The 53019-nt window shown below is 61.4% G+C and carries 39 protein-coding genes; 18 read left to right on the forward strand and 21 right to left on the reverse strand.

What is annotated here, in order from left to right:
- Positions 1–11 precede the first annotated feature (11 nt).
- Genes ACILSO_RS31010 through ACILSO_RS31020 form a run of 3 tightly spaced genes read right to left on the reverse strand, consistent with a single transcriptional unit; the run spans position 12 to position 3027 of the window.
- Positions 12–812: a DUF1365 domain-containing protein gene (locus ACILSO_RS31010; protein ID WP_395741380.1), complete on the reverse strand. Its 801-nt coding sequence runs from the start codon at positions 810–812 to the stop codon at positions 12–14.
- Positions 812–2089, reverse strand: a complete 1278-nt coding sequence (locus ACILSO_RS31015) for an NAD(P)/FAD-dependent oxidoreductase (protein ID WP_395741381.1) — start codon at positions 2087–2089, stop codon at positions 812–814. Before ACILSO_RS31015 ends, ACILSO_RS31010 begins: the two co-directional genes overlap by 1 nt.
- Positions 2086–3027 carry an acyl-CoA desaturase gene (locus tag ACILSO_RS31020; protein ID WP_395741416.1) on the reverse strand — a complete coding sequence of 314 codons (942 nt, stop codon included), beginning with the start codon at positions 3025–3027 and terminating at the stop codon, positions 2086–2088. The genes ACILSO_RS31015 and ACILSO_RS31020 overlap by 4 nt, the downstream gene beginning before the upstream one ends.
- 162 nt (positions 3028–3189) lie before the next feature.
- Here ACILSO_RS31020 and ACILSO_RS31025 point away from each other — a divergent pair, with 162 nt between their 5' ends.
- On the forward strand, positions 3190–3921 hold the full coding sequence (locus ACILSO_RS31025; RefSeq protein WP_395741382.1) for an RNA polymerase sigma factor: 732 nt from the start codon (positions 3190–3192) through the stop codon (positions 3919–3921).
- 63 nt (positions 3922–3984) lie between these two features.
- Positions 3985–7014, forward strand: a complete 3030-nt coding sequence (locus ACILSO_RS31030) for a protein kinase domain-containing protein (RefSeq protein WP_395741383.1) — start codon at positions 3985–3987, stop codon at positions 7012–7014.
- A gap of 34 nt (positions 7015–7048) precedes the next feature.
- Here ACILSO_RS31030 and galT read toward each other — a convergent pair whose 3' ends face one another.
- Complete coding sequence (gene galT, locus ACILSO_RS31035; RefSeq protein ID WP_395741384.1) at positions 7049–8059, reverse strand: galactose-1-phosphate uridylyltransferase; 1011 nt, start codon at positions 8057–8059, stop codon at positions 7049–7051.
- A gap of 108 nt (positions 8060–8167) precedes the next feature.
- On the reverse strand, positions 8168–9388 hold the full coding sequence (gene metK / locus ACILSO_RS31040; protein WP_395741417.1) for a methionine adenosyltransferase: 1221 nt from the start codon (positions 9386–9388) through the stop codon (positions 8168–8170).
- A gap of 146 nt (positions 9389–9534) precedes the next feature.
- Between metK and ACILSO_RS31045 the strand changes: the two genes are divergently transcribed.
- From ACILSO_RS31045 to ACILSO_RS31070, 6 genes are all read left to right on the forward strand, one after another.
- Positions 9535–10479 carry an MJ1477/TM1410 family putative glycoside hydrolase gene (locus tag ACILSO_RS31045; RefSeq protein ID WP_395741385.1) on the forward strand — a complete coding sequence of 315 codons (945 nt, stop codon included), beginning with the start codon at positions 9535–9537 and terminating at the stop codon, positions 10477–10479.
- A 36-nt stretch (positions 10480–10515) separates the two neighbouring features.
- Positions 10516–11838, forward strand: a complete 1323-nt coding sequence (locus ACILSO_RS31050; RefSeq protein WP_395741386.1) for a sulfatase-like hydrolase/transferase — start codon at positions 10516–10518, stop codon at positions 11836–11838.
- Between the two features lie 66 nt (positions 11839–11904).
- On the forward strand, positions 11905–14394 hold the full coding sequence (locus tag ACILSO_RS31055; protein ID WP_395741387.1) for a HEAT repeat domain-containing protein: 2490 nt from the start codon (positions 11905–11907) through the stop codon (positions 14392–14394).
- Positions 14395–14511: 117 nt separating this feature from the next.
- A complete protein-coding gene (hisG, locus tag ACILSO_RS31060) occupies positions 14512–15396 on the forward strand; it encodes an ATP phosphoribosyltransferase (RefSeq protein WP_395741388.1) in 885 nt (294 codons plus the stop codon).
- A gap of 30 nt (positions 15397–15426) precedes the next feature.
- Positions 15427–15531, forward strand: coding sequence for an AURKAIP1/COX24 domain-containing protein (locus ACILSO_RS31065; RefSeq protein ID WP_133796641.1), 105 nt, complete (start codon positions 15427–15429; stop codon positions 15529–15531).
- 17 nt (positions 15532–15548) lie between these two features.
- Entirely contained in the window at positions 15549–17384 is a 1836-nt protein-coding gene (locus tag ACILSO_RS31070) for a tetratricopeptide repeat protein (protein ID WP_395741389.1), read from the forward strand.
- Between the two features lie 55 nt (positions 17385–17439).
- On the opposite strand, the gene ACILSO_RS31075 is transcribed toward ACILSO_RS31070, so the two are convergent.
- The gene (locus ACILSO_RS31075; protein ID WP_395741390.1) at positions 17440–18714 is read right to left on the reverse strand and encodes an MFS transporter; all 1275 of its coding nucleotides are present in this window, start codon (positions 18712–18714) and stop codon (positions 17440–17442) included.
- 76 nt (positions 18715–18790) lie between these two features.
- The gene (locus ACILSO_RS31080; protein ID WP_395741391.1) at positions 18791–19627 is read right to left on the reverse strand and encodes a hypothetical protein; all 837 of its coding nucleotides are present in this window, start codon (positions 19625–19627) and stop codon (positions 18791–18793) included.
- 92 nt (positions 19628–19719) lie between these two features.
- Between ACILSO_RS31080 and ACILSO_RS31085 the strand changes: the two genes are divergently transcribed.
- On the forward strand, positions 19720–21126 hold the full coding sequence (locus ACILSO_RS31085; RefSeq protein ID WP_395741392.1) for a caspase family protein: 1407 nt from the start codon (positions 19720–19722) through the stop codon (positions 21124–21126).
- 7 nt (positions 21127–21133) lie between these two features.
- A complete protein-coding gene (locus tag ACILSO_RS31090) occupies positions 21134–21541 on the forward strand; it encodes a hypothetical protein (RefSeq protein WP_395741393.1) in 408 nt (135 codons plus the stop codon).
- Positions 21542–21551: 10 nt separating this feature from the next.
- On the opposite strand, the gene ACILSO_RS31095 is transcribed toward ACILSO_RS31090, so the two are convergent.
- Positions 21552–22568, reverse strand: coding sequence for a hypothetical protein (locus tag ACILSO_RS31095; RefSeq protein ID WP_395741394.1), 1017 nt, complete (start codon positions 22566–22568; stop codon positions 21552–21554).
- Between the two features lie 17 nt (positions 22569–22585).
- On the reverse strand, positions 22586–23407 hold the full coding sequence (locus ACILSO_RS31100; RefSeq protein ID WP_395741395.1) for a TIGR00282 family metallophosphoesterase: 822 nt from the start codon (positions 23405–23407) through the stop codon (positions 22586–22588).
- A 69-nt stretch (positions 23408–23476) separates the two neighbouring features.
- Between ACILSO_RS31100 and ACILSO_RS31105 the strand changes: the two genes are divergently transcribed.
- On the forward strand, positions 23477–25015 hold the full coding sequence (locus ACILSO_RS31105; protein ID WP_395741396.1) for a hypothetical protein: 1539 nt from the start codon (positions 23477–23479) through the stop codon (positions 25013–25015).
- Positions 25012–26463 (forward strand): shikimate kinase, encoded by a 1452-nt coding sequence (locus ACILSO_RS31110; RefSeq protein WP_395741397.1) that lies wholly within the window; start codon positions 25012–25014, stop codon positions 26461–26463. Before ACILSO_RS31105 ends, ACILSO_RS31110 begins: the two co-directional genes overlap by 4 nt.
- Positions 26464–26694: 231 nt before the next feature.
- On the opposite strand, the gene ACILSO_RS31115 is transcribed toward ACILSO_RS31110, so the two are convergent.
- Positions 26695–29367 (reverse strand): ATP-dependent DNA ligase, encoded by a 2673-nt coding sequence (locus tag ACILSO_RS31115; protein ID WP_395741398.1) that lies wholly within the window; start codon positions 29365–29367, stop codon positions 26695–26697.
- Positions 29368–29456: 89 nt separating this feature from the next.
- Between ACILSO_RS31115 and ACILSO_RS31120 the strand changes: the two genes are divergently transcribed.
- The gene (locus ACILSO_RS31120; RefSeq protein WP_395741399.1) at positions 29457–30830 is read left to right on the forward strand and encodes an FAD-binding oxidoreductase; all 1374 of its coding nucleotides are present in this window, start codon (positions 29457–29459) and stop codon (positions 30828–30830) included.
- Positions 30831–30836: 6 nt separating this feature from the next.
- On the opposite strand, the gene ACILSO_RS31125 is transcribed toward ACILSO_RS31120, so the two are convergent.
- Entirely contained in the window at positions 30837–31118 is a 282-nt protein-coding gene (locus tag ACILSO_RS31125) for a hypothetical protein (protein ID WP_395741400.1), read from the reverse strand.
- A gap of 319 nt (positions 31119–31437) precedes the next feature.
- Here ACILSO_RS31125 and ACILSO_RS31130 point away from each other — a divergent pair, with 319 nt between their 5' ends.
- Positions 31438–32634: an FG-GAP repeat domain-containing protein gene (locus ACILSO_RS31130; protein ID WP_395741401.1), complete on the forward strand. Its 1197-nt coding sequence runs from the start codon at positions 31438–31440 to the stop codon at positions 32632–32634.
- 5 nt (positions 32635–32639) lie between these two features.
- On the opposite strand, the gene fmt is transcribed toward ACILSO_RS31130, so the two are convergent.
- The 4 genes from fmt to ACILSO_RS31150 form a co-directional block, all read right to left on the reverse strand.
- Positions 32640–33569 carry a methionyl-tRNA formyltransferase gene (gene fmt, locus ACILSO_RS31135; RefSeq protein WP_395741402.1) on the reverse strand — a complete coding sequence of 310 codons (930 nt, stop codon included), beginning with the start codon at positions 33567–33569 and terminating at the stop codon, positions 32640–32642.
- Between the two features lie 10 nt (positions 33570–33579).
- Positions 33580–34215: an adenylate kinase family protein gene (locus ACILSO_RS31140; protein WP_395741403.1), complete on the reverse strand. Its 636-nt coding sequence runs from the start codon at positions 34213–34215 to the stop codon at positions 33580–33582.
- 22 nt (positions 34216–34237) lie between these two features.
- The gene (locus ACILSO_RS31145; protein ID WP_395741404.1) at positions 34238–35131 is read right to left on the reverse strand and encodes a glycosyltransferase family 9 protein; all 894 of its coding nucleotides are present in this window, start codon (positions 35129–35131) and stop codon (positions 34238–34240) included.
- A gap of 81 nt (positions 35132–35212) precedes the next feature.
- Positions 35213–35803 carry a hypothetical protein gene (locus ACILSO_RS31150; protein ID WP_395741405.1) on the reverse strand — a complete coding sequence of 197 codons (591 nt, stop codon included), beginning with the start codon at positions 35801–35803 and terminating at the stop codon, positions 35213–35215.
- A 377-nt stretch (positions 35804–36180) separates the two neighbouring features.
- Here ACILSO_RS31150 and ACILSO_RS31155 point away from each other — a divergent pair, with 377 nt between their 5' ends.
- Both ACILSO_RS31155 and ACILSO_RS31160 read left to right on the forward strand, forming a co-directional pair.
- Positions 36181–36729, forward strand: a complete 549-nt coding sequence (locus tag ACILSO_RS31155) for a transcription termination/antitermination protein NusG (protein WP_395741406.1) — start codon at positions 36181–36183, stop codon at positions 36727–36729.
- Positions 36730–37357: 628 nt separating this feature from the next.
- Positions 37358–37663, forward strand: coding sequence for a glycine zipper domain-containing protein (locus ACILSO_RS31160; RefSeq protein ID WP_395741407.1), 306 nt, complete (start codon positions 37358–37360; stop codon positions 37661–37663).
- A gap of 222 nt (positions 37664–37885) precedes the next feature.
- On the opposite strand, the gene ACILSO_RS31165 is transcribed toward ACILSO_RS31160, so the two are convergent.
- A complete protein-coding gene (locus ACILSO_RS31165; RefSeq protein ID WP_395741408.1) occupies positions 37886–38959 on the reverse strand; it encodes a virulence RhuM family protein in 1074 nt (357 codons plus the stop codon).
- A 347-nt stretch (positions 38960–39306) separates the two neighbouring features.
- Between ACILSO_RS31165 and ACILSO_RS31170 the strand changes: the two genes are divergently transcribed.
- Positions 39307–40572, forward strand: a complete 1266-nt coding sequence (locus ACILSO_RS31170) for a NosD domain-containing protein (protein WP_395741409.1) — start codon at positions 39307–39309, stop codon at positions 40570–40572.
- A 61-nt stretch (positions 40573–40633) separates the two neighbouring features.
- Here the strand turns inward: ACILSO_RS31170 and ACILSO_RS31175 are convergent, their stop codons facing one another.
- Positions 40634–41860: a DUF4190 domain-containing protein gene (locus ACILSO_RS31175; RefSeq protein ID WP_395741410.1), complete on the reverse strand. Its 1227-nt coding sequence runs from the start codon at positions 41858–41860 to the stop codon at positions 40634–40636.
- Between the two features lie 435 nt (positions 41861–42295).
- Between ACILSO_RS31175 and ACILSO_RS31180 the strand changes: the two genes are divergently transcribed.
- Positions 42296–43906, forward strand: coding sequence for an ABC-F family ATP-binding cassette domain-containing protein (locus ACILSO_RS31180; RefSeq protein ID WP_395741411.1), 1611 nt, complete (start codon positions 42296–42298; stop codon positions 43904–43906).
- A gap of 690 nt (positions 43907–44596) precedes the next feature.
- Here the strand turns inward: ACILSO_RS31180 and ACILSO_RS31185 are convergent.
- From ACILSO_RS31185 to ACILSO_RS31200, 4 genes are all read right to left on the reverse strand, one after another.
- The gene (locus tag ACILSO_RS31185; protein ID WP_395741412.1) at positions 44597–48289 is read right to left on the reverse strand and encodes a protein kinase domain-containing protein; all 3693 of its coding nucleotides are present in this window, start codon (positions 48287–48289) and stop codon (positions 44597–44599) included.
- Between the two features lie 242 nt (positions 48290–48531).
- Positions 48532–49698 carry a transposase gene (locus tag ACILSO_RS31190; protein ID WP_395741413.1) on the reverse strand — a complete coding sequence of 389 codons (1167 nt, stop codon included), beginning with the start codon at positions 49696–49698 and terminating at the stop codon, positions 48532–48534.
- 87 nt (positions 49699–49785) lie between these two features.
- Positions 49786–51999, reverse strand: a complete 2214-nt coding sequence (locus ACILSO_RS31195; RefSeq protein WP_395741414.1) for a copper-transporting P-type ATPase — start codon at positions 51997–51999, stop codon at positions 49786–49788.
- A 306-nt stretch (positions 52000–52305) separates the two neighbouring features.
- Positions 52306–53019: M3 family metallopeptidase (locus ACILSO_RS31200; RefSeq protein ID WP_395741415.1), on the reverse strand; the 714-nt coding region annotated here is incomplete at its 5' end.

A 53019-nucleotide genomic window follows, 5' to 3' on the forward strand; every position in this document is an offset into this window, starting at 1 on the left:
GATGGTGTCGTTCATGATTTTCCGGGTGAAATGGATGCGTGAGGCCGCAGCACTCCGAGCTGCAGCGCGGCATTGGCCGTCTTCCGATGCCAGGGAATGCGCTTGAGCCACAGCAGCAGCGCATGCCAGTGAATGAGAAAAATGACGCGCAGGGTCAGCAGCGGATACTTCACCGCACACAGCAGCAGCGTGGCATCCGTGAGCCATCTGCGGCTGCCAGTGAGCGAGGTAAGCAGCACACGATCATCTTTCTGCCGGTCGTCGATGTGGATCTCCAGCTTTTCATCCGGGAGCCGCAACTTGAAATCAAAGTTCAGGTCCAGCGCAAAGAAGGGGGACACATAAAAGTGCTTGGGTGTGATGAGGCGGAAGCGCTGCGCATCCTCGACCGTCTTGAGAATGTAGGGCTTCTGCTCGTGGAAGGTGTTGGTCACTTCCGCCACGGCACACACCGGATTTCCGGCGGCATCGTAGGCGTAGTAGAAGCACACCGGATTGAAGATGTAGCCCAGCACTCGTGGAAAGGTGAGCAGGCGGATGCTGGCGATGCGCATGGTGTCCACGTCGTTCTCCGCCAGGTAGCGCAGGATGTTTGCCTTCACGCCCTGCGCGCCGAGATCGAGATGATCGCGGTCGAAAAGCGAGAAGAGATTGAATTGGTTGCGGCTGAAAAAGCGCAGCCTGCTGGAGAGGCTGTCGATCTCGTCGAGATCCAGCCAGAGGTAGAAAACATTGTAGCTGAACCGGTGCACCTTGGGCTGCAGCCGGTGGTGCATGACCTTGCATTCGTAGATGGCGGATGAGTCAGGCATCACCAGGGTTCCCTTCCGAGGAGATCGCGGCACAGGGCCACTGCCGAGCCAAAGGCGTCCTCGTGGAAGCCGTAGCGGAAGTAGCTGCCGCAGAAGTAGGTGCTTTGGTCCGGCGAGATGCGGTTGAGCTCGGGAAGCTGCTTCTGCGCGTCGATGGCGGCCAGATCAAAAAGCGGATGCTCGTAGTTGATGCGCTTGAGCACCTTCTCCGGCGCGATCTCATCCGCCGCATTGATGGCGACAAAGTAGTTCGTCTTGTCAGACACGCCCTGCAGGCTGTTCATCCAGTAATGCGTGCTCGGCTCGATGCCACCGTCCGCCCCCTCACGGATGCGGTAGTTCCACGAGGCCCAGCATTTTTTCGTGCGCGGCATGAAGCGCTCATCCGTGTGCAGCGTGGCGATGTTGGGCTGGTATTTGAAGCAGCCCAGCAGCGCGCTCTCGCGCTCGGTCGGCTGCGCCAGCATGCGCAGGGTCTGGTCGGCATGGCTGGCAAAGACGACCTTGTCAAAGGTCTCTGCGGCGCCATCGCGCGGGTAAACCTTCACGCCGTCGGCGCCCCGCTCCACACGCACCACCGGAGAGCCGAGACGAATGCGGTCCCGGAAGGGCACGGTGAGCTTCTTCACATACGAGCGTGCGCCATCCGTCACCGTCCACCACGGATGCTGCGTGTGCAGGCCCAGGAAGCCGTGGTTGTGCCAGAAGCGGATGAGCGTGAGCGCGGGGAATTCCAGCATCAGCTCCGGCGGCGTGGACCACACGGCGGAGCTCATGGGGATGATGTAGATGTTGAGGAAATCGGAGCCGTAGCCCCGCGCCTCCACATACTCGCGCAGCGTCATGCGTGCATAGCGTGCATCGTCCAGCGCGGCCACCGCCTCGGCATTGAAGCGGTTGATCTGCAGCATGAAGCGCCAGAACCGCGGCCTGATCAGATTGCGCCGCTGCCCAAAGAGGTGATTCAGCGAAGTTCCATTGTATTCAATGCCGCTCGGCAGATGCGCGACGCTGAAGGACATGGAGGTCGGCTTGGTGGCCACATCCAGCTCCTTGAAAAGACGTGTCAGCAGCGGGTAGGTCACGTGGTTGAAGACCATGAACCCCGTGTCCACCGGCAGCTCGCGTCCGTCTTCCCGCACCGTCACCGTATTGGTGTGGCCGCCCGCGTAGTCGTTCTGCTCAAAGATGGTGAGATCAAAATGCGGATGCAGAAAATGCGCACAGCCCAGGCCTGCGACCCCGGTGCCGACGATGGCAAGACGCGGACGGCTCATGCTGCTTTCCTCCCGGTTGAGAGTTTGAGCTGCTGCGCCTCACGATACACGCTGGCAGGCACCACCTTGAGGTCCCAGATCAGCCCGGTCCAGGACAGCAGCTTGAGCACATAGTAGGAGATGTCGATCTCCCACCAGAAGAAGCCCTGACGTGCGGCACCAGCGTAGCGGTGGTGGTTGTTGTGCCAGCCCTCCCCCAGAGTCAGCAGCGCGAGGAACAGGTTGTTGCGGCTGTCGTCATCCGTCTTGAAGCGACGGGAACCAAACACATGCGCCAGAGAGTTGATGAAAAAGGTGGCATGCAGCAGCAGCACCGTGCTGATGAAAAAACCCCACACCAACATCTGCGGTCCGTTGGTTCCCAGACCCGGCATGTGCTTCTCCATCCAGGCACCTGCATACCAGAGCAGAGCAGCATACAGTATCGGCACCAGCTGGTCGTGGCGGTTGAGAAACACCAGCTCGGGAAATTTCTCCAGATCCCGGATGCGGCTGTAGTCCGTGGGGAAGTTTTTGGGGCTCGTCAGCCAGCCGATGTGGGACCACAGAAAGCCGCGCATGCGGGGAGAGTGCACATCAGGCGTCTCATCCGAGTGCTGGTGATGGTGCCGGTGCACCGAGGCCCACCACAGCGCGCCGCGCTGGCAGGAGGTGTTTCCCAGCACCGCAAAGAGGAACTGCATCCAGCGCGAGGTGCGGTAGCTCCGGTGAGAGAAGTAGCGGTGATAAAACGCCGTGATGGCAAACATGCGCACGGCATACAGCAGCAGCGCCGCCACCAGCGCCGCCCAGCTGAAGCCCACCCACAGCACCGAGAGGCAGCCCAGATGCAGCACGATGAAAGGCACGCAGCGCCGCCAGTCGATCCCGTCCGCCAGCTTGTCATCGCCCTGCCAGCCTGGGGGCCGGAAGTCCGAATCAAACCACTGCCTGAGCATGATGATCAACTGCCAGGAGAAGCCGTGTTTTTGAGGTGAGTGCGCTGGGTCTGCGGATTTCACGCCTCCTTATGCGCTTGTGACCTTCTTCTGGATTCAAAAAAATGTTGGATGCGTGGTGAACGGCTTGTGCAGGAAGGGTCCGGAGTGCTATGTGGCGTCATGAACGACTCCATAGCTCCCGGAGCACGTGTGTTTCATACCACGCGGTGGAGCCTTGTTCTCGCCGCACAGCAGGGAGGAGACGACTCCAAAATGCGCAGGGCGATGTCAGCGCTCTGCCGCGACTATTGGTACCCTTTGTATGCCTTCGTCCGTCGCAGAGGCCACGCTCCCCATGACGCGCAGGACCTCACGCAGGCATTTTTTGCCTCCCTCCTGGAAACCCGCGCCACAGCCGCAGACCCGGCACGCGGAAAGTTCCGCTCCTACCTGCTCGGTGCCTTGAAGAATTTTCTCGCCAACGACTGGCACCGAGCACAGACACTGAAACGCGGCGGCGGGCAGAAGATGGTCGAGTGGGACGCGCTGGATGCCGAGGCCCGCTACGCCATTGAGCCCGCAGAACAATCCGACGCCGAAACCCTTTTCGACAAACGCTGGGCCATGGAGCTGCTGGCACGTGCCATGGAAAAGCTGCGGTCCGAGTTTGCCGCACGGAAAGATGTCGAAACTTTTGAAGCACTCAAAGGCACGCTCAGCGGGGCAGAAACCTCACGTGAAGCTCTCGCCAGGAAGCTCGGCATGACCGAAGGCGCGCTTAAGGTCGCCATCCACCGCCTGCGGCAGCAGTATCGCGAGGTGCTGCGCGCCGAGATCGCTGAAACGGTCGATTCGCCCTCAGATGTCGAGGACGAGATGCGGCATCTGGTGGCGGTGCTGCGTGCGGCCTGAACTTTTTTGTAACCTGGCTCAAGGCTGCTTTCAGGAACTCATGGAAACCAACTTCACCCCTCCATGAATACACCCCAAACCTGCCCCCAATGCGGAGCCAAGCTTCCCGCTGACGCCCCTGATTCCCTCTGCCCGGCATGTCTGATCAGCGGGGCCCTGCCATCTCCGGCCGACAGCAGCGGCACCCTCATTCTCGAAAAGCCAGTGCCCCGCACCCTGCCACAAGCTGGCGAAGTGTTCGGCGGATACCGCATCGAGCGCGAGCTGGGCCGCGGCGGCATGGGGGCCGTGTATGCGGCGGAGCATCTGGAAAGCGGACGCCGCGTGGCCTTGAAAGTGCTGAGTCATCAGCTCGACTCAGCAGACGCACGGGCGCGCTTCCTGCGCGAGGGGCGCCTTGCCGCCTCCATCAACCACCCGAACAGCGTCTACGTTTTCGGCACGGAGGAGATTGCGGACACTCCTGTCATTGCCATGGAACTCATCGCGGGCGGCACCCTGCAGGACCGCATTCAGCGCCATGGCCCCTTTCAGGTGGGCGCGGCGGTGGATGCCGTGCTGCAGATCATCGCCGGCCTGGAGGCCGCGCATTCCGTAGGCATTCTGCACCGAGACATCAAACCAGCGAACTGCTTTGAGGACATGGACGGCACAGTGAAGATCGGCGACTTCGGCCTTTCCATCTCCACCGCAGGCCGTGGCGATTCCATGCACACGATTGAAGGCACGTTTCTCGGCACGCCCGCGTTTTGTTCGCCGGAGCAGCTGCGCGGCGAGGAGCTGAACGTGCGCTCAGACATGTATTCCGTGGGGGTGACGTTGTTTTATCTCCTGACCGGCCGCACGCCGTTCGATGGAAAAAACATGGTGCAGCTGCTGGCAAACTCACTGGAAAAACCCGCGCCTTCCCCCGTGAAGTTCCGTGCTGACATTCCCCAGGGGCTCGCCCGCATCGTGCTGCGCTGTTTAAACAAACAGGCCACGGAGCGCTTCAGCAGCTACCATGAGCTGAGGCAGGCGCTGCAGCCTTTTTCTTCCATCGCCCCCACGCCTGCCACGCTGGGACTTCGTTTTGGTGCCGCGGTGATTGATCATCTCGTCCTGAGCGTGGCGAATTTCATGGTGCCGCTGTTCTTTTTGAACTCCCCCGCGGACATGCTCAATCCCGAGATCATTCGCTCTCCGGCTTTCCACTGGCTCATGGTGGGAATGTTTGTGCTGCGGCATCTGTATTTCGGCATCACGGAGGGACTCTGGGGCGCCTCCGTGGGCAAGGCGCTCGTGGGCCTGCGCGTCGCCACGCTAAACCGCAGCGCACCGGGCATTCCGCGCGCCTTCCTGCGCTCGGTGCTGCTGCAGGCGGTCCTCATCATTGAGTTGTTGCGCTTCGACATCCCTGACATCTCGCAGGTCACTGTTTGGAATTACGTGTGGCTTCTCGTCCAGATCCTGTTTTTCGTTCTGCTTTTCATCACCGCCCGGCGCCAGAACGGCTTCGCAGGGTTGCATGATCTGTGGACGGGCACACGGGTTATTCAAAAGGCCGCGTATCAGCCCCGTGCCAGCATGGCGCAAACCGATACGACCGTCCCCACCACGGAGGGCGCGCGCAAGATTGGTCCGTTTCATGTCATCGCCCCGCTGTCGGATGCGGTGGTCCTCGGTTATGACACACGCCTGCTGCGCCAGGTGTGGATCCGCCAGACGCCCGTCGGCACGCCTCCTGTGTCCCATGTATTGCGCAACGTGTCCCGCCCCGGCCGCCTCCGCTGGCTGCAGGGAGAGCGCAATGAAAACGAATCCTGGGATGCCTATGCAGCTTCACCAGGCTCGGCATTGACGCATCTCATCCGGCAGCCTCAGCCCTGGCGCGAGGTACGGCACTGGCTGCTGGATCTCGCCATCGAACTCGACGCCGCTGGCAGGACGAACTCGCTGCCGGAAGCGCTTATGCTGGACCGTGTCTGGATCACTTCCGAAGGCCGCGCCAAACTGCTCGACTTTACCGCGCCAGGTGAAACCGCCATGGCGGAGGCAGAGACGCCCGTCACTGCGCAGGCCTTTCTGCATCAAGTCGGCGCATCCGCACTCGAAGGCCGCATGGTCCCGGCGCAGGAAGCATCCGCACACCATGTCCGTGCACCTCTGCCACTGCCTGCACGTCGTGCGCTGCTCGGTCTGGAGGGCACGACAGATCTGCATACTGGAGCCGCGCAGTTGCAGCTTCTGACACAGCAGCCGGCGGAGGTTTCACACTGGCGTCGTTTCGCTCTGTTTTTTGGCACGCTGATGCCGTCTCTGTTTCTGAGCGCCTTCATGGCGTTCGGCATGTCATTCTACGAAGCCTGGGCGGCAAAGAATCCCGCCTTCTCCGCGATCCGCGGCTGCATGATGTCCTATGACGAAATGCTCAAGGGAATGAAGCAGCCCGGTCTGGAAAACATCCCGGTGACTGAAGCGCGCACGGCCATGGAGACTTACATCGGCGGAACCTATGGACCCATTGTTCGAGATCCAAAGCAGTGGGACTCGCCGATCGGGCGAAGCATCCTCCCGCTGCCGATGCGGGCAATGGTGGAAAAAATAGTGAAGGAGCATCCGCAGCCCTCGGAGGAGGAAATGCAGAGAGCCAGGGCGCTGCTGCAGCCCCTGCTGGACACCCGCGTCAAGGAGCGTGCAGAGGCCATTGGCATGGCTGGCAAAGTTCACAGCGTGGATTTCATGACGGCATCGGTGCTGTGCGTGTATCTCCTGCTTACCGCCTTCCTCAGCGTGTTCTGCGCGGCCGTGTTCCGCGGCGGACTGATGATGCGGCTGCTCGGGATTGCCGTGGTGACGAACGAAGGCATGGACGCCTCCCGCCTTCGCATGCTGTGGCGCAGCCTCATCGCGTGGTCGCCCATTTTGCTGACACCCTTGGTCATCATGTACCTCACACGTTTCATGCGGAACGCGGGCGCCTCGAGCATGGTGCAGGGCGTCGGCCTCAGCATCATGGTGATTCTTTTCGGTGTCCTGGCCGTCGCTGTCATTGCCACCCGCGGGCGCGGATTGCACGACCGCCTCGCGCGCACCTGGCTGGTCCCCCGCTAAGGGCGGGCTCGGCTTTCGCAAGCACGTCTCTCGGTCAATCCATCCCCTGAATCACCACACTGCGCAGGCGTTCCGCGCACAGTTCCGGCCGCATGCTGTTGATATATGTCCCGCTTCCAAGTTCAAACCCCGCCAGCTGGGAGATGCGCGAAACCACCGAAAGATACCAGTGGAAACAGCCCGACGTCACTTCTCCTACAGGAGCGGAGCGAATGGTGATGTTGTAGTCCGGTGCTCCTGCCGCAGCCTTCAGCCGGCGCAGCAGGCGGCTCAGCATGGCCGCCAGCTCATCAATGTCCGAATCGCTGATCTCATCAAAGGCCGACTGGTGCTTGCACGGAAAAATCCACGTGTGGTAGGGTGAGAGCGCGGCGTAGGGCATGAAGGCGACGAACGAGGTTCCGGCGTCAATGATCCTCTCCTGTGCCGCCAGTTCCTCCCGCAGCACCGTGCAGTACAGACAGCCTCCCTCGAGTTCATGAAACCGCCGCGCCTCCTGGAGGCGCATGCCCACCTGGGAAGAGAGCACCGGGGCGGCCATGATCTGTGAATGCGCGTGCTCCAGCGAGCTGCCCGCGCGCTGCCCCTGGTTTTTGAAAATGACAATGCTCTCCACCATCGGATGCCCGCGCAGCGCCCGGTAGCGCTCGCGGTACATGCGCAGCACCAGCACCAGATGCGCCGGGCCCATGTCACCAAGATCCAGATCATGGCGCGGATTCTCCACCACCACCTCATGCACACCCGCAGCGGCCATGGAGCGGAAGGTGCCCTGCTTCTGCCTCCGCAAATCATCCCCGGCATTGAAAACGGAATACTTGTTGGGAACCACCCGCACGAGCCAGGAGCCGTCCGGCGCATCCACCCGTGCGATCTCTCCCGGCGTCATGGTTTCGTTGCCCGTGCAAAAAGGGCAGTTGTCCCGGTGCACAGGCCGCGCCGGGTGGCTCTCGGCCTGATGATGAAAATCATCCGGCCTCAGCTCCCGCGCCGGCGACATGACCACCCAGTCCAGCGTGATGGGGTTGAAGCGCATTTCAGACATGGTGGTGGCGGGTCTTACTCTAACGCACAGGTTCTGTAAACTTGGCAGAAAAAAGCCGCGCAGGCTCCCCTGCGCGGCTCATGATTTTTTGATTCTTCGTGTAGCGAATTACTTCGCAGCCTTCTTCAGCGCATCAGCTTTGTTGGTCTGTTCCCAGGTGAGGTCGGGGTCGCCGATCTTGCCAAAGTGACCGTAGTTGGTGCTCTTGCCGTAGATCGGGCGCAGCAGGTTGAGCTGCTTCACGATGTCAGCAGGCTTGAAGGAGAAGACCTTCAGAACGGCGGCAAGGATCTTGTCGTCGCCGATCGTGCCGGTGCCAAAGGTGTCGATGTGCACGCTCACAGGCTCAGGATGGCCGATGGCATAGGCGAACTGCACTTCGCAGCGGGTGGCGAGGCCGGAGGCCACGACGTTCTTGGCGACCCAGCGGCCCATGTAGGCGGCGCTGCGGTCCACTTTGGACGGATCTTTGCCGGAGAAGGCACCACCGCCATGACGGCCCATGCCGCCGTAGCTGTCCACGATGATCTTGCGTCCGGTCAGGCCGCTGTCTCCCTGAGGACCGCCGACGACGAACTTGCCGGTCGGGTTGATGAGATATTCGGTGTCCTTGGTCAGCATTTCCTTCGGCAGCACCTTCTTGATGACCTGCTCGATGCAGAATTTTTCGATCTCGGCGTGGCTCACGTCCGCAGCATGCTGCGTGGAGATGACGACGTTCACGATGCGGGTGGGCTTGCCGTCCACGTATTCCACGGAGACCTGGCTCTTCGCGTCCGGGCGCAGCCACTTGGCCAGCTTGCCAGCCTTGCGGATGCGGGTCAGCTCACGGCCCAGACGGTGGGCGTACATGATCGGAGCAGGCATGAGCTCAGGCGTGTCATCGCAGGCAAAGCCAAACATGATGCCCTGGTCGCCAGCGCCCTGCTCGGCGGTCTTCTTGCCATCAGCTTCCGCGGCGTCCACGCCCTGGGCGATGTCCGGGCTCTGGATGGTGAGGTAGTTGTTGATGAAGAGCTTGTCGGCGTGGAACACGTCGTCGTCATTCACGTAGCCGATGCCACGAACGGCGTCACGGATGACCTTGCCGACGTTGATCACTTCGTCGATCGGCTTGGTGGTGCCAGCCTTCTTGTTCTGCAGCTTCGGGATGGTGATTTCACCACCGACGACGACGACATTGCTCTTCGCGAACGTTTCGCAGGCGACGCGGCTCTTGGGGTCGATCGCGAGGCAGGCGTCGAGGATGGCGTCAGAAATGGTGTCGCAAACTTTGTCAGGATGACCTTCGCCGACGGACTCGGACGAGAAGATGTAGCTACGGGACATGGTGGTGGGCGTGTGGGTTATATATGGACGAATCATGATTTGATGATGCGTCTTGGAAAGCCGGGAGAGTATTCCCCAAATCGGGGGCGTCAATGTGGAATTCAAGGTGGCGGCGGCACTCCCACTCCTGCACGCTGGTGGCTCCTATGAAACAATTCGCCGTCAGCCTCCTCCTCGGAGCCTGTTGTTTGAGCTTCGCGGCCACGCAGCCAGCGTTCGCTCCGAAGTCCATGGCCTACGTCCTCCAGGCGGACAAACTCGCCAGCACACGCGAAGCTGCGGTGCAAAAACTCGCCTCCAGTGACCGCGACCTCATCGTCATCGATGCCGCTTTCAACAGCGACGGCGACTGGACACCCGAGGAGATCGCAGCCATCCGCTCCGGCAAGGCCGGTCGCCGCGTGGTCGCCTATGTATCCGTTGGCGAAGCCGAAGACTACCGGCCCTACTGGCAGGAAACCTGGGATGCGAACAAAGACGGGCAGCCCGATGCCGCGGCCCCCAAATTCCTCAACACCGAAAACCCTGACTGGAAGGGCAACTACCGCGTGCGCTACTGGCAGCCTGCATGGCAGCAGCTCATGCTGCCTGCCGTGGACAAAGTGGCCACCCAGGGCTTCGACGGCATCTATCTCGACATCATTGATGCCTTTGAATTCTACGAATACGACCCCGCCACCAAGGACTGGCTTGATGACCGGCCCAATCCTGAAACCGGCAGGACCTATCGCGAGGACATGATCGCCTGGGTGGCCGCCATCGCCCAGCGTGCCCGGGAGAAACATCCGGGCTTTCTCGTCATCCCGCAGAACGCCTCCCAGCTTCTCGCCCACGCGGAATACCGTGAACTCATCAGCGCCATCGGCGTGGAGGATCTGTTCGTGACAGGCAGGAAATTGCGCAGCGAAAAGCAGTCCCGCTACGTGTTGAGCTTCCTCGAAAAGCTCAAACCGGACGGCAAACCCGTGCTCGTCATCGACTACCCGAAGTCCGCAGACATCCACGCCGCCGCCTTCGAGTCGGCCAAAAAGCACGACTTCACGCTCCTTCTCACCGACCGCCAGCTCACGACACTTGGCGAATCAAAATGAAACGATAAGCAATGCACACACCCACGTTTTGCCCTCATGCGCTGTCTCCTTTTTCTATTGCTCTGCATCCTCAGCTCCTCCGCTGCAGAAAAACCCCACATCATCTTCATCCTTGTCGATGACATGGGCTGGGGAGATCCCTCCTGCTTCGGCGGAAAAGTGCCCACACCGCACATGGACCGTCTGGCAAAAGAAGGCATGCAGTTCCGCCAGTTCTACGTGGCCTCTCCCATCTGCTCCGCTTCCCGCTGCGGCATCATCACGGGTCAGTTTCCCGCGCGGCAGCGAATCACCAGCTACCTGCAAACCAAGGCCGGCAATCGCGAATGCGAGCAGGCAGATTTTCTCAATCCCCAGGCCCCTTCCGTGCCACGCACCTTTAGAGCCGCAGGTTACGCCACGGCCCACATCGGCAAATGGCACCTCGGCGGCGGACGCGATGTGACAGATGCTCCCAAGTTCGCCGCTTATGGCTACGACCACGGCCTCGGCACTTATGAAAGCCCGGAGCCTGCCGCGCCACTCGGCCTGAAAACAACTCCTTGGGAACTCAAACGCGAACCCCAGCAGGTGGAGCGCCACGACCGCACGCGCTGGATGGTGGACGAAACCCTGAAGTTTATCCGCGCGCACGACAGCCAGCCCTGCTTCGTCAATTTATGGCTGGATGATGTCCACACTCCCTATCGTCCCATCGAAGGCAAAGACGAACGCGACTTGCCCGCGAAATACCACGACGTGCTGGTCGAAACCGACCGCCAGATCGGCCGCCTCATCGACGCCCTGCCTGTCAGTTCTCTCGTCATTCTCTGCGGTGACAACGGCCCCGAACCCACGCTCGACCACACCCGCACTAAGGGCCTGCGCGGCATGAAATGGAGCCTCTATGAAGGCGGCATCCGCACTCCGCTCATCGTCCGCTGGCCCGGCGTGGTGCCCGCAGGCGCAGTGAATGAAACCACCGTCCTTAGCAGCGTCGACTTTATGCCCACCCTCTGCGCCTTGGTACAAATCAAAGCCCCAGACGCCCCGCAGGACGGCGAAGACATGAGCGCTGCCCTCCGCGGTGAAAAGACCGCCCGCCACAAGCCCCTCCTCTGGGAGTACGGCCGCAAACCCGGCGAGGCAGGCAAGGTGAAAGGCGGCTTCCCCTACCCCAAAGAACCGAATTCCAAATCCCCCAATGTCGCCATCCGAGACGGCGCTTGGAAACTCCTCGTCAATGCCGACGGCACCCAGACCGAACTCTACCACCTCGGCAAGGATCCCGGCGAAACCACCAACCTCGCCGACACTGAAAGAGACACTGCCGAGCGCCTCAAGAAAGCCGCCCTGGACTGGCGCGCAGCGTTGCCGTGATGGCCGCCCCAAGATTCGCCCGGATTTTGCGTGCTGTTGGTGAATCCATCCCCTTATGCTCCGGCCATGAAGGCGCGTCATCTCCTCCTCATCCTGGCGGTTTGTCTGCCGGCCAGCGCTTCCGCGCAGCTTCCTGACGAAGCACTGCAATGCTTCCAGTGGTTTTCCGCTCTCGGCTACCCAGACGTCAAAGAGGCCCGGTGGGCGGAAATCTGGACGGGCAGCTGGTCCGGGGAAGAGAATACGCCAAAGGCTCATACCATCGTGGGCTTCGTCACAAAAGAATCGGAAACAGAGTTCTCTGCGGTGAAGACCGATCTCACCAGCAGAACCTGGAGAAAGTCGAAGCCCAACGCACCCGCCCACGAACGCGCAGGGTTCGAAGAACGCCCCTTCCTGCCAATGATCGAGCTGCAGCTGGCGTCACTGCGCTATCCACCCAAGGACGGGATTCGCCGCTTTGGAGCCAGGCTGGGACAGAAAGCGGAAACTTTCTTCCTGGCCTATGTCTGCTGGCAGAGAGGCGAGCACGATCTGGCAGCCCAGCTTTACAAGGAGGCACAGAAGCTGGCAGCCAGCCCTTCTGACACTCGCGAACCCGGCCCCATGCAGGAGGATTTGGAGATCGAGCTGTCCCACGCCGCCATGTGGGATGCCGTGCTGCGCTGCGGAGGTGGAGGACTGAACACGAGTCTCTGGGGCGGCTCCCCGTCAGGGCATCTGGAATCCCGCGCCTCGCTGCTGGAAGCGTTCCGCCGCATCCTGCGAGTGTTCCCTCACAGCAAGCACGCCGAGCGGGCCAAACAATCGGCCGCCATGCTGGAGCGCATGGTCAAAGAGGATGAGAAGCACCCTGCGCTTACCCAGGAGCAGATCGACCAGCTGCCCCAGGACAAACGCATTGCCGAACTGGTCTGGATGCTGCGTGATCAGTGTGGGCATCAAATGAGCCAGCCTGGCTGGTGTGATGTCTTCAGCATGGACGAAAAGGGGAAATCGCCCGCGCACCAGCTTCTCGCCATCGGCTACCCTGCCGCACCCGCTCTCATTGAAGCGCTCACAGACAACCGCTTTTCGCGCTCCGTGGGCTTTCATCGCGACTTCTATTTCTCACACACCATTCTGACGGTGGGCGACTGCGCCCAGCAGATCCTTAGCCGCATGTCGGGGCAGAAATTCTACTCTCGTCACTCGACCTCCGGCTACATGTCCGATGAGGAGAAGATGCTGGACGTGCAGAAAGCCGCCCGCAAATGGTGGGCGGAATATCAGCAGAAGGGAAAGAAGCAGATGCTGGTGGACTCCATTGCCGCCGGCGAAACACTGCCAGACACGCTCGTCCGGCAGTTGCAGGCGGAAGCTCCCGATGCAGTGACCGAGGCCGTGCTGCGTGGCGCTGACAAAGCGCAGACGCCGTGGATGCAGCGGCAGTTCATCCATCAGCTCGGCTTGCTCAAAAGCCCCGCAGTCACTGCGATGCTGCTCAAATTCATGCAGAAGAACCCAGATCAGGAAGTGCGCCTCGAGGCTGCGGCACGCTTGCTGAATCAGGATCATCCCAAAGCGCTGCCTGCCCTGCTGCACGAGTGGGACATTCTGCCAGCAGGGGACTCGAATGCGCGAAATGGCGCCTACGAGACGCTGGTGGAACTGCTCCTCGCCACGGGTGAAGTACAGGCCCTGCGCAAGATCGTGGACGGCTGGGACAACCGCCCGGTGCATGAGCGCTTTGAGGTCATCCTCAAAATGGGCGAATGGCTGAAGCCACGCTCCCATGACTATTATTTTTCTGCCGTCAAACTGCGCCCCGTCTCTCCCGAAGTAAAGGCCGCCGCCATCGCGCTGCTGGTGCATGCGCTCGAAGACCGGCAGACCCGCGATGGCTATGGCGGCGGCATGGGAGATTTCCGCTTCAACAACCCTCCGGTCTGCGATTTCGCTTTGTGGGCGCTGCACGAGGTGGACGGCCAGAAGTTCGCTTTCACCCCCAAAGCAGACCGCCGTCAGCGCGATGCGGAGCGAATCGCCGCAGCAAATGTGTGGCGGCAGGAGCATCAGCAGCCGCTTCTGCCACCCCCACCTTCTCCCGGAGTTCCCTTGGCCGAAAAGGACGCTCTGAAAATTGTCACCGTGCACATCGAGCCAGCCAAGGGCTTTGAAGACACTCCTCTGGTCAAACAGGCCCTGGCGCTGCGAGGCACCCATTTCGGCCCAAAAACGATCTCCAGCCTCCTGCTCAGCTTTGCGAGCGAACCCATCCGAGCCGCATCCGGCCTGCGCATCGAGGCCCTTCGCGAAGGCGACCTCACCGGCGTGGAACTTCATTTGCGCATTGATCCAGGGACATATCCCACGGACGAAAACAAAGGCTGGAACACCATGCATAACGGTCAGTTCGGCAGCCAGCGGCTTGGTTCGTCCAGCGGTTCCGGACCTCTCTCTTTTGCCAGAAAGGCCGCTGTTTGGGAATCATTCGAGGGCGAAATCACCACAGGTCTAAAACTGCCCCCAACCACCGGCTTCTCCCTCTGTGCTGGCTTGAAAGCCTCCCGCTAACCCCTGGCAGCCCAGCCCTGAAAACCGCTGCTTTGCGCCGGCGCGCCGCACTCCCGTGAAATTTCCCCTCGCCAGAGGAAAAAATGCCACTAGGATGCGCGCCCCCTTCCCCCAACCATGTCCGAACCCAAGAACATCCTCCGCCTGGGCCTGCCCAAAGGCAGCTTGCAGGAGCCAACGCTTGAACTGTTCAAGCGCGCAGGGTTCAACATCGTCGTCTCCTCCCGTTCCTACCGCCCTTCCGTGGATGATTCCGAGCTGGAACTCCGCCTGCTGCGCGCCCAGGAGATCGGCCGTTATGTTGACCATGGCTTCCTGGACTGCGGCATCACCGGCCGGGACTGGATCGTGGAAAACGGCGCGGACGTCGAGGTCATCACCGACCTGCGTTACAGCAAGGCCACCTCCTGGCCCACCCGCTGGGTGCTCGTGGTGCCAAACGACTCCCCGGTCCAGACCGTCAAGGACCTGCAGGGCAAGCGCATCGCCACCGAGGCCGTAGAGATGACGAAGAAATACCTCGCCAAGCACGGTGTGGAGGCCGAGGTCGAATTCAGCTGGGGCGCCACGGAAGTGAAGGTCCCCGAAATGGTGGATGCCATCGTGGACATCACCGAAACCGGCTCGTCCCTGCGCGCGAACAAGCTGCGCATCGTGGACACGCTGATGGAAAGCTATCCCCAGTTTGTCTCCAGCAAACCTGCCGCCCGTGATGAATGGAAACGGCAGAAGATGGAGACACTCGTGCTGCTGCTCAAAGGGGCGCTCGAGGCCCGCCACAAGGTCGGTCTCAAAATGAACGTCCCCGCGAAACAGCTGCAGGAGGTGGTCGCTTGCCTTCCAGCCCAGCGCTCACCCACCGTCTCCACACTCGCCAGCCAGGAATGGGTGGCCGTGGAGACTGTCATCGATGAAGCCACCGTGCGGGTCATCATCCCGCAGCTGAAATCACTGGGGGCAGAGGGTATCGTGGAATACCCGCTCAACAAAGTCGTCCACTAGATCAACGCCAACAAACAGGAGAACACGAACATGGGATCGCTCAAAAAGCGGAGAAAAACGAAGATCAACAAGCACAAGCGCAAGAAGCGCATGCGCGCGAACCGTCACAAGAAGCGTTTGCGCTACAAGTCGTAACCGCTAGCCTCTCCGGCATGGCTCCTCTCCGCAGTGCGATTCGATGGTATCGGGACGCAGGGTGCCTTGTCATGCTCGGGTTTCGCTCGGTTGGCAGGGCTCTGCGGCCCTGCCTGCTGGCTTGTCTCGCCGCTTTTCAGGCTTCTCTTCTTTCGAGTCATGCTGCCACGGTGGCGGACTTGTCGTTGGGACCCAGGGCGGCGGACTCTTCCGACCTGCAGCTTTCCTCAGGAGCGGCTACCAGAGCCGACGTTCTGGCCCATTTCAGCGCCGCGCTTCAGTTTGAATCCTCCGGGAAACTGCGGCAGGCGCTGGACCATTATCTGGCTGTTTTCAAAGCAGATCCCACCAATGCGGATCTGGCATCCCACACTGCCGTGCTCGCCATGCAGTTCCAGGGGCGTGCCGCTGCAATGAAAATTCTTGAGGATGCCGTGCAGGCCAATCCCAAGGTGCCCGCGCCACTGCTCAATCTCGCTCGCTTCGCCAGCACCTACCCGCCGGCGGACCTGTTCGAAAAAGACGAGGTGCCAGCCAGGGCCATCGCCGAGGCGCTGAGCAAATTTCCCGGCCACGCCGAGGTCTATGAGATGGCCGTCATGCTTCATCTCACCCACAATGAGCGGGACAAGGCCATCGAGGTCATGACGCAGGCAGCCAATCAAAACAGCCGCGATCCCCAGTACTGGCTGGCCACCGGGCGCACTGCCGAGCGCGTCTGGCCCCTCGGTCAGGCCGAGTTCGGCATGGAATATCGCCAGCGCGTGGCCCCGTTTTTTGAAAACGCGCTCAAGGCTGCCACCAAGTCCGATGCTGAGCAGGTCACCCTGGAGGTCGCACGCCAGTACCTTCTGACCAACGACCCCGAGCGGGCGCGCCAGCTTTGCGAAAAATTGTCAGCGGAATACAGCAGCCTCGAAGCCCGCAAGCTGCTCTACCGCCTCTACGTAGCCGCGGATCAGAAAGAAAAGGCCCTCGCCACGCTGGAGCAGATCGTCAAGCAGGCTCCTGAGGATGCCGACCAGCAGCGCCTGCTCGCCGGTGAGTATGACAAGCTCAAGCAGCCGGAGAACGCCATCCCTCATCTCCAGGCGGCCATTCGATCCGGCGGCGGCGAAATCGGCGACTACGTGAAGCTCGGCTGGGAGCTCTACCAGACCAAGAAGTTTGATGAAATGGTGCGCGTCGGCCAGCGCAGCGTGCGTCTCTTCCCAGATCACCCGCTCGTTCACTATCAGCTCGCCATTGCCCACCGTGAACGTGAAGAATGGGCGCCCTCCGTGAAGCATTTCGCCGAGGCCGAGCACTACGCCGGCTCCACCCAGAGCGAACTGCTGGACTACCATTTTTACTACCAGTTCGGCATCACTCTGGAACGCCTGTCCCGCCTTGAAGACGCTTCACGCATGCTGGAAAAATCCATCACCCTGACGCCTCGTGAGGAGGCCAGGTCTGCCGCCAACACCATGAACTTTCTCGGTTACATGTGGCTGGACGCCGGCACGCATCTCGACAAGGCAGGCGAACTCATTTCCAAGGCCAACGAACTGCTGCCCGACCAGCCCGCCTACATCGACAGCCTCGGCTGGTTTCATTACAAAAAGGGCAACTACCCCGGTGCACTCAAGGAACTGCAGCGTGCCGAGACCCTCATGCAGCCCATCACTCCGGAAGACGCCGAAATCCTCGAACACATCGGCCTCACGCATCAGGCCCTGGGAGACAAAGCCAAGGCGCTCGACTATCTCGAACGCGCCCAGGCGCTCAAGACCCCGGACGAAAAAGCCCGCAAGCGCATCGACGACGAACTTCGTAAGCTGAAAAACGGCAGCCCCGACACCGAGAAGAAATAAATAAGTGAGGGGATGCGGGCCCTCTTGCCCGCAACTCCCCGGCCCAAAACTTCCACTACGCCTCCAGCCGCTCGTCGCTGTCGATGAACGCCCAGCACAGTGCTGCGATGCCATAGACAGCAGCGGCGACATACATCACCTGATCCCAGTTTTTGTTCGTCAGATTCATCAGCCATGGAATGGCTACGATGCCGATGGCTCCGCCAAAGTTGCCGATCATGTTCATGCTGCCCGAGACCGATCCAGCGAGTTTGCCGCCCACTTCCATGCAAGCGCCCCAGGCGCCGGGCATCGAGAGATCGTTGCAAAAGCCGGAGAGCCCCAGGGAAATCATGATGTAAACGGGATTGTTCAGGGTGGTGGCCAGCACGATCATGCCGCTGGCTCCCAGCATGCCGAAGACGCCCAGCTGACGTCGCGCACGGCTGAGATTGCCCGACTTCGCAGCCATACGCCGGGCCACAAACCCGCCGATGAAACAGCCGATGCCGCCAAGGAACAGAGGCAGACCGTTAAGAACGGAGGACCAGGTGTCCTTCATGTCCATTTTCAGCTCCAGCTCCATGTACTTCGGCAGCCACGTGATGTAGAAATACCACACGTAGGTGATGCAGAAGTAATAAGTCCACAGCAGCAGCACCGAACGGTTCGTGAGGAGCTTCCCCCAGGGAATGTTGGCATGCTTGGTGTCCAGGTTCTTCTGCGACTCCTCCAGCAGCGCCAGCTCCGCCGCGTTCACTCCGGGGTGGTCTTTCGGATTGTCCCGATACCAGAGATAAAACGCAATGGCCCAAACCACGCCGAGACTGGCAAAGATCACAAAGGTGTTGCGCCAGCTCACATAGCCCAGCACCCACACCACCAGCAGCGGCGTGAAGGCTCCACCCCAGCGCGCGGCCAGCCACGTGATGCCCTGCGCCACGCCATGTTCACGCTGCGGCAGCCACACACTGAACATCTTAGCAATGTTCGGGAACCCGCCCGCCTCGCCTGCGCCAAACAAAAACCGGCACACGATCATGGATGCCAGGCTCCACGCATAGCCCGTCAGCGCCGTGAACAGGCTCCAGAAGATCACGATGCGCAGCAGCACCCGCCGCGGCCCCCACTTGTCTCCCAGCCATCCGCCCGGAATCTCGAACAGCGCATAGGACAGCGTAAACACCGAAAACACATAGCCCATCTGTGTGTCGTCCAGGCTCAGGTCTTTCTGGATGAAATTCTGCGCCTTCGAAATACACACCCGGTCGATGTAATGAATGATGCCGAGCATCACGGCAAAAACGATCACGCCATAGCGTGTGCGGGAGGGTCGGAGGGTGGCTTCCATGAGAGAGGTCGGAAAAAACGCGCATGCTGTCACGCAACTTGCCCCCGCGTCAACAAATCAAACCACCCGCCAGACATTAAGGCTCGCCGATGGTCGGATTCGTCACCACCTGGGCGCTCGCCTTGATCGCTCTTGTCAGCACTTCCTTCGGCTGTTTGCCGCTCGGTACCAGCTCATGCGCCATGCCTTTGTAGCGCAGGGGCTTGTAGCCCAGCGCCAGCAGTGCGTCCAGCGGCGCCTGCTTGAGACCCGGCTTCCAATAGTCCGGCGCGCCACCGGTTTCATAATAGTAGATCCAGGTATGCTGCGGGTCATACCACCCCGCGCAGAGAATGACGTGCCGGTGCGGAATGTTCAGCACATCCCCAGGCTGCAGCTCCTGCGCGCTGGCCAGTTCCGTGCACACGCCGGGCAGCTGGCTGGTGTCATGCACCCGTGGGAGTTTCAAACAACGTGAGACGAAGCCCGAGCAGTCCACCCCCGCCGCACTGGCGCTCACCGCGGCATTGTCCGCACGACGTTTCTCAGGCGAAGACACATCCCCGCCGGCAGCGCCGTTGGCGATCGCTGCATCAAATGAGGCAGGATCATCAAAGCCGCCCCATTTGTATGGAACACCGCTGTTCACCATTCCCGGCACCCACCAGCCTTTGCGGTCCTTGCCAGGCTCATGCGTCACATCCGGCGTGTTCACCAGGACGCCCGTCTTGTCCTTCCCATGCAGAATATTCCGCGCAAACGGCTGCCATTCATGCCTGGCAAATTGCTGCGCGATCGCCATCGACTCATCCGGCGTCACCTGCGAGGGCGCGGACGGATCCCCCGGAATCAGCGGCGCGGGTTTGGCAGTGTGTTGCTGGGGCGAGTTGCAGCTCGCAAGGAGCAGCATCAAAGCAGGAATGACGCACTTCATGCGGCGGATGATGGAAGTTCCAGGCGCGGGGTCAAACGATTGCGTCAGTTCATGGGGTTGACCCGGGCGTTCTTGATAGCAGACTGCGCGCCATGCCCTCCCGCCTCCGCATCGCCCTATGCCTGCTGCTGGCCGCTTTTACTCCCCGCGCAGAGACCGCCCCCAAGTCTTCGGCGCGCACCGCCCTCGTCATTGGAAATGCGAAGTACGAAGCCGCCGTCGGTCCGCTGCGCAACACCGCCAACGACGCCAAGGCGGTGGCTAAAACCCTTCGCGAACTCGGCTTCGCCGTGATCGAAAAGCACGACGTCACGCGTGATCAGTTGCTCAAAGCCGTGGTGGAGTTCCGCGCCACTTTGACCGGTGCCGAAGTCGGCCTGTTTTATTACGCCGGTCATGGCATCTCCGTCGCAGGCTCGAATTACCTCCTCCCCGTCAAATCCGGTTACTCCGCTGATGGTGCGGACGATGTGACCCTGCGCCTGCTAGCAGAAACCAAGCTCTTCAATGTCGAGCAGGCCGTGGCAGACATGAAATCCGCCGGAGCGCTCTGCAACCTCGTCATTCTCGATGCCTGCCGCACCACCGCCGTCGCACGCACGGGCCGCACCCGCGATGCCGCCGCTCCCGGTGGCCTCAGCGAGATGAAGCCACCCGCCGGATCTCTCATCGCCTTCGCCACCGATGCCGGACAAACCGCCCTTGACGGCGACGGCACCAACGGCCTCTACACCGAAGAACTCCTCAAAAACCTGCGCACCCCCGGATTGACCGTGGAGCAGGTTTTCAAACGCACCCGCGCCGGCGTGCTGGAGCGCTCCAAGGGCGGGCAGATCCCCGCCGAATACTCGCGCCTCGTGGGAGATGACATCTTCCTCGCCGGTCCCGCTCCCGCAGCACCACTTGCAGCCCTGCCAGTCACAGAAACCGAAACACCTCCGCCAGCCCCGGCACCCACTCGTGCGCCCGCACCCGCCTTGCCCACTCTGAAGGAGATCTCCAAACTCGCCGCTGCAGGCAAAGCCAAACAATGCGTCGAAGCCCTGCAGCAGCTCGCCCAGTCCAAAGGCCCCGGCAGCTACGCCGCCCTGCCCATTGAAGCCCTGCTCGACCACGTGAAGGAAGACCTCAAGGAAACCACCACCGCCTCACCCAAGGTCGAAGCCGTCGCCGCCAACTGCGAGTTCATCCTCCACGCCCTCCGCGACTGCCTTCCTCCCGATCACGCCAGTAAAATCCCCTTCACCGCCAAGGCCCTCAACCGTCGCGGAGACGCCCTCCTGCTGCTCGGACGTGCCAGCGAAGCACTCGACGCCTACAACGCCGCCCTGCCCCTCACACCCGATGACGCCTACATCCTCTACAACCGGGGACGCGCCTACCAGGCCCTTGGCGAAACCGACAAGGCCAGGGCCGACTTCACCGCAATCGCTGACGAAAAATTCAAATCCACCGGCGCTAAGAAGCTCGCACGCGAGGCTTTGACCAAACTCCCGTAATCCTGCCATGCCCAAATCCTGGACTGAAAAATTTGCGCACCCGCCGAAGCCGAGCGTCAGCAAACTCGGCAAGCCTTATGCAGGCCATGGCGAGGGCGAAAAGATGCTGATTCCCACCCCCGCGGTCGTGGCCGCTTACGTGGCCAAAATTCCCACAGGTGAGTCCCGCACCATGCCACAGCTGCGCGACGATCTCGCTGCCGCCCATCGCGCCGACTTCACCTGCCCTCTCACCGCGGGCATCTTTCTGCGCATCGCCTCAGAGCTTGCCTGGGAGCAGCATCAAAACGGCAAGCCGCTTTCCGAGATCACGCCCTTCTGGCGTGCGGTGGACCTGAAATCCCCCATGGCCAAAAAGCTCGCCTGCGGTGTGGATTTCATCCTCAAGCAGCGTCGGCGCGAGGGCATTGCCTGATCTGCTCACGCTACCTCCATTTCCACCAAGGCTTTTTCTTCTCAGCAGCCGCCTTCGGAGCAGCAGGCTCAGAGAGCTGCACCCTCTCTTTCCATTTCAAAAACTCTTCCTCGGAAAGGAAATGCAGCAGCTTCACATCCGGTGGCCGGCGGTGGAGAATCGGACAGAAAAACCCCGAGCCCCAGCCTCTGCTGGCCATGATTGGAGGCCGCAAGATCACGACCTGCTTTCCGTCAACCTTCCCAATTGAAGAAGGACTGGCCTCTCCCCACACCCACGGCTCCGGTTCTGTTTCAGAACTGCCAGGCTGCGTAAAATGCCACCGGGCCTCATCGCGTTCGTTTTTCTCTGACGTTCCGCGCGCGCATTCCATCAATGATTTTGCCGGTCGCTTTTCAGGCGGCAGCCATTCTTCCAGCACCTCTTGCAGCAAGGTGAACAAATGAAAGCAGTTCGCGATGTTTTCATATCGGACCAAAGCTCCGGCCTGCTTCTCCACATTCAAGACGATTAGTTCCGCGCTCATCTGAGACACGACCTGCGTGAGCCACATGGCCCCGTTCGAACTGTCCTCAAGGCGCTTCAGCTCCTGAACAAGAACATCGTCCGCGCGCAAGGTGTCAACGATCGGCCCGTCGTTCATGCAGTGTGAGACGAGAGACCGCCCGCAGTTTTCCAGCGCATGCAAAGCCCCTTCAGGTCCCTGTGCCCCTCCATCGTCAGAGTTATGAAGGCTGATCGACCAGTTCAGGTAGGTGTCTCGCACCGCTTTGAAAGATCGTCCCGGGTCATGACCATTCTCCACCATCGCTCCCAGCCACACCGCCAGCATCGCCGCGCCGTAGGGAGAGGATATCCTGGGCAGTTCCGCACACACGGCCAGGATGGCGTCCTTGCCACCATCGGCCGACGCATTGACCACATCATTGATCGCTTCCGCCAGCGGCCCGGAATAATCTTCGGAGCCATGCTCGTTGGCTGCCTCCACGAGTTTCCGCAGCAGGGCTGGATCAAGCGTGTCAGACATAGGGTGAAAGCGAAAAATCACTCATGCCACGTCCGCGCCACCCGCTCAATTTTCAGCGCCTTGCCCGTTTTCGGATCAATGGTGATCAGCGCCCCGTTCACTCGCACCGCACCGCTGCCCACGCCGAAGCGTGTGGGCATCATCGTGTGAAAGCGCTCCAGCACCGGCTCGATCTGGCTGCCGATCACGCTGTCCATCGGTCCGCACATCCCGGCATCGCTCTGGAAGGCGGTCCCCTTCGGCAGCACTCGTTCATCCGCCGTGGGCACATGCGTGTGCGTGCCGACGACGGCGGACACCTTGCCGTCCAGATGCCAGCCCATGGCCACCTTTTCACTCGTGGCTTCGGCATGGAAATCCACAAAGATCACCGGTGTTTCCTCGCGCAGTTTTTCCACGCAGGCCGCGATGGCCGGAAAAGGATTGTCCAGCTGCTGGTTCATGAAGGTGCGCCCCTGCAGGTTCACCACGGCCACTTTGCATTTTTTTGACTCCAGCACCACAAAGCCGTTCCCGGGCGTGCCTTCCGGGTAGTTCAGCGGCCGCAGCATGCGCGGCTCATCGGCCAGGTAGGACACGATCTCCTTCTGGTCCCAGATATGGTCACCGCTGGTCACCACCGCAGCGCCCGCGCGCATGAGGCCGATGGCGATCTTCGGTGTGATGCCACGCCCTCCCGCGGAATTCTCTCCGTTCACGACGATGAAATCGAGTCTCAGTTCCTCTTTGAGCACCGGCAGCAGCAGCGAGACTGCCTTGCGCCCCGGCTCCCCCACCACATCTCCCAAAAAAAGCAGACGAAACAGTCCGTCCCCGCTGTCAGCCGTGTTGTCATTCATCGTGCTGCTACTTAGTAGATGATGAAGCGGGGGATCAAGTCTAGGATGCACTTTATGATGATGAAACGAATGCTGCGCCGCTCTCCGCTGGCAGCCATGCTCGCGTCCCTGATGGTGGCGTCGGGAATGGCGCAGACGAGCTCGCCTGCGCCCATTTCCCCGGCCTCCAGTCCCTCGAGTCCTTCCGCACCGGCCGTTCCCGTGACTCCCGGCCAGCTCACCCCCGGCCCCGCTCCGCTGGCACCACCTCCAGCCTCTAGCGCCCCTGCAGCCGCACCTGCGCCCGCCGCCCCGGTTCCTGTTCCAGCCACTCCGCCGCAGCCCACGGCTCCGGCTCCCGCCACCATCGCGCCGGCACCTGCACCTGCAACTTTGCCTCCACCTCCGGCTCCCGCCACGCGGCTGGACCGCCTCAGCCCGCTCGGCACCAAGCCGGACTGGCTCAAGCTGCAGTCTTTTCACCAGACGCTCTCCCGCAGTGAATTCGAAGCCGCCTGGCGGGATGTCTATTCAGACAGCTCCCCTTTCCAGCCGCCGTGGAAGCTGGAGGCCGACGGCCTCGTCATTCAGACCGGCGACCCCGCCAAACCCGAGGCACGCATCGCTTTTGCCGGCCGCTCGGAATCTCCCCAGCCAGGCTCCCGCACCTGGCGGACTGCCGCGGAAATGCCCCCGCTCAAAGGCCGGCCTTTGCTCAGCGACATCCATATCGCCATTGATCCCGGTCACATCGGTGGCGGCTACGCGCAGATGGAGGAGCGCCGCCTCAGCTTCGCCCCAGGCGAGGCCATCCAGGAGGGCGATCTCACCCTCACCACTGCTCAGGTTCTTGCCGAACGGCTCAAAGCTCTCGGCGCCTACGTCACCTTGGTGCGCGACCGCCCCGAGCCCGTGACGCAGCAGCGTCCCGCAGATTTCATCGCGCCTGCGCGCCAGATCCTGGTCGATTCCGGATTTCCGCAGCCACAGGAAAATTACAGCGGCGTCACCGGCGATGCCAAGATCCTCACCGTGCAGTGGCAGAGCGAAAAGCTCTTCTACCGCGTCAGCGAGATTCACGCCCGCGGCAAAAAGGTGAATGACACCATCAAGCCGGATGTCGTGCTCTGCCTCCACTTCAACGCCGAAGCCTGGGGAGATGCCACCGCACCGCAGTTTTCGCCCATGAACCACCTGCACGTGCTCGTGAACGGCTGCTATTCCCCCGTTGAACTGGAGCAGCAGGATGTGCGCTTTGAAATGCTTCGCCGTCTGTTCTCACGCACTCATCTGGAGGAACTGCCGTTGGCGGAGGCTGTCGCCAATGGCATGCGTCAGAGCACCGGCCTGCCCGCTTATGTTTACACCACGCCCAATGCGCGCCACGTCGGCACAAACTCCTATGTTTATGCGCGGAATCTGCTGGCCAACCGCATCTATGACTGCCCGGTGGTCTATCTCGAGCCCTACGTCATGAACCATGAGGAAACCTATCGCCGCTTGCTGCGCGGACATTTTCTGGGCCGCACTCTCATTGCCGGCCGCCTGCAATCCAGCGCCATCGAAGATTACGTGCAGGGCATCGTCCAGGGCCTCGTGGCCTACTATCAGAAAAATCGCGCCCTATGAAAGTGATCGTCGCAGGATGTGGATTCGTCGGCGCACGCGCCGCGGATCTCCTTCATGCCGCCGGGCATGAGGTCATTGGGCTCACTCACTCGCCGGAGTCCGCCGCACGGCTTGCCACGGAAAAAGCCTGGCGCACAGAAGCCTGCGATATTTCTGACCGCGCCTCTGTCAGCGCTCTCGCTGCAAAGCTGGATGCGAAAAACATCGACGCCTTGATCCACTGCGCCAGTTCCAGCCGCGGTGGCGCGGAAACGTACCAGTCCGTCTATGTCGATGGCATGCGGCACCTCACTGCCGCCTTTCCCAAGGCCTTTCCACTCTACACCAGCAGCACCAGCGTGTACCCTCAGGTGGATGGCGAGACCGTGGATGAAACCAGCTTTGCCGATCCGGATCGCGACACCGGCCGTCTGCTGCGTGCCGCAGAAAACATCGCCTTGAGCGCAGGTGGCGCCGTCGCACGTCTCGCTGGCATTTACGGCCCCGGACGCTCGTTCATCTTGAAGAATCTGCTCGAAGGAAAAGCCGCCATTGAGGGCAATCAGGGCCAGGGCCGCATCCTCAACCAAATTCACGCCGATGATGCTGCAGCCGCACTCGTTCACCTCGTCACTCATCGGCTCGGCGGCATTTACAACATCGTCGATGATGCCCAGATCACGCAGCGCCAGTGCCTGGAGCGATTGTGCTCCATTTTTGGCATGAAACTTCCGGGAACCCGCGAGCCGGATGCCAACCGCAAACGCGGCTGGAGCCACAAGCGCGTCTCAAACTCCAAGCTCCATGCCACTGGCTGGGCTCCGCGATACGCAAGCTACTTCGACGCCTTGCGTGACGACCCTGATCTGGCCTCTTCCATTCTCGATCTCGTGCAGTCCGCCGGCGAAAGTCCCCCGCCCCGCCAGCCAAACATCCTCCTCATCGGACTGATGGGGTCTGGCAAAACAACCGTCGGCCGCATCGTCGCGCACATGATCGGCTTTCAGATTATCGATACGGATCATCTCATCGTCGACACTGCCGGGAAAAGCATCCCCGAGATCTTTGCCACCGAAGGCGAGGCCGCATTCCGCCAGCGTGAATCCGCCGCACTGCGCTCCTTGCTGGGCAAACGCGGCTGCGTCATCGCCACTGGCGGCGGCATTGTCACCCAGCCGCGCAATCTGGCCATCCTGCGTCATCTCGGCTACATTGTCTGGCTGGATGCCGACCCCGAGCGCCTCGCACGCCGCACGGCAGCAAATAACAACCGTCCTCTCCTCAATGGCGAGGAAGACCCCAAGGCCAAGCTCGAGCGTCTGCTCACGGAGCGCAAACCGCTCTACAAAGGCATCTCCGATCTCCGCATCAAGACCGCCGAACTCACCCCGCAGGAGACCGCCTACGGCGTCATGGAAAGCGCCCGCGTTTTCTTTGCCCGCAGGCAGAAGCAGGAGTCCGTGAGCTGAGCGCTTTTGTCATCAGACTTGTTCTCTGATAGCGCAGCGCTTGGGTCGTAGGTTGGGCGTGTTTGGCGTCGAGAACACTCTTGTGCCCCGGCGTTCCCTCCGCCAAACCGCCCGACTGCGAGGAAGTGCGTACGCCACAGCACCTTGCGTTACGCTGGCAGACGCGCGTGCTGACGCCACGCCCATCTGCCTGCGCGTTTGAAGTCTCTGTATCTGAGCACAAGTCAATCGTCACACCACCCCCGCCAGCTTCCTCGCATACGCCAGCGTATCGATCTCCTCCGGCCTCTTGTCCCGCCGGATCGCCTTGATCCGTGGAAACCGCATCGCCAGTCCGCTGTCATGCCGGTTGCTCGCCTGCACTGAATCAAACGCGATCTCCAGCACGATCTCCGGCGTCACCGTCCGCACACTCCCACGCTGGCTCAAAGTCGTCTGCGTAAAATGCTCCGTCAGCTCCTCGATCTCCGCATCCGTCAAACCGCTGTACGCCTTGCCAATCACCCGCAGCGCATTGCCCGCCTCTTCATCGCGCACCGCAAAGGTATAGTCACTCAGCACATGGCTGCGCTTGCCATGCCCCTGCTCCGCCTTCACCACCACCACATCCAGCGTCGCAAAGGCCTTCTTCAATTTAAGCCACGATTTCCCACGCCGCCCCGGCGAATACGTGCTCAGCGCATCCTTCGCAATCAGACCCTCATTCCCGCGCCGACGCGCCGCATGGAAAGACGTTTCGATCTCTTCTGCACTGCTCACTTTCATGACCTCGATCAAGCTCAGTCCGGCCGGCAGGGCAATGCCCTCCAGCTCCGCACGCCGCGCCTCCAGCGGCTTCTCCAGCAAGGACGCACCATTCTTCCACAGCACATCAAACACCACATACTTCACCGTCACATCGCTCGGCAAAAACAGATCCGCCTGATCACGCCGGCCCAGCCGCTTTTGCAGATCAAAGAACGACAGCTTCTTATCCTCCGCATGCGCGATGATCTCCCCATCAAAAATGACATCTTCTGGTAGTGCGGCGGCGGCCCTCATGATCTCCGGAAACTGCGCCCCCACCGGCTTCAGATCACGCGTGTAAATCTCCACCCGCCCCGCCGTGCGGTGCATCTGCGCACGAATGCCGTCATACTTGTCCTCCAGCCACACCTCCGCCGTGTTCAGCCTCCCCCAGATGTCCGCCGCCGTTTCCTCTGGAGACGCCAGCATCACCTTGATCGGCACAAACGGCCGTGGCTTCGCCTCATGCAGCGCGTGCTTGCTCGCCAGCGTGGCCGCATAGCCAATGTCTCCGCACAGCATCGCCGCCTCCCGCACCTCATCCGCCGTCACTTCAAAAGCTGCCGCCACCGCCTCCTCGATGAGTCCCTCCTTGGACCCCATCCGCAGCTCTCCCGTCATCAGCCTCACCAGCCACGAGCCAGCCGCTGCCGTCAGCCCTTGCAGTCTCGTCTTGATCAGCGTCACACGTTCCATCTGGCTGCCCGCCTTGCTCAGTTGCTCAAACAACACCGCCACATCACTCAAAGAACAAGCCTTCGGACTCAGCGCCGCTCGTTGCAGCACCAGAAACGCCGTCCGCCCCGTGTCAGCCTGCGACCGCGAAATCGTGCGATACTCCGCCTCATTCACACCGCTCACCTCAATCAGCGCGCGCTTGATGAGCGACCACCCTGTATTCAGCGGCACATCTCCCGTGCTGCCAGAGGAAAACCGCGCTGCCAGTGCCAGCTCATTCGCATCCGTCAGATCACGCAGAAGCACCGCCAGCCGCTCCACCTTCTTCAGCCGCGAGGCCACCTCCGCCGTCTCCGCACAAGCCGCAGCCCACTGCGTGAAGCTCCCTTCGCCCCACTCGTCTGCGCCTTGCTCCAAAGCCGCACGCACTACCGGCGCCGCGCTTTGCAGCGTCAGTTCCAGTTGATCCGCCTTCTCCAAAGTCCACGCCTCAAACCCGCGCAGCCTTAGATCAGCCGCAAACTCCCGCGTGTATCCATGCACCAGCCACGTGCGCAGCGGCTTCACCTCCTCCACCGTTTCCACCAGCTCCGGATAATCCGCATGATCGCTCAGTGGAAAAATTTCATCCACCTGGTACCGAAACCTCGCGCCCGGTTGCAGCGCCCATCCGGTCATCATCGCCGTGCGACACACCTTCAGTTTCTTGAGAGCGATGGAGCGTCCGTTGCTTGGCGGAAACAGCAGCACATGCCCCGCCGCATGCGCCGCATCAAACAATTGATACTCCGGAAGTTTCCCCAGCAGCGGAGCCACCGCTCGCGTCATGTCCCAGATGGACTTGTGCACCATCACCGGATGCCCCGCCTCCGCCAGCGCGCACAAAATTTCCTGTGCCTTCCCCAGCGAATAACCCAGCAGCACCGGAATGCCGCCATCCTCCAGCGTCTCCTGAACAAACTTCAGCACCTGCGCCACCACCTCCGCCGTCGGTGGAAACGTGAACTGCGGCAGCCCAAAGGTACACTCCATGATCAGCGTGTCCGCATGCAGCAGCTCGCACCGTTCCGAGCTCAGCCCCTGCCTCAGCTTGTAGTCCCCCGTATACAGCAGCGTCGCCCCATCCGCCTTCCGCGTCAGGTGCAGCATCGCCGAGCCAATGATATGCCCCGCCGGCAGCAGCCGCAGCTCCCACCCCTCCCATTCCACCACCTCCCGCATCGGCAGCACCCTCATCTCTCCCTCGTTCTTGTAGCCATACCGCGTCTTCATCAGATCCCGCGTCACCTCCGAGCAAAACGTCATCTCATGCCGCGCCACGTGGTCGGCATGCGCATGCGAAATAAACGCCCGCTTGCTCGGAAAATGCGGATCCAGCCACAAATCTGCCTCAGGCACATAGATGCCGCGTGGATAAGTGACTTCGATCAGAGGAGGCATACATCACGATCATACGACTCCAATTGCCAAACATCCGCCTGATCTTGGGGACATCTTGCTGTTTCCCCAGATTGCATCAATGATGCTTGATGGCCACCCACGCCGACCAACTCATCTCACTCCTCGGTCCTGACCGCGTCTCAACCACGCAGGCCGAGATCGCTACGCACAGCACGGACAAATGGTTCGCGTCGAATCCTCCCGAGGTCGTGGTGCACGCCGAATCGACCGCCGAAGTCTCCGAAGTCCTGCGTTTTGCCAATGCCAATCGCATCCCCGTCACACCTCAAGGTTCCCGCGTCGGCTACGTCGGCGGCTGCGTTCCGCTGAAGGGCGGCATCGCCCTCTCCGTCGCCCGCATGAACAAGATCAAGGAGATCGCTCTGGAAGACGGCGTGGCAGTCATCGAGCCCGGCGTCATCACCGGCCATCTGCAAAATGAGGTGCGCAAGCTCGGCTGGTTTTATCCACCCGACCCCGCCTCGCTCAAAGAGTGTAGCCTCGGCGGCAACATCGCCACCAACGCCGGCGGCCCACGTTGCTTGAAATACGGTGTCACACGCCATTACGTACTCGGCTTGGAAGCCGTGCTCGCAGACGGCTCCATCGTCAAAGCCGGCGGCCGCTGCCACAAAAACAAAACTGGCTTTGACCTCGTCGGCCTCATGGTCGGCAGCGAAGGCATGCTTGGCGTCGTCACCGAGGCCACCCTGCGCCTTATCCCTCATCCGCCTATGCGTGCGATGCTCTCCGCCGGTTTCAAATCCTTCGCTGAAGCCGCCAATGCCGTGCAACGCATCCTCGGCAGCGGCTTCCTCCCCAGCGCGCTGGAGATCGCCGACAAATTCACCCTGCGCGCCGCACGCGAATATCTCGGTGCCTCCGTCACTCCCGAAGGCGATGCCCACCTGCTCGTCGAAATCGACGGCCAGCCCGACTCCGTCAAAGGCGAGATCGATCAGCTTGCCAATCTCGTGACCAGCCTCGGCAGCATCTGCCTGAACAAAGCCATGGGCGATGAAGCCTGCGAAGCCTTCTGGAAACTCCGCCGCGAATTCAGCTACAGCCTGCGCAACACCGGCCTCATCAAACTCAACGAGGACATCGTAGTCCCCCGCGGTCGCCTCGTGGACTTGGTCGATTTCGCCGAAAAACTCCAAGCTGAAAACGGCTTCCCCGTTGCCTCCTTCGGTCACGCCGGAGATGGCAACATCCACGTCAACATCATGGTCCCCACCATGGACGACCCCGCCATTCGCGAACGGGCCGAAGTCGCCCTCGACCAACTCTTCCACCAGGTCATCTCCTGGAACGGCGCCATCACCGGAGAGCACGGCATCGGCATCGCCAAAAAACGCTGGTGGCGCGACGCCGTCTCCCCCGCCGCCAACGAAATGCACCTCCGCCTCAAAGCCGCCCTAGATCCCAACGGCATCCTCAACCCCGGCAAGTTCCTGGGTTGATTGTTTTTAATTGGGTTCCGCTTCGATCGACAGCAATTCCACTTCGCTCTCCGACACAACTACGAACCAGATGCGCACACGCAGAGGAGTTCCATCGTCATGCAGAAATCGCGTTGATTCGGCCACACGCAAACGTTCGGTCCCTGGCACAACAGGAAAATCATCGGCAAGTCGCGCAATAGCCCACAGCAGGCCAGACAGAACTTCGTCCATTTTTTCGGTCGGCCCCAGTTTTGAGGCCTGCCAAGCGTAAAGATCGCTTTCGCGCAGTGTGAATAGGTCAGACATTCCAACCGTGCTTGCGGATCAGTTCGTGGGATCTGGCGACCGTTTCCGCGCCGATTGGCTGGTCCGATACACATTTAACTTCCGCCGGAACACCTGCTCCTCCAGCCCATGCGTCCGCCACGGCCTTCCGCAACCGTGCTCCCGGCTGTGAACGCCACCAAGATTCCAGCACACCACGCTCTTCCAACGTAAGCTGGGAGATGGCGGATTGAATTTCGTGCACGGAGGACATGATGGCAATTTATGCCCAAGGATTGATTTTGCAAACCCCTGCAGTCTGCAAGATCTTCTACATTAATTCTGTTCCTTCCCACCGACCATGACCAAACTGCTCATCCCCGCCCTCCTGCTCGCGCTGCCTCTTTCCGCAGCCGATTTGAAATTCAAGAAGTACACGCTCACCGAAGAGTTTGTGGCGGAAGGCGCACACTTCGCAGACTTTGATCATGACGGGAAGAACGACATCTGCTCCGGCCGCTTCATCTGGAAAGGCCCGGAGTTCAAAGAGCGCGTCGAGTTCGCTCCCAAGTTCGAAAAAGAACCCTACGACCCAGCCAAGGGCTACAGCGACTTCTTCCTCACCTACACCTACGACTTCAACAACGACGGCTGGAGCGACATCCTCGCTTTCTCCTGGCCAGGCAAAGAAACCTGGGTCTTCGAAAACCCGCAGAACAAGGGCGGTGAATGGAAACGCCACACCATTTTCGACGTCACCGACAATGAGTCCCCCGACTTCAAAGACGTGAACGGCGACGGCAAGCCGGAGCTCGTCTGCCACACCAATGGCCAGCTCGGCTATGCCGAGATCGACTGGGCAAATCCTTTCGGCAAAGCCCGCTTTCGTCCTATTTCACCCAAATCACCTGAAAACGACAAAAAATACTTCCGCTACACCCACGGCTATGGCGTGGGCGATGTGAATGGCGACGGCCGTCCCGACATCCTCGACAAAGAAGGCTGGCGCGAACAACCCGCTGACACCAAGGCCGACAGCGACTGGAAGTTTCACCCGCAGCTCTTCACCGTCGAAGGCGGCCGCGGCGGTTCCTTCATCCTTGTTTACGATGTGAACGGCGACGGCCGCAACGACGTCATCAGCAGCTACGATGCGCATGGCTACGGCTTCGGTTGGTTCGAGCAGAATGCCGACGGCACCTTCGCCCAGCACAAACTCATGGGCGCCACCGTCGAAGAAAGCCCCGTGGGTGTGAAATTCAGCCAGCTCCACGCCATGCAACTCGCCGACATGAACGGAGACGGCATCATGGACGTCGTCACCGGCAAGCGCCGCTGGGCCCACGGCCCCATGAAGGACGACGAACCCAACGCCGCCCCGGTGCTCTACTGGTTTGAGATCAAACGCGAAGGCAAGGAAGCCAAATTCATCCCACATCAGATCGACGACAACAGCGGCGTCGGCACTCAGGTCACCCCCGGCGATGTGAACAAAGACGGCAAAATGGACGTCGTCATCGGCAACAAGAAGGGCGTTTTCGTCTTCCTGCAGGAATAAGCAACTCAGTGCAACACATCGCCCGCCTGCAGCGGGTGACCCCGCAAAAAGTCGGCGGCAGGCAAACGCTTGCCGCCTTCTATTTGCACCTCGATCAGATTCAGCAGACCGCTGCCGCAGCTGACGAGGATGCCGCTGGCATTGGCACTCACGATCGTTCCCGGAGCAGGGCAAGCATCCGCATTGGCAATGACCTGGGCTTTGTGAACCTTCATCTGCACGTCCTTCAACATGCAGGAAGTTCCTGGCCAGGGTGTGAAGGCGCGGATGAGACGGTCGAGTTCGATGGCAGGGCGTGACCAGTCGAGGCGACCGTCCTGGCGCGTTAGCTTGCGGACGTGGGTGACCTTGGATTCGTCCTGCTTCTCGCGGGGGGGATGTCCGGTAGCGAGGAGATCGAGGGCTTCTTCGAGGGCTGAGGGAGCTTGAAGGGCCAGTTTGTCGTGTAGAGTGCCCCCAGTGTCATCGTCTGCGATGGGCATGCGGTGCATGAGGAGGACATCGCCGGTGTCTAGGCCTTCATCCATGAACATGATGGACACGCCGGTCTCGGTATCGCCGTCGCGGATGGCGGCCTGGATGGGGGCGGCACCGCGGTGGCGGGGGAGGAGGGAGGTGTGGACGTTGAGGCAGCCGAGGGGGGGGACATCGAGGACGGCGCGGGAGAGGATCTGGCCGTAGGCGATGACGATGGCGACGTCGGCATTGAAGGACTTCAGTTCTTCAACGGCGTGGCGGATTTTGGCGGGTTGCAGGACGGGGATTCCTGCTGCAAGGGCGCGCACCTTGATGCGTGGCGGGGTGATCACCATTTTGCGGCCGACGGGTTTGTCGGGCTGGGTGATGACGCCGACGACCTGGTGTTTCGTGGAATTGAGGAGCCATTCCAGGGAGGGAAGGCCGATATCGCCGGTGCCGATGTAGAGGACGCGCATTCGGGGGCGGTTAGACTCTCATTTTTTCCAGTTCCTTCCACTCTGGAAGCTGCATGACGCCACCGATGATGTCGTAAAGGACCTTGGCAGGTGCCTGGCTGGCATCGATACCGAAAACGAGGTCGCTGCCGTAATGTTCCAGGATGGGCTTGGTTTCGGCCTCATAGGTGGCGAAACGTTGCTGGATGACGCTTTCGTTGGCGTCGTCGAACCGGTTGTCCTTCAAGGCGCGTTTACGTAACCGGCGGGCGAGTTCGGTGCGGTCGGGGCAGGAGAGGTGGAAGACTTTGAGGACTTCGATGTGGGGCTCCATGAACTTGGCCTGCTCGACATTGCGGGGGATGCCGTCGAGGACGAGGAAGTCGATCTCGGGCTTAAACTGATGAGAATCAATGCGTTGCTTGAGATTTTCGTGCCAGAGCTGGACGGTGACGTCGTCGGGGACGAGCTCGCCGCGGCTGGAGTATTGGACGAATTTCTGGCCGAGGGGGGTGCGGGTGTCGAGGGAGCGGAAGACATCGCCGCAGGCGAGGTGGTGGAAGCGGGGGATGCTGCCCAATACCTTTCCTTGCGTCCCCTTGCCGCTTCCGGGGGCTCCAAGGATGAGGAAGGCTTTGATGCGTGCGGGGGGATGTTGGTCGGACATGATTTTAGGGAAGGCTAGCACGTTACGTTTTTGCCACAACTTGCGCGGCGGCCAATTTCACTTCTTCGAGTGTCAGATCGGCCAAGTTGTGTGTCGGATTCCGCAAAAAACGGACCCAGGGTTGGGGTGGGGACCAGATGGCGGGGTCGGTGGGGCCGAACAGGAGGAGGGAGGGGACGCCGCATGCGGCGGCGAGATGGGAGATGCCGCTGTCATGGCCGAGGAAGGCGGTGCAGGTGCTGAGGCGGGTGGCGAGTTCGGGGAGCGGAAGGGAGTGCCAGAGGTTGGGGCCGGTGGGCTGGATGTGGCGCTCGGCTTCGGCTTCGCCGGTGATGTAGATGACTTCGGCGTTGGGGAAGGTGGCGGCGACTTGCTGCCAGTTTTCGAGGGGCCAGTTTTTCTTGGGTGAGCCGCTGCCGACGTGGATGGCGATGCGGGGATGAGCTGATGGATGAGGTTCGAAGTGGGCGCGGTGGAGGTGGTGGTCTTCGAGAAACATGGCGAGTTTCTCGAGGCCTTGGGCGAGTTGCCTGGAGGCGTGGGGGCCTGAGGGATTTACGAGGGGGGAGCACTCGATGGGGGTTTTGATGCCGATGCGTTCGAGGCTGGCGCGGAGGTGGCCGTCGGGGTCGTAGAGGAAGGTGACGACGAGGTTGAAGCTGCGCAAATGTTCGGCAAGGGCTTCGTCGATGGGGGCTGTTTTGGCGAACAGCGGGGCCATGGTGCGGTGCTCGAGGCTGCGAATGGAATCGGCGAGGCCGGCGGTGCGGGCGAGTTCGGCGATGGCGGGGTAGCCGAGGACTTCGAGATGGCAGCCGGGGATGGTTTCGCGCAGGAGGCGAAGGGCTGGGAGAGTGAGGATGAAGTCGCCTATGGCTCCGCCGCGGATGACGAGGACGCGGGGCGGGGCGGACATCGGTGGACGGTAGGCGGTAGCCGGTGGCCAGTGATCAGTAGGCAGTGGCCGGAACCAGAGGTGGAGCCGGTGGGACTGAAATCAGTAGAAGAGGACGGCGCAGGCGAGGAGGGCGATGCCGTAGGCGATGCCGCCGTAAACGGCGAGGTTCCAGCGCTGGGGTTTGGCGATGATGTCGTTGACCCAATCGCGCATGAGGAAGGGCATGCCGATGAAGAACATGCCGACGATGATCCAGACGTAGGCGAGGATGGGAAGGAGCAGGCGAGTGACTGGGGGCTGCAGGAAGGCGGCGGTGAGGACGGGGCCGGCGATGAGGAGAAGAAGGGAGCCGAGGGCGCGGACGGCGAGGAATTCTTTGACGTAGATGAGAACGGCGACGTAGCCGCCGGCAACGATGAGCATAAAGTTGCGGCGCATGTTGTAGAACTCGCCCATGTCCATGTTGGCGAGGGCGAACTCGGCCCAGAGGAAGTCGATGGTGAGGAGGAGGGCGCCCCAGAAGTAGGTGCGTGGGAAGGCTTTGAGGAAGGCCTGGGTGGGGGCCTTGTTCATGAGGGCCCAGGCATGGGTGAAGATGAGCGCGAGGGCTACGACGATGCCAGTGCCTTTGAGCGGGATGCCGCCTGTGGGTGCGAGGTGGTAGAGGTAGTCGTAGAGGTCGGCGAACATGCGGGGGACGGAAAAGGGGTGGGATAGGTGGCGCAGGGGGGGCGGGGAAGCAAACGCGGAGTTAGAGGGGAAGTTGGCGGTGGTTTGCTGTTGTTGGCGATTGTTTGCGGTGGTTGGCCGGAGTTTACAGTGGTTGACGATGGTTGACTGTTGGTGACGGTGGTTGGTCGGGCTCTCGATGCTGCGGGACTGCGGTGGACTGGAGGAGGTGTGGGTGAGGCGGAGGTTCCAGAGCGGCATCGGAGTGCCCCGTTCTTCGCTAAAGCTTCGAAGGGCAAGCTGCGCTCCCAGGGGGGAGCGATCTTTGTTGGAGAGCTAAATTTGGGTTTGTGGTTGCCTCGGGGGTGGGGTGGGGCAGTTTGGGGGACGTGAACTGAATGAAACCGAAGAAAGAAGACATCTCTGCCTGGTATGTGGTGCATACGCGTCCGAAGTGCGAGCATATCGCGGCGTCGCTGATGGGGGGGCTGGAGGGGGTGGAGACGTATTGCCCGCGGATTCGGTTTCAGAAGAGCACGCGGCGGGGGAAGGTGTGGTTCATTGAGGCGCTGTTTCCGAGCTACTTTTTCGCGCGGTTTGTGCCGAGCCAGTCGATGCGGGCAGTGAACTACTCGCAGAGTGTGATCAAGGTGGTGGACTTTGGGGGGAACCTGACGTCGGTGCCGGACTCGGCGATCGCGGAGCTGAAGGCGGAGATGAAGGATGTGGAGATCTGCGAGGTGGCGGTGGGGGTGAAGGTGGGGGATACGGTGGAGCTGACGGAGGGGCCGATGCGCGGGATGAAGGGGATTGTGAATGCGATGCTGACGGGTGTGGAGAGGGTGAGGATTTTGCTCGAATTCCTCGGGCGCGAAAACGCGGTTGAAGTACCGATGTCGAAGATTCTGACGGAGCATAAGCCGAGGGCGGTGGTGGCGGCGAGGTAGGGGTTGTTCTCGGTTCTCGGTTCTCGGTTCTTGGTTCTTGGTTCTCGATTCTCGGTTCGCTGTTCTCGGTTCGTTGGTGGCTGTGGTGCGCTGTTGTTTGCGGTGGTTGAGGAGACGGTCAGACAATGAGCCGATCAGACGGGGAGATTGAAGAGTTGTTGAGGTGAGGGGAAGCGTTGGAGGGGGGACGGTTGCTGACGGTGGTTTGTCCGGAGTTCCGGAGGGGATTGGCCGAAAAAGGGAAAAGGAGGAAAAAAGGATGAGAGGCAGAATGCTGGTGGTCGGCTTGGCGGGATTTGCGGACTGAAGGTCAGATTTTGAAACCACTCATCGGACGCTCATAAGACACTCATAAAGGCATCCGGAATTCTGAATGTTGGATGGGTGTTTCGGCGACTGAGCAGCGAATGTGGGGCTTTGGTTCTGGCAGGGAAATGACTGAGGGCGCAGAATGATTTTGCACCGCCCTCCTTCGCTGAAGCTACGGAGGCGGCCTAGTTGACGATTGTTGGGCGGAGTCGGGGGCTTGGGTCGGGTACGGCCGGTGGGGGTGGGGGGTGCGATTTGTGGTTGAGGGCTGCGCTGTGGCGTTGTTTGCCCTTCAAAAAACTCAACACCCAACACCCTTATGAAAACATTCATTCTTAACACCATCGCAGTGGTTTCTCTGGCTTCGTGTGCAACGGGGCCGGGCGCTCAAACTGGTTCGGTGATCGGCGGACTCGGCGGTGCGGCTGTCGGCGGCATCATTGGCAATCAAAGCGGTCGCGGCCTGGAAGGCGCGGCGATCGGTGCGGGCCTCGGAGCTCTGGCCGGCAACGCGATCGGCAACTCGCGGGATCAGCGGCGCTATTACAACAACGGGTATGGCTACGGTCCTTATAACAACGGGCCGTACTATGGCCCAGGTCCTGGCTATTACCGGGGCTATTGATGCTTGAAGCCTGTGGCGGCTTGTGACCACAATTGCGGCTGATTGGGGGCGAGGGTCTTGCTCTATGCCCCTTCTCAGTTGCACTTATTTTATGCTGGGTGTCTGTCTGAGGACAGGAGGGAGGACTTTGAGGCAGTCGGTGGGAGGCAGAGGGGCCGGAGGTGAACCAAATCGCCGAATTTCACGGATTCAGAGGCGGATTTTTGCATCGTTCCCCCATCGCTAAAGCTGGGGCGAGGTGCCTTTTTCGGGCAGGGTTTTGATCATTCGGTCGAAGTCGGATTCGAACAGGCGATCTTGCACGATGCGGTATTTTTCAAATTCACTTTCCGCGTGGGCTCGGGCGATTTCGGCAGTCACTTTACCGGCGTCCTGCAAGATTTCCCGGTCGGTCGCGGCGATGAAGCGGTTGAGGCGGGTTTCCCAGTCCTGCATGGTCATGGGAATTTGCCGCAACGCCATGTCTTCGGCCACATCGAGGTAGGCGGAGACGAGGCGTTGCAGCTGCGCCATCTCGTTTTCGGTGAGGTAGTTTTTGGCCACGCTGACATCGAACTTCTGGATTTTACCGGTGGGGGCGTCTTTCCAGGTGGTCAGGCCCATGTGGGTTTTGGCCGCATCTGCACGGGAGACGATGACCTCGGCGGCGGTCTGTCCGTGGATGGCCCAGTGGAGCTTATTTTGCACGGTGGCAAAGAAGCGCTGAGTGGCTGCGGCGGTGACATCGTAGTCGATGGCGGTGGCGTAGATGTCGGTGATTTTCTGGTAGAACTTGCGCTCGCTGAGGCGGATTTCGCGGATGCGCTGGAGCTGCTCCTCGAAGTATTTTTTGCCAAGGATGGAGCCGTCGTTTTTCAGACGCTCGTCGTCCATGGCAAAGCCCTTGATGGTGAAGGATTCGATGATGCCGGAGGCCCATTTGCGGAACTGGACAGCACGCTCCGAGTTGACCTTGTAGCCGACGGCGATGATGGCGGCGAGGTTGTAGTGTTGAGTGTCGTAGGTTTTGCCGTCGGCGGCAGTTATTCGAAAATTTCGAATAACTGAATCCTCGGTTAGCTCACTGTCTGAAAACACCTTTTTCAGGTGGTAGTTGATGGTGTGGGTTTCCACATCGTAGAGCAGTCCCATCATTTTCTGGGTGAGCCAGACATTCTCATCGGCATAAACGGCCTCCACGCCGCCCTGGCCACTGGCAGCCACAAAGGTGAGGTACTCGGCAGCCGAGGAACGAACCAGCGAGGGGACGGTGTTCTTTTTGGAACGACCGCCGGGAGTTGGTTTGTTTTTGCTCATGGTTTTCTGCCAATTTTTGGCGCTGTGCCGCCTCCATAGTAGGCCACAGGCAGGCTTGATCTCAAGGGGCCTCTTTATCAAGCCCAGAGCACTGGAACTCAAGGCGGCTTGATTGTGGGACGGAGGGTAACGGCAGAAGACGGTGCGAAAAAGGGGACGCTGTTTTTTGGCAAAGGAATGAAGGAGCAAGGGAATGGAGACAACCCCATGTGCTTATCCCAGCGTGTATGAGTGGAAGGCGTGGAATTGAGTGGTTGCGGCGTGCTGCGGGCTCGGAGGCCCGCGATCCATCAGCCCCGGAGCCCCACCCCGGAAAGCTCCCGCCTCTCTCGCGCGTAGGTTCGGGAATGAAACGCCTCTTGCTCTGCCTCGTGCTCGTGTCTCCGCTTTCTGCTGCTGAGCGCCCGGAGGTGATAACGCCGCGACAGACGAGTGGTGACACGGCGGTGCAGCCGCGGTGGGAGGAGATGCTGGAGGTGAGCGTGGGGCTGAAGGATGCGGACATTGTGGGTGGTGACCAGCGGGCGATCCAGGCGGCGGTGGACCATGTGGCGAGGCTGGGCGGCGGCACGGTGCGGATCAAGGCTGGCACCTACCGGCTGCGAAACGCGGTGTATCTGCAAACGGGAGTGAACCTCCGCGGCGAGAGCGGCGGCGGCACCGTGCTGATCAAGGAGCCCTCCGCCACGACGCCGCTGAAACTGGACAGCGACTGGTATGACCAGGAGATCACCCTGCATGACGCCAGCGGCTTCCGCGTGGGCGATGGCGTGTGCCTGCGCGCCAAGGATGCGAAGACGGGACGGCAGACGGTGCTCAAGCGTACGCTGGTGGCGCGCAACGGCAGCCGATTCAAGCTGGACAAGGCGCTGCGCGAAAACCTCTGGCAGATGAACGAGGCCACCTGCGCCACGCTGTTTCCCCTGCTCAGCGGCGAAAACGTGAATGATGTGCGGATCGAAAACTTGATGCTAGACGGCAATCGCCAAAATAATGCTGAGCTGGATGGCAACTACGCCGGCTGCATCTTTTTGCAGGACTGCAACCGTGTGCGCATCAGCGGCGTTACAGCGCGCAACAACCACGGCGACGGCATCAGCTGGCAGATATGCCATGATGTGGTGGTGGAAAACTGCGTGAGCGAAAACAACAGCGGCCTGGGCCTGCACCCTGGCAGTGGCTCGCAGCGCCCCATCATCCGTGGCAACACCCTGCGCGGAAACGACATCGGCATCTTCTTCTGCTGGGGCGTGAAGTACGGCCTGGCAGAAGGGAACGTGGTTGATGGAAACCGCGTCGGCATCTCCATCGGCCACCGAGACACGGACAATCTCGTGACGGGAAACACCATCCGGGGCAGCAAGGTGAACGGGCTGCTCTTCCGCCCGGAGCGCGGGCCGGACTTTGCCGGGCACCGCAACCGCATCGAGAAAAACCGCTTCATCGACAACGCGCCCGAAGGCGGCGCAGTCATCGACATCCAGGGCGGCACGGAATCGATCACGATCAGCGACAATGAGTTTACGGAAACACGCGGCGGCAAGGCGCGCGTGCTCGTAAAGCAAGGGCCGGAGACGAAGCACATCGTCATCGAAGGCAGCCGACAGAAGTAGATGGGGGATGGCTGGCGGGCAGACCCTTGGATTGATCCAGCCCACAAGCGGGACGCTTGTGTTACGGGTGATGTTTCATGGCCGCTTGCAGCATGGTGTCCGAAATGTCGAGTTTCGAGGTGGGGCCGGTGTCTTGGAGGATGGCGTTGGCGAGGAGTTCGGAGAGGGGGCGGAGGACGCGGAAGTGATCGGCGTCTTTGATTTCGAAGAAGCGGACGTGCTGGCTGGAGCGGCTGCGACGCATGCGGCGGAGGGACTCTATGTTGCCTTTGACGCCTTCGATGACGAAGGTGGGGGCATTGATGGCATCGAGGGAGAGGATGGGGGCGCGGGGGATGGCTTCGGCTTCGTTTTCGACATCGAAGGGGAGGACGTTCTGGCCGTAGGCGGCGGCGCTGTAGGCGGGGCCGAAGGAAATGACGGCGCGGAGATCGGTGGTGGAGGAGGCGACGAGGAGGGCGAGGGTGCCGCCGGTGCTGTGGCCGCCGAGGTAGATGCGGGCGGGATCGATGTAGGGCTGCTGCTTGAGCCAGGCGAGGGCGGCGAGGACGTCGTCCACCTCGCCGAGGAGGCCTTCTTTGAAGCCGGGGTTCTGATTGCCGCCGCGGAGGGAGGGGTAGAGCATGAGGAGACCGGCCTCGCGGAAGGCGCTGGCGGACTGGTCGTTTTCTGGATCGCCTTTTTCGAGGACATCGGCGGCGATGCTGTTGCTGAAGCCGCCGACGAGCCAGATGATGGCGGGGTGCTTTTTGCCGTCGCCTGGATCGGTAGAGACGTAGGCGGCCATGCTGCCGAGGGGACCAGGGTAGCTGACGAGTTTCATCCCGGTGGCTGGGGCGGGCGGGTCTGCAGCTTCGTTTTCGCGGTCTTTGCGTATGAGGCGGGTTTTGAAGGCCTGGCGGGCGCGGGTGTTTTCCTGGGTTTTCCGGACGAAGTCTTCTTGTCGCTGAGTGGCGCTCTGTTTGGCGATGTTTTCGGATGCTCTTTGGATGGTGGAGATGAGCGCCAGGCAGCCGAGGACGAGAGCCCAGAAGACGAGGGCGGCGTAGCCAAGGATCACTCCTGTGAGGGCAAGGCCGGAGCCGACGAGCCTGCCGGCTTGTTTGCGAATGCGGGAGCGGCTGATGTGGCCGGTGATAATGCCGATGAGGGCGGGAATGCCGAAGGCAAAGAGGCCGAGAATGCTGAAGACGAGGGAGATGATGGCGAGGCGGTCCGTGGAACGAGACTGTGTGACCGGAAGGCGTGTGGGAGAGCCGGGCATCGATGGCGGTGTGCTGTAGGACATGGTCAAGGGGTATAGTCGGTGGCGGGGGAGTTGCCTAGAGGAAAGGTGGACGGGGGTCGATGGACGGAGATAGATTGAGATGTGCTGTGTGGGGGAGGTGTGTGGAGGAAGTTTGGGATGGTGCGGTGGTGGTGCCCGAGGCGGGGCGGCAGGCCAAAGCCGGTTAAAAACCGGCGCTCCCAGTACGGAATGCCGCGAAGGCGTTGGTGGTGTAAAGGGGGACTGGGGACGTGCGGCGGCGGTTGGGGGACCAACCGCCCTACCTGCGCGGGGCATTCGAGCGTCCAGTGGGCATTCGGACTTCATGGGCCGGAGGCGAGGGGCTGGCGCTGTGCGTGGGATTTAGCTGTCTCTGGACTGCAACGTGCTTGGGCCTTGCAACTGCCGTGGGGTGGGGTAGCTGATTTGCTCCCCTTCCCCCTTTTTTCTTTTCCCATGCTTACCATTCGCGACGTCACGAAGACTTTTAATGCGCGCACGCTGTTTAGTGCTGCGTCGATGACCATCAATTATGGGGAGCGGGTGGCGCTGGTGGGGCCTAATGGGGCGGGGAAGTCGACGCTGTTTTCGCTGATTTTGAAGACGGATACGGCGGATGCGGGGGAGGTGATCCGGGATGAGTGGACGACGGTGGGATTTCTGCCGCAGGAGAGTGAGCCGATCGGTGATGAGACGGTGCTGGAGGTGGCGACGGGGAAGGCGGGGGAGATTGAGGCGCTGGAGAAGGCGCTGAGCGCGTTTGAGGCGGCGGGGGATGTTTCGAGCCCGGAGTATTTCGAGGCGCATGCGAAGCATGATGCGCTGCAGGATCCGCAGACGGAGGCGAAGGCGAAGAGGATCCTGAAGGGGCTGGGCTACAAGGAGGAGGATTTTGGCCGACGGGCGAAGGAGTTCAGCGGTGGCTGGGTGATGCGTGCGCATATGACGCGGCTGCTGGTGATGGAGCCGGATCTGCTGCTGCTGGATGAGCCGACGAATCACCTGGACCTGCTTTCGCTGATGTGGTTCCGGAATTACCTGAAAAATTATCCGGGGGCGCTGCTGATCATTTCGCATGACCGTGACTTCATGGATGAGCTGGTGCAGCAGGTGTATGAGATCGAGGAGAGCAAACTGATCTCTTATCAGGGGAACTACAGTGACTACCTGAAGCAGCGGGAGGAGAATTACGAGCGGGCGATGCAGGCGTACAAGAACCAGCAGAAGGAGATCGAGCAGATCCAGGATTTCATTGACCGGTTCCGGTCGGTGGCGTCGAAGGCGTCTCAGGCGCAGAGTCGTGAGAAGCAGCTGGCGAAGATGGACAAGCTGGAGAAGCCGCGGCCGCTGCGGAAGGGGTTCCGCTTTAATTTTCCACAGCCGCAGCGGAGTGGGCAGCGCCTCATTGCGCTGACGGACATTCATCAGGCGTACGGGACGAAGCAGGTGTACAAGGGCCTGGACCTGGAGGTGGAGCGTGGGGAGCGGACGGTGCTGGTGGGGCCGAACGGGGCGGGCAAGAGCACGCTGATCAAGATTTTGGCGGGTGAGGTGCCGTTTCAGAAGGGTGAGCGGAGGCTGGGGACGAATGTGAAGCTGGGGTATTTTTCGCAGCATCGGGCGGATACTTTGGACCCGGACTGCAGTGTGCTGGAGGAGCTGAAGCGTGTGGCGCCGGAGCTGCGTGAGGATGAGGCGCGGAGCATCCTGGGAAGCTTTCTTTTCAAGCGTGAGGATGTGCACAAGAAGTGCCGGGTGCTGAGCGGGGGTGAGAAGAGCCGAGTCAATTTGGTGAAGTTTCTGGTGGATCCGCCGAACCTGCTGCTGATGGACGAGCCGACGACGCATCTGGACATCTGGGCGATCGAGGGGCTGATCCTGGCGCTGCAGAAGTTTGAGGGGACGCTGGTGTTCATCAGCCATGATGTGCACTTCATCCGGTCGCTGGCGACGAAGGTGCTGCACATCACGGAGGGGAAGGTGCAGGCGTATGCGGGGGACTATGACTACTATCTGGAGAAGACGGGTGCGGAGGAGAATGCGCGGGCGGCGGTGGTGGCGGGGTGAGGGCCCGGAGGGCCCTGGGGAAGTTTGCGGTGGTTGGCGATGGTTTGCTGTTGTTGGCGGTGGTTTGACGGAGGGGTGGAATTTTTGGGGTGGTGGGTGTGGCGGAGGGTTGAGGGAGCGGGATGCTCCCTCTGCTGGGAGATTGCGGCCGCTGGGGCGTGGGAGAGGGGTTGGGGGGACTGAAAACTGAGAAATGGGAACTGAAAATTGGAAATTGGTCGGAGGGACGAAAGGTGTTAGCGGGCGAGGTGTGAAGTTTCGGGGGGAGGTGGGCGACGGACGGAGAAGAGGTAGAAAAATTAGGGGTAGAAGGATTTGAGAGGGCGGAGCGGATGTGGAGGGTGTGGCGAGACCAAGAGAGAGGGATGGAAGCAGGGAGGGGAGGTGGGGACGCGCGCTGACTTGGGGCGAGGAAAATTGGTTTAAGATGATGGGGCCAATGACTTGTGAGCGTTTTGCTACAAAATGCCTGGCATTATTAATCTGCGACGCTTTGGACCCGAGACAGCGGGGAGCTACTGGCCACGCGGAACGCGCTGCGGCTTGCGGACGTGGTTCAAATGCGCTTGGGATGAGTGCAAGAAACCTCACTCGGAGAGTGCGGACGAATTCACTGGCGGTCTTTCGGGAGACTCATGGGGGCGTGATCGGTTCCGCCGAACCAGTTGCGGCGCAACTGGGCTACTTGCTTTATTTCGGAAGGGAGGGAACGAGGAGCTTGGAGCGTTCGGCGGCTTCTTTGTCTTTGGGGCGGTAGCGGAGGAGCTCGCGGGCGGCGGCGGGGGAGCCGTTTTGTTTGAGGGATTTCAGGTAGTCTTCGAAGGGCTGCTTCTGAAGGGGGGAGACGGGACGGGTGGAGGGCGGGGCGAGGAGCCAGGTGGCCCAGCTGAGGGCGGTGTCTTCGCCGGTGGCGGGCTTTTTGGGGATGGCGGCGACGGCGGTTTCGTAGTCTTCGAGTTCGACGTCTTGGATGTTGCCCTCAGGGGTGAGGTGGCGGCGGGCGAGGCCTTCGGCGAGCTTGAGGAACCACTCGGGGAGGGTGACGTTTTGAGGGGGCATGTCGGCGCTGAAAAAGCCGTGGCCGGAGACGCGGAAGAGGACGCTGCGGCCATCGTCCGAGACGCGGGCGACGACGATGCCCTGCTCGTCGCTGTTGGCACGGGGTGTGTCGCGGATGCCGGGGGTGAGGCACTCGCCGGTGCGGATTTCCCAGACGCGGAGCTCGCCCTCATCGGTGACGGTGACGAGGCGCTGGTCGTCGGGGCTGAGGGCGATGACGGGGACGGTGACTTTGTGCTGGAGGGTCTGGATGTTTTCGCGGGTGGCGATGTCCCAGATGCGCACGGCGCGATCGCGACCGGAGGTGATGAGGAGTTTTTCGTCCTGGGTGATGGTGACGGCGCCGACGGCAGGGGGATGGAGGATGGGCTTGCCGATGGGCTTGAGGGTCTTGGCGTCGTAAATGTAAACGGTGCCGTCGGGATCGGCGGCGGCGTAGAGGGATTTTTGGCGATTGGCACCGCCGGCTTCGGAGTCGTGCAACTGCTGGGGGGAGTTGTCGGGGCCTTTGATGCGGGTGATGAGGTTTTTGTCGAGGATGTCGACGAATTTACGGCCGGCCATGCGCTCGTGAATGTCCCAGACCTGGACGAACGGGCTGCCGAGGGGAGCGAGGGCGAGGAAGGAGCCGTCGCGGGTGATCCTGGCGTCCTTCAAAGCGTAGTCGATGTGGGAGGAGAGAAGGGCGCCGGTTTGGATATCGAAGACGCTGACATCGCCATGGCGCGAAACGGTGGCGATGAGGCTGGTATCCGCAGCGGGCATGGCCTTGAGGATTTCGCCATCATGCGGGCGGGTGGGAAAGCGGAGCTTGCCGTCGCTGAGATTCCAGATGTGGACGTAGCCACCGCCATCGCCCACGACGATGGAGCGGCTGTCTGCGGTGAAGGCGAGCGAGGTGATGGCGGAGGGGTGAGCGATGGGAGCGAGGACTTCGCCGCCGTTGCGGAAACTGCCGACGAAGACTTCGCCTTTCTGGGTGCCGAGGGCGACGAGCTCCTGGGTGGGCTCGATAGCGACATGCAGGAGGCCTTTGTCCACCTCGATGGGATCGCCGACGGCCTGGCCGAGGCGGAGGTCCCAGGTGGTGGCGGTGCCATCGGGGCCTTCGGGATCGATGGGGTCGCCGCTGTAGATGGAGGTGGCGAAGACGCCGTCATTGTCGACGGCGATCTCGCCGACAACGCCTTTTTGTTTCATGACGACCGCGGGGTCCTGGGGCTTGCGCAGGTCCCAGAGATGGATGGAGCCCATGCCTGCGGCATCGATCTCGCTGCCAGCAAGGAGCTTGGTGCCATTGCCGGAGAATGCGATGCAGGTGACGAGGCTGGGCATGCGCGGCTGGAGGGTGCGGCGCTTGCCGTCTTTGAGGGTCCAGAGCTCGACGTTGCCATCGTCGCGCGCGATGACGGCCTGCTGACCGTCTGGCGTGATATCGAGGCAGGTGATCTCCACGCCGGGCGGCACGGGGTGGTCGGTGCGCTCGCCGCTTTTCATGTTCCAGGTGGAGATGACTTCACGACGCTCCTGGGGAACACCTTCCGGGGTGGCGGCGGGCTTTGACTTGGGCTTGAGGAAAGAGGCGGCAAGGACGGTGCCGGCTTCGCGGCTGACGGCGACTTTTGCGGCGTCAACAGCGCCCTCGGGCAGGCTGAGTGGAGAGGTGTCTGGACGAATGAGATGAACATTGGCCAGCAAAGAAAGCAGGTAGGTGGAGGAGAGCTTGTTTGCGGGATCGGTGCGGAGCGAGCGGGCAAGGTAGGCGACGGCGTCATTGTACTGACCGCGCTCGCTGAATTGACGGGCCATCTGCTGGTCTGAGTGGCTGAAGGATTTGCGGAGGTCTTCACGCCCAAGCTCGGCCTCTGCGCGATTGCGCTCGGCCTCGAAATACAAAGCGGTGCTGGTGATGCCGCCGACAAGGACGGCGAGAGAGATGGCGATGGCCGCAGCGACGCCGACGCGGTGACGGCGGACGAATTTGGTGATGAGATAACGCCGGCTCGGCGGACGAGCGGTGATGGGCTCGAAGCTCAGGTAGCGGGTGATGTCGTCTGCGAGATCGTCGGCGCTGCCATAGCGGCGGTTGGGATCGCGCTCAAGGGCCTTGAGGGCGATCCAGTCGAGATCCCCCTGCACGGCGGGCTCGATGGTGGAAGGCTTGGGGGGATCCTTTTCCGCGAGATCGCGGAGGAGCACGTGGACGGGCTTTGAGGCGATGTCCGCCGGAGTGATGAGAGCGCGGCCGCAGATGAGCTCGAAAAAGACGCCGCCGAGGGCATAGACGTCTGAACGTGTGTCCACATGCGAGCTGCCGTTTTCAATCTGCTCGGGGCTGATGTAGCCGGGGGTGCCGACGAGCTGATCGACGCCGGTGGCAATGGTGTGGCCGGAGCCTTCGCCTTCGAGGACTTTGGCGATGCCGAAGTCGATGACTTTGGGCACGGCTTTGCCGGCCTCGTCCATGACCATGATGTTGCCGGGCTTGATGTCGCGATGGATGATGCCCTTTTGATGGGCGTGATGCACGGCGCGGCAGACGGGAATGAATAGAGCGAGGCGCTGGCGGAGATCGAGGCCGTTTTGCTTGCAGTAGCTGGTGATGGAGCGGCCTTTGACCATCTCCATGACAAAGAAGGGAGCGCCGATGTCCGTCTCGCCGGCATCGAGAATGCGGGCGATGTTGGGATGCTCCATGATGGCGAGCGTGCGCTGCTCGATGGCGAAGCGGCCGAGGATGTCCTGAGATGTGACGCCGGCCTTGACGATCTTGATGGCGACGATGCGGTGAATGGGCTTCACCTGCTCGGCGCGATAAACGACGCCGAAGCCCCCTTCCCCGAGTTTGTCGAGGAGGCGGTAGCGATCGCCGATCCAGCCGTCGTTGCCAGTGAGGGACTCCATGTGGGAGCGCGGCCTGGACGGGCTGCCCATGGAGGCCATGGAACTGGCGGTGGCGGCGGGGAGGCCGCCGTGGCTCTGCAGAGTGGCGGCACCGGGAAGCGTGGCTGGCTTGCCCGTGGGGATGGCGATGGTCTGGTCCTCAGGGCCCAGCGTGATCATGCCGGTGTCAGGACTTGAGATGGTTTGACCGCCACCCATGGTGGCCACAGGGAGTTTGCGGCTGGGATTTGCAATGGCGATGGTGACGTCCTCCGGGCCGAGAGTAACATTGCCCGTGGGGACTTCCTCAACCGCGGGTGCCGGGGGCACTTGAGCGGTGGCGATCTTGTCTTTCCTTTCCTGCTTGATGGCGGGAATGGCGATGGTGACGTCTTCCGGCCCCAGAGTGATCATGCCGGTGGCCGATTCTTCAGGGGGCATGAACTTTGCATCCTCGTCTGACGGAGATGGTGGAGCTGGCTGGGCCGGATCAGGGTTCACAGGGGAAAAAGATAGAACTCGTGCAATGTTTCAGAGAACGCAGAGTGGGGCAAGCCTTGTGATGGTGGCGCGGCAGAAAAGATGAGAGCGTGCGCGGATCTCTTGAGACTGAGTCTGAGACCAAGTCTGAAACTGAAGGCGGCGAAGCGGCCGCGCATGCGCTGCTGCCGCGAGGTGCACCATCATTGCAAAGACCTCAGGCGGAGCCTGCGCAGTGCATAGAAGGGTTCTGCGGACTCTGGGATGCGTCTGGCACCCTGCTTGCGTTTTGGGCTGAACTGATCGCGCTGAGCTGTGAAGATGCCTTCCACAAACGCCTTGCTGCCGAGAACGAGACCATCGGAGAAATAACGAACGCGGAGGCGCACGAGCTCTGCGGGAGTTAATTTGCCGTGGGCTGCGAGAGTGGCGCGGGCCGACTCGGTGGTGGGGGGGCTGGAACTGGATGTGACGCCGGATTGCACGGTCTGCTCCGTTTGTGGGACACTGGGGCCGCGACCAGAATCCTCCAGAAGATCTCGATAGGCCTCTGCCACCGCCGCAGTGCGCCAGCCGTCCACCGGTTTGCCAAGGGCCCTGCACAGACCGCGCTGAGCTCTGCGGCTGCCGCCGAGGGCTTCGGCGTAACCGCACCAGCGGTAATCTTGCGCGTTTTTGACCAAGCCGGCGCGGACGGGGTTGAGATCGATGTAGGCGGCCATGGTGCGCAGGGGTTCGCCTTTGCCCTCGACGAGGACGCTTTTGAAGCGGTCCATCCACAGGGTGCCGCGGCGGCCGCGGCGTTTGTTGAACCAGCGGCTGAAGCGCTCTTTGATTTCTTTGACGAAGAGGGAGAGATCGCAGAAGCGCCTTTTTAGGGCTTCGCCTCGCTGGTCAGCGAGCGAGGAGAGGCCGCGGGCGCGGAGATCGGCGAGTTCATCGCGCAGAAGGCCGAGGTAGGTGCGGCTGTAGAGGATGCTGAGGTGGTCGAAGAGTTTGTCTTCGCCCCTGGGGCCGGTGAAGCGCTGCAGCCAAGTCTGACGATGAGGGACTTCTGCGAGGAGATGGAAGTGGTTTCCCATGAGGCAGTAGGTCACGAGTTTGATGCCGCTGAATTCGGCCATGCGCCAGATGATGCGGCGGAGCGCTTCCTTTTCGACGTCGTCGAAGAAGACCTCCCCGCCACAGGTGCGAGACATGACGTGGTAGCAGTAGGACTCCAAGGGGCCGCGACCGAGGACGCGAAGGCGGCCACCAGACCAGGAACGCGCGCCGGGATAGAGGCCGGTTTTGGCGTTGACGCCGACGAGCTGGTCTTCGAGTGCGCGAGGCGCAGGGCTTTGATGTTCAGGGGTGTGGGTGGGGCGCATCTTATGGGAAGAGACAAGGAAGAGCGAAAAAAGCAAACTAAATGCCTGGCATTATTTTAGTAGTTGCTGCTTGCGGGGGGCTTGGGGTCAGAAGCGGCGGAGGCGGAGGCTGTTGAGGATGACGGAGACGCTGCTGAGGGACATGGCGATGCTGGCGATCATGGGGTTGAGTAGCCAGCCGGTGAGGGGATAGAGGATGCCGGCGGCGAGGGGGATGCCGAGGCCGTTGTAGAGGAAGGCAAACATGAGGTTCTGACGAATGACCTTCATGGTGGCACGGCTGAGGGAGAAGGCCTGGTGGAGGGCGCGGAGATCGCCCTTCATGAGGGTGACGGCGGCACTCTGAATGGCGACTTCGGTGCCGGTGCCCATGGCGATTCCGACATCGGCGGCGGCGAGGGCTGGGGCGTCATTGATTCCGTCTCCGGCAAAGGCGACGTGGCGGTCTTTGCCGCGGGCCTGATAGACGTGGAGGAGCTTTTCTTTGGAGGAGACTTCGGCGGCAACGTCGTCGATGCCGAGGTCTTTGGCGACGCGCTGGGCAGTGGCGAGGGAGTCGCCGGTGATCATCTGCAGTTTCAAGCCGAGGGCGTGAAGCGCGGTGATGGCGGGTGGCGCGGACTCTTTGAGTTTGTCTTTGATGGCGATGAGGCCAAGGGGCTTTTCGTTAAGGACGACGACGACGACGGTGCAGCCTTCGGCCTGCATCCGCATGGACTGGGTGTGGCATTCGGCGCTGATGAAGACGCCGTTTTTCTTGAGGAAGGCCTCCTGGCCGATGAAGACTTCGCTGTCGCCGACGTTGCCGAGGACGCCGCTGCCGGTGATGGACTGGAAATCGGTGACGGCGGCGAGAGGGATGTTGCGCTCTTTGGCGGCTCTGACGATGGCGGTGGCGATGGGGTGCTCGCTCACGGCTTCGACGGCGGCGGCACAGGCGAGGAGATCGCGTGCGGAGAGACCGGGCAGCGGGAAGATCTCCGCCACCGAAGGTTTGCCTTCGGTGAGGGTGCCGGTCTTGTCGAGCATGAGGATGTCGATGCCGTGGAGACGTTCGAGGGTTTCGGCGTTTTTGATGAGGATGCCAAGCTGTGCGCCGCGGCCGAGGCCCACGGTGACGGCCATGGGCGTGGCGAGGCCGAGGGCGCAGGGACAGGCGATGATGAGGACGGCGACGGCATTGACGACAGCGAAGGCAAAGGAAGGCTGCGGGCCAAACTGCCACCAGAGAAGGAAGGTGAGCAAGGCGATGCCGACCACGGTGGGAACGAACCAGGCGGAGACGCGGTCGGCGAGGCGCTGCACCGGGGCGCGGCTGGCCTGTGCCTTGGCGGTCATTTCAACAATCTGACTCAGGACCGTATTTGCTCCGACACGCTCGGCGCGCATGAGGAAGGTGCCTGTGGCATTGACGGTGCCGCCGGTGACTGCGGAGCCGGCTTCCTTCTTCTGCGGCATGGATTCGCCAGTGAGCATGGACTCATCGACGGTGGAGCTGCCTTCGGTGACGATGCCATCCACGGGAATGCGAGAGCCGGGCTTGAGGCGGAGGATGTCGCCGGGCTGGATGTCATCGATGGGGGTGTCGATTTCGTGACCGTCGCGAACAAGCAGGGCGGTCTTGGGCGCCAGGTTCATGAGGGCGCGGATGGCAGAGCCGGTGGCTTTGCGGGCGCGGAGCTCAAGAAGCTGGCCGAGAAGCACGAGCACGGTGATGACGGCGGCGCTCTCGAAGTAAAGCACCATGCCGCCATGCGTGGCCGCATGCGGCAGCCATTGCGGCGCCACGAGCGTCACGGTGCTGTAGGTCCATGCGGCAAGGACGCCGAGGCCGATGAGGGTGAACATGTTGAACCGCAGCGTGACGAGCGAGCGGGCAAAGCGGACGAGCAGGGGCCAGCCGACCCAGAAGACGACCGGGGTGGCCCAGACGAACTGCATCCATGCGGAGGCTTCGTGAGGGATGTCGCGAATGACGGGAAGTTCCATGCCCATGGAGAGCAGGACGACCGGGGCGGTCATGGCGGTGCTCCAGCGGACGCGCCACCAGAGGTCGCGGACTTCCTCATCGCCGCCGTCGCCACAGCATTCGGGCTCGTTGCGCTGGGCGAGAGGGTTTTTCTCCAAGGCCATGCCGCAATGCGGGCAGGCGCCCGACTTGTCAGAACTCACGCCATCGCACATCGGGCAGATGTAGAGGGGCGGGGTCGATGGCAGGCTTTCCCTGGCAGCAGCTGCAGGCTTCGGCTTCTGCTCATCCGAGGAGCAGTGCGGACAGGAGGTGGGCGCGGAGGGAAGCATTGCGACGGTAAAATAGCCGCACAAAGAACGCCATCACCAGACTATTCTTGGCGAAAGGTGTGTCAGAGGACCCGGGGATGGGGGGAGAGATTGAAGGAGCGCCGTTGATCCGGAGGGGGAATGGAAAAGGAGATGATGCGGGTGCTGATGGAGTGCAGCCAGAAATCGCTGCTGAGGTACGCTGGATATTGGGCGTGGGTCTGGGGGATGGCGGAGCGCTGACCGACAGACAAGAGTGTCTGTCGTACTTCTGACGAGCGCACTTTTTGAGCGCTCCAGTTCATCAAGGACATGCGTTGAGGTGCCCTACTTGACGGATTCGTAGGCTTTCAGAGTGGGCTCGATGGCTTTGAGGGCGGTGGCCCAGAATTCGGGCTGGGTGATGTCTTCGCCGAGGCTTTGCTTCACGACTTCTTCGCAGGTGGCGCTGCCGGTCATGGCGAGGAAGGATTCATAGCGGGGGAGGAAGGAGGGGCCTTCGGCTTTGAAGCGGGCAAAGAGGGCCTGGCTGAGGAGATAACCGAAGACGTAGGGGAAATTGTAGAAGGAGATGCCGCTGATGAAGAAGTGCATCTTGGAGGCCCAGAACATGGGATCAAAGCCGTCTTCGAGGAGGGTGTCGCCGTAGAGCTTGCGCTGGGCTTCGCACATGAGCTCGCTGAGGCGGCTGACGCTGACCTCGCCGCTGGCACGCTCGGTGTAGAAGGCTTTTTCAAACTCGTAGCGCATGGGGATATTGATGAGGTAGGCGTGCGCGCGGAGCATTTCCTGATCGAGGAGGTAGGCCTTGGTGGCTTCGGTGATGGCGGGGTCGCTCATGAGGCCGTTGAGGAGGATCATCTCGCCGAAGTTTGAAGCGGTTTCGGCGAGGGTCATGGGGTAGCTGGCGGCGAAGGAGCGGGCAGGACGCAGAACGCAGGAGTGCCAGGCGTGGCCGACTTCATGGGCGAGTGTGACCATGTCGTGCACGGTGCGGTGGAAGGTCATGTAGACGCGCTCTTCGTGCTTGAGCTGCGAGCC

The organism is Prosthecobacter sp. (assembly GCF_044226605.1).
GTDB lineage: Bacteria > Verrucomicrobiota > Verrucomicrobiia > Verrucomicrobiales > Verrucomicrobiaceae > Prosthecobacter.

Bases quoted from the DNA above. Each gene is read 5' to 3' on its own strand.
- ACILSO_RS31010 (WP_395741380.1), bottom strand. From the start codon at position 812: ATGCCTGACTCATCCGCCATCTACGAATGCAAGGTCATGCACCACCGG.
- ACILSO_RS31015 (WP_395741381.1), bottom strand. From the start codon at position 2,089: ATGAGCCGTCCGCGTCTTGCCATCGTCGGCACCGGGGTCGCAGGCCTG.
- ACILSO_RS31020 (WP_395741416.1), bottom strand. From the start codon at position 3,027: ATGCTCAGGCAGTGGTTTGATTCGGACTTCCGGCCCCCAGGCTGGCAG.
- ACILSO_RS31025 (WP_395741382.1), top strand. From the start codon at position 3,190: ATGAACGACTCCATAGCTCCCGGAGCACGTGTGTTTCATACCACGCGG.
- ACILSO_RS31030 (WP_395741383.1), top strand. From the start codon at position 3,985: ATGAATACACCCCAAACCTGCCCCCAATGCGGAGCCAAGCTTCCCGCT.
- galT (WP_395741384.1), bottom strand. From the start codon at position 8,059: ATGTCTGAAATGCGCTTCAACCCCATCACGCTGGACTGGGTGGTCATG.
- metK (WP_395741417.1), bottom strand. From the start codon at position 9,388: ATGTCCCGTAGCTACATCTTCTCGTCCGAGTCCGTCGGCGAAGGTCAT.
- ACILSO_RS31045 (WP_395741385.1), top strand. From the start codon at position 9,535: ATGAAACAATTCGCCGTCAGCCTCCTCCTCGGAGCCTGTTGTTTGAGC.
- ACILSO_RS31050 (WP_395741386.1), top strand. From the start codon at position 10,516: ATGCGCTGTCTCCTTTTTCTATTGCTCTGCATCCTCAGCTCCTCCGCT.
- ACILSO_RS31055 (WP_395741387.1), top strand. From the start codon at position 11,905: ATGAAGGCGCGTCATCTCCTCCTCATCCTGGCGGTTTGTCTGCCGGCC.
- hisG (WP_395741388.1), top strand. From the start codon at position 14,512: ATGTCCGAACCCAAGAACATCCTCCGCCTGGGCCTGCCCAAAGGCAGC.
- ACILSO_RS31065 (WP_133796641.1), top strand. From the start codon at position 15,427: ATGGGATCGCTCAAAAAGCGGAGAAAAACGAAGATCAACAAGCACAAG.
- ACILSO_RS31070 (WP_395741389.1), top strand. From the start codon at position 15,549: ATGGCTCCTCTCCGCAGTGCGATTCGATGGTATCGGGACGCAGGGTGC.
- ACILSO_RS31075 (WP_395741390.1), bottom strand. From the start codon at position 18,714: ATGGAAGCCACCCTCCGACCCTCCCGCACACGCTATGGCGTGATCGTT.
- ACILSO_RS31080 (WP_395741391.1), bottom strand. From the start codon at position 19,627: ATGAAGTGCGTCATTCCTGCTTTGATGCTGCTCCTTGCGAGCTGCAAC.
- ACILSO_RS31085 (WP_395741392.1), top strand. From the start codon at position 19,720: ATGCCCTCCCGCCTCCGCATCGCCCTATGCCTGCTGCTGGCCGCTTTT.
- ACILSO_RS31090 (WP_395741393.1), top strand. From the start codon at position 21,134: ATGCCCAAATCCTGGACTGAAAAATTTGCGCACCCGCCGAAGCCGAGC.
- ACILSO_RS31095 (WP_395741394.1), bottom strand. From the start codon at position 22,568: ATGTCTGACACGCTTGATCCAGCCCTGCTGCGGAAACTCGTGGAGGCA.
- ACILSO_RS31100 (WP_395741395.1), bottom strand. From the start codon at position 23,407: ATGAATGACAACACGGCTGACAGCGGGGACGGACTGTTTCGTCTGCTT.
- ACILSO_RS31105 (WP_395741396.1), top strand. From the start codon at position 23,477: ATGCTGCGCCGCTCTCCGCTGGCAGCCATGCTCGCGTCCCTGATGGTG.
- ACILSO_RS31110 (WP_395741397.1), top strand. From the start codon at position 25,012: ATGAAAGTGATCGTCGCAGGATGTGGATTCGTCGGCGCACGCGCCGCG.
- ACILSO_RS31115 (WP_395741398.1), bottom strand. From the start codon at position 29,367: ATGCCTCCTCTGATCGAAGTCACTTATCCACGCGGCATCTATGTGCCT.
- ACILSO_RS31120 (WP_395741399.1), top strand. From the start codon at position 29,457: ATGGCCACCCACGCCGACCAACTCATCTCACTCCTCGGTCCTGACCGC.
- ACILSO_RS31125 (WP_395741400.1), bottom strand. From the start codon at position 31,118: ATGTCTGACCTATTCACACTGCGCGAAAGCGATCTTTACGCTTGGCAG.
- ACILSO_RS31130 (WP_395741401.1), top strand. From the start codon at position 31,438: ATGACCAAACTGCTCATCCCCGCCCTCCTGCTCGCGCTGCCTCTTTCC.
- fmt (WP_395741402.1), bottom strand. From the start codon at position 33,569: ATGCGCGTCCTCTACATCGGCACCGGCGATATCGGCCTTCCCTCCCTG.
- ACILSO_RS31140 (WP_395741403.1), bottom strand. From the start codon at position 34,215: ATGTCCGACCAACATCCCCCCGCACGCATCAAAGCCTTCCTCATCCTT.
- ACILSO_RS31145 (WP_395741404.1), bottom strand. From the start codon at position 35,131: ATGTCCGCCCCGCCCCGCGTCCTCGTCATCCGCGGCGGAGCCATAGGC.
- ACILSO_RS31150 (WP_395741405.1), bottom strand. From the start codon at position 35,803: ATGTTCGCCGACCTCTACGACTACCTCTACCACCTCGCACCCACAGGC.
- ACILSO_RS31155 (WP_395741406.1), top strand. From the start codon at position 36,181: ATGAAACCGAAGAAAGAAGACATCTCTGCCTGGTATGTGGTGCATACG.
- ACILSO_RS31160 (WP_395741407.1), top strand. From the start codon at position 37,358: ATGAAAACATTCATTCTTAACACCATCGCAGTGGTTTCTCTGGCTTCG.
- ACILSO_RS31165 (WP_395741408.1), bottom strand. From the start codon at position 38,959: ATGAGCAAAAACAAACCAACTCCCGGCGGTCGTTCCAAAAAGAACACC.
- ACILSO_RS31170 (WP_395741409.1), top strand. From the start codon at position 39,307: ATGAAACGCCTCTTGCTCTGCCTCGTGCTCGTGTCTCCGCTTTCTGCT.
- ACILSO_RS31175 (WP_395741410.1), bottom strand. From the start codon at position 41,860: ATGTCCTACAGCACACCGCCATCGATGCCCGGCTCTCCCACACGCCTT.
- ACILSO_RS31180 (WP_395741411.1), top strand. From the start codon at position 42,296: ATGCTTACCATTCGCGACGTCACGAAGACTTTTAATGCGCGCACGCTG.
- ACILSO_RS31185 (WP_395741412.1), bottom strand. From the start codon at position 48,289: ATGCCCCCTGAAGAATCGGCCACCGGCATGATCACTCTGGGGCCGGAA.
- ACILSO_RS31190 (WP_395741413.1), bottom strand. From the start codon at position 49,698: ATGCGCCCCACCCACACCCCTGAACATCAAAGCCCTGCGCCTCGCGCA.
- ACILSO_RS31195 (WP_395741414.1), bottom strand. From the start codon at position 51,999: ATGCTTCCCTCCGCGCCCACCTCCTGTCCGCACTGCTCCTCGGATGAG.